Origin of the sequence: Lysinibacillus sp. IITD104, assembly GCF_036698265.2 — a bacterium.
GTDB lineage: Bacteria > Bacillota > Bacilli > Bacillales_A > Planococcaceae > Lysinibacillus > Lysinibacillus boronitolerans.
In genome coordinates, this window is sequence record NZ_JBAHYH020000001.1 from 1,851,917 (window position 1) to 1,909,587 (window position 57,671).

The 57,671-nt window shown below is 38.7% G+C and carries 53 protein-coding genes; 37 read left to right on the forward strand and 16 right to left on the reverse strand.

Features of this window, described 5'->3' with window-relative positions; translation table 11 throughout:
* Nucleotides 1-50: 50 nt before the first annotated feature.
* From V1L66_RS09325 to V1L66_RS09335, 3 genes are read right to left on the reverse strand one after another with little or no spacing between them, the layout of a single operon-like run.
* Complete coding sequence (locus tag V1L66_RS09325) at nt 51-548, reverse strand: hypothetical protein (RefSeq protein ID WP_312127151.1); 498 nt, start codon at nt 546-548, stop codon at nt 51-53.
* Between the two features lie 42 nt (nt 549-590).
* Entirely contained in the window at nt 591-785 is a 195-nt protein-coding gene (locus V1L66_RS09330; protein WP_312127153.1) for a hypothetical protein, read from the reverse strand.
* Nucleotides 786-787: 2 nt separating this feature from the next.
* Nucleotides 788-1,318, reverse strand: a complete 531-nt coding sequence (locus tag V1L66_RS09335; protein WP_312127155.1) for a hypothetical protein — start codon at nt 1,316-1,318, stop codon at nt 788-790.
* 657 nt (nt 1,319-1,975) lie between these two features.
* Here V1L66_RS09335 and V1L66_RS09340 point away from each other — a divergent pair.
* The 13 genes from V1L66_RS09340 to V1L66_RS09400 all read left to right on the forward strand — a co-directional run bounded on the left by V1L66_RS09340 (nt 1,976) and on the right by V1L66_RS09400 (nt 13,806).
* Entirely contained in the window at nt 1,976-2,785 is an 810-nt protein-coding gene (locus V1L66_RS09340) for a type II CAAX endopeptidase family protein (RefSeq protein WP_312127156.1), read from the forward strand.
* 283 nt (nt 2,786-3,068) lie between these two features.
* Nucleotides 3,069-4,262: an argininosuccinate synthase gene (locus tag V1L66_RS09345; protein ID WP_312127158.1), complete on the forward strand. Its 1,194-nt coding sequence runs from the start codon at nt 3,069-3,071 to the stop codon at nt 4,260-4,262.
* Nucleotides 4,263-4,343: 81 nt separating this feature from the next.
* Nucleotides 4,344-5,723 carry an argininosuccinate lyase gene (argH, locus tag V1L66_RS09350; RefSeq protein WP_016992885.1) on the forward strand — a complete coding sequence of 460 codons (1,380 nt, stop codon included), beginning with the start codon at nt 4,344-4,346 and terminating at the stop codon, nt 5,721-5,723.
* Nucleotides 5,724-5,926: 203 nt separating this feature from the next.
* Nucleotides 5,927-6,304, forward strand: a complete 378-nt coding sequence (locus V1L66_RS09355; protein ID WP_036077386.1) for a carboxymuconolactone decarboxylase family protein — start codon at nt 5,927-5,929, stop codon at nt 6,302-6,304.
* 533 nt (nt 6,305-6,837) lie between these two features.
* A complete protein-coding gene (locus V1L66_RS09360; protein WP_333006853.1) occupies nt 6,838-7,215 on the forward strand; it encodes a GntR family transcriptional regulator in 378 nt (125 codons plus the stop codon).
* 7 nt (nt 7,216-7,222) lie between these two features.
* A complete protein-coding gene (locus V1L66_RS09365; RefSeq protein WP_333006852.1) occupies nt 7,223-8,302 on the forward strand; it encodes a DUF5808 domain-containing protein in 1,080 nt (359 codons plus the stop codon).
* Nucleotides 8,303-8,315: 13 nt separating this feature from the next.
* Nucleotides 8,316-9,599 carry an alpha/beta hydrolase gene (locus V1L66_RS09370; RefSeq protein ID WP_016992881.1) on the forward strand — a complete coding sequence of 428 codons (1,284 nt, stop codon included), beginning with the start codon at nt 8,316-8,318 and terminating at the stop codon, nt 9,597-9,599.
* A gap of 11 nt (nt 9,600-9,610) precedes the next feature.
* A complete protein-coding gene (locus V1L66_RS09375) occupies nt 9,611-9,925 on the forward strand; it encodes a DUF3784 domain-containing protein (RefSeq protein ID WP_036077384.1) in 315 nt (104 codons plus the stop codon).
* Between the two features lie 226 nt (nt 9,926-10,151).
* The gene (locus tag V1L66_RS09380) at nt 10,152-11,339 is read left to right on the forward strand and encodes a hypothetical protein (protein WP_333006850.1); all 1,188 of its coding nucleotides are present in this window, start codon (nt 10,152-10,154) and stop codon (nt 11,337-11,339) included.
* Nucleotides 11,340-11,356: 17 nt separating this feature from the next.
* The gene (locus V1L66_RS09385; RefSeq protein WP_333006849.1) at nt 11,357-12,532 is read left to right on the forward strand and encodes an amidohydrolase; all 1,176 of its coding nucleotides are present in this window, start codon (nt 11,357-11,359) and stop codon (nt 12,530-12,532) included.
* A 105-nt stretch (nt 12,533-12,637) separates the two neighbouring features.
* A complete protein-coding gene (locus V1L66_RS09390) occupies nt 12,638-12,790 on the forward strand; it encodes a YpzG family protein (RefSeq protein WP_004231380.1) in 153 nt (50 codons plus the stop codon).
* A gap of 117 nt (nt 12,791-12,907) precedes the next feature.
* Nucleotides 12,908-13,447 carry a hypothetical protein gene (locus tag V1L66_RS09395; RefSeq protein ID WP_333006847.1) on the forward strand — a complete coding sequence of 180 codons (540 nt, stop codon included), beginning with the start codon at nt 12,908-12,910 and terminating at the stop codon, nt 13,445-13,447.
* Between the two features lie 20 nt (nt 13,448-13,467).
* Complete coding sequence (locus V1L66_RS09400) at nt 13,468-13,806, forward strand: cupin domain-containing protein (RefSeq protein ID WP_333006845.1); 339 nt, start codon at nt 13,468-13,470, stop codon at nt 13,804-13,806.
* Between the two features lie 30 nt (nt 13,807-13,836).
* Here the strand turns inward: V1L66_RS09400 and V1L66_RS09405 are convergent, their stop codons facing one another.
* Nucleotides 13,837-14,328: a GNAT family N-acetyltransferase gene (locus tag V1L66_RS09405; protein WP_333006844.1), complete on the reverse strand. Its 492-nt coding sequence runs from the start codon at nt 14,326-14,328 to the stop codon at nt 13,837-13,839.
* A gap of 69 nt (nt 14,329-14,397) precedes the next feature.
* On the opposite strand from V1L66_RS09405, the gene V1L66_RS09410 reads away from it, so the two are divergent.
* Nucleotides 14,398-14,826, forward strand: coding sequence for an NUDIX domain-containing protein (locus tag V1L66_RS09410; protein ID WP_333006843.1), 429 nt, complete (start codon nt 14,398-14,400; stop codon nt 14,824-14,826).
* A gap of 52 nt (nt 14,827-14,878) precedes the next feature.
* Here the strand turns inward: V1L66_RS09410 and V1L66_RS09415 are convergent, their stop codons facing one another.
* From V1L66_RS09415 to mscL, 3 genes are all read right to left on the reverse strand, one after another.
* Nucleotides 14,879-16,039, reverse strand: coding sequence for an aminotransferase class I/II-fold pyridoxal phosphate-dependent enzyme (locus V1L66_RS09415; RefSeq protein ID WP_333006842.1), 1,161 nt, complete (start codon nt 16,037-16,039; stop codon nt 14,879-14,881).
* Nucleotides 16,040-16,042: 3 nt separating this feature from the next.
* Nucleotides 16,043-17,158, reverse strand: coding sequence for a methionine biosynthesis PLP-dependent protein (locus V1L66_RS09420; RefSeq protein ID WP_026023403.1), 1,116 nt, complete (start codon nt 17,156-17,158; stop codon nt 16,043-16,045).
* Between the two features lie 1,323 nt (nt 17,159-18,481).
* A complete protein-coding gene (mscL, locus tag V1L66_RS09425; protein WP_036077369.1) occupies nt 18,482-18,871 on the reverse strand; it encodes a large conductance mechanosensitive channel protein MscL in 390 nt (129 codons plus the stop codon).
* Between the two features lie 205 nt (nt 18,872-19,076).
* On the opposite strand from mscL, the gene V1L66_RS09430 reads away from it, so the two are divergent.
* On the forward strand, nt 19,077-19,775 hold the full coding sequence (locus V1L66_RS09430) for a lytic transglycosylase domain-containing protein (RefSeq protein ID WP_333003990.1): 699 nt from the start codon (nt 19,077-19,079) through the stop codon (nt 19,773-19,775).
* Between the two features lie 35 nt (nt 19,776-19,810).
* Here the strand turns inward: V1L66_RS09430 and V1L66_RS09435 are convergent, their stop codons facing one another.
* Nucleotides 19,811-20,068, reverse strand: coding sequence for a GlsB/YeaQ/YmgE family stress response membrane protein (locus V1L66_RS09435; protein WP_004231402.1), 258 nt, complete (start codon nt 20,066-20,068; stop codon nt 19,811-19,813).
* 801 nt (nt 20,069-20,869) lie between these two features.
* Here V1L66_RS09435 and V1L66_RS09440 point away from each other — a divergent pair.
* The 17 genes from V1L66_RS09440 to V1L66_RS09520 all read left to right on the forward strand — a co-directional run bounded on the left by V1L66_RS09440 (nt 20,870) and on the right by V1L66_RS09520 (nt 43,501).
* Nucleotides 20,870-22,045 (forward strand): amino acid deaminase/aldolase, encoded by a 1,176-nt coding sequence (locus V1L66_RS09440; RefSeq protein WP_333003984.1) that lies wholly within the window; start codon nt 20,870-20,872, stop codon nt 22,043-22,045.
* A complete protein-coding gene (locus V1L66_RS09445; RefSeq protein ID WP_333003983.1) occupies nt 22,033-23,355 on the forward strand; it encodes a D-arabinono-1,4-lactone oxidase in 1,323 nt (440 codons plus the stop codon). Before V1L66_RS09440 ends, V1L66_RS09445 begins: the two co-directional genes overlap by 13 nt.
* Nucleotides 23,356-23,725: 370 nt before the next feature.
* Nucleotides 23,726-25,396: a dihydroxy-acid dehydratase gene (gene ilvD / locus V1L66_RS09450; RefSeq protein ID WP_036077358.1), complete on the forward strand. Its 1,671-nt coding sequence runs from the start codon at nt 23,726-23,728 to the stop codon at nt 25,394-25,396.
* A gap of 485 nt (nt 25,397-25,881) precedes the next feature.
* The gene (ilvB, locus tag V1L66_RS09455) at nt 25,882-27,648 is read left to right on the forward strand and encodes a biosynthetic-type acetolactate synthase large subunit (RefSeq protein WP_333003981.1); all 1,767 of its coding nucleotides are present in this window, start codon (nt 25,882-25,884) and stop codon (nt 27,646-27,648) included.
* On the forward strand, nt 27,645-28,160 hold the full coding sequence (gene ilvN, locus V1L66_RS09460; protein ID WP_016991907.1) for an acetolactate synthase small subunit: 516 nt from the start codon (nt 27,645-27,647) through the stop codon (nt 28,158-28,160). Before ilvB ends, ilvN begins: the two co-directional genes overlap by 4 nt.
* A gap of 85 nt (nt 28,161-28,245) precedes the next feature.
* Nucleotides 28,246-29,280 (forward strand): ketol-acid reductoisomerase, encoded by a 1,035-nt coding sequence (gene ilvC, locus V1L66_RS09465; RefSeq protein ID WP_016991908.1) that lies wholly within the window; start codon nt 28,246-28,248, stop codon nt 29,278-29,280.
* Entirely contained in the window at nt 29,267-30,802 is a 1,536-nt protein-coding gene (locus tag V1L66_RS09470; RefSeq protein WP_333003978.1) for a 2-isopropylmalate synthase, read from the forward strand. The genes ilvC and V1L66_RS09470 overlap by 14 nt, the downstream gene beginning before the upstream one ends.
* Before the next feature lie 184 nt (nt 30,803-30,986).
* Nucleotides 30,987-32,087 (forward strand): 3-isopropylmalate dehydrogenase, encoded by a 1,101-nt coding sequence (gene leuB, locus V1L66_RS09475; protein WP_004231422.1) that lies wholly within the window; start codon nt 30,987-30,989, stop codon nt 32,085-32,087.
* Between the two features lie 17 nt (nt 32,088-32,104).
* Nucleotides 32,105-33,514 (forward strand): 3-isopropylmalate dehydratase large subunit, encoded by a 1,410-nt coding sequence (leuC, locus tag V1L66_RS09480; protein ID WP_333003975.1) that lies wholly within the window; start codon nt 32,105-32,107, stop codon nt 33,512-33,514.
* Nucleotides 33,515-33,546: 32 nt separating this feature from the next.
* Nucleotides 33,547-34,137, forward strand: a complete 591-nt coding sequence (gene leuD, locus V1L66_RS09485; protein WP_016994681.1) for a 3-isopropylmalate dehydratase small subunit — start codon at nt 33,547-33,549, stop codon at nt 34,135-34,137.
* A 388-nt stretch (nt 34,138-34,525) separates the two neighbouring features.
* The gene (gene rbsK, locus V1L66_RS09490) at nt 34,526-35,410 is read left to right on the forward strand and encodes a ribokinase (RefSeq protein WP_333003973.1); all 885 of its coding nucleotides are present in this window, start codon (nt 34,526-34,528) and stop codon (nt 35,408-35,410) included.
* A 256-nt stretch (nt 35,411-35,666) separates the two neighbouring features.
* Nucleotides 35,667-37,517 carry a dynamin family protein gene (locus tag V1L66_RS09495; RefSeq protein WP_333003970.1) on the forward strand — a complete coding sequence of 617 codons (1,851 nt, stop codon included), beginning with the start codon at nt 35,667-35,669 and terminating at the stop codon, nt 37,515-37,517.
* 104 nt (nt 37,518-37,621) lie between these two features.
* Nucleotides 37,622-38,842: an RtcB family protein gene (locus V1L66_RS09500; RefSeq protein WP_259419647.1), complete on the forward strand. Its 1,221-nt coding sequence runs from the start codon at nt 37,622-37,624 to the stop codon at nt 38,840-38,842.
* A 72-nt stretch (nt 38,843-38,914) separates the two neighbouring features.
* On the forward strand, nt 38,915-39,916 hold the full coding sequence (locus V1L66_RS09505) for a LacI family DNA-binding transcriptional regulator (protein WP_231595618.1): 1,002 nt from the start codon (nt 38,915-38,917) through the stop codon (nt 39,914-39,916).
* A gap of 100 nt (nt 39,917-40,016) precedes the next feature.
* Complete coding sequence (locus tag V1L66_RS09510) at nt 40,017-41,438, forward strand: aldehyde dehydrogenase family protein (RefSeq protein WP_315062142.1); 1,422 nt, start codon at nt 40,017-40,019, stop codon at nt 41,436-41,438.
* A 27-nt stretch (nt 41,439-41,465) separates the two neighbouring features.
* Nucleotides 41,466-42,311, forward strand: a complete 846-nt coding sequence (locus tag V1L66_RS09515) for an N-acyl homoserine lactonase family protein (protein WP_333003962.1) — start codon at nt 41,466-41,468, stop codon at nt 42,309-42,311.
* A 17-nt stretch (nt 42,312-42,328) separates the two neighbouring features.
* Nucleotides 42,329-43,501: an iron-containing alcohol dehydrogenase gene (locus V1L66_RS09520; protein ID WP_048392395.1), complete on the forward strand. Its 1,173-nt coding sequence runs from the start codon at nt 42,329-42,331 to the stop codon at nt 43,499-43,501.
* 120 nt (nt 43,502-43,621) lie between these two features.
* Here V1L66_RS09520 and V1L66_RS09525 read toward each other — a convergent pair whose 3' ends face one another.
* Both V1L66_RS09525 and V1L66_RS09530 read right to left on the reverse strand, forming a co-directional pair.
* Nucleotides 43,622-44,131, reverse strand: coding sequence for a ferritin (locus V1L66_RS09525; RefSeq protein ID WP_009370301.1), 510 nt, complete (start codon nt 44,129-44,131; stop codon nt 43,622-43,624).
* 203 nt (nt 44,132-44,334) lie between these two features.
* Nucleotides 44,335-45,096 (reverse strand): TerC family protein, encoded by a 762-nt coding sequence (locus V1L66_RS09530; protein WP_333003959.1) that lies wholly within the window; start codon nt 45,094-45,096, stop codon nt 44,335-44,337.
* A 416-nt stretch (nt 45,097-45,512) separates the two neighbouring features.
* Between V1L66_RS09530 and V1L66_RS09535 the strand changes: the two genes are divergently transcribed.
* Nucleotides 45,513-47,273: an ABC transporter ATP-binding protein gene (locus V1L66_RS09535; protein WP_258860803.1), complete on the forward strand. Its 1,761-nt coding sequence runs from the start codon at nt 45,513-45,515 to the stop codon at nt 47,271-47,273.
* 297 nt (nt 47,274-47,570) lie between these two features.
* Nucleotides 47,571-47,990: an SRPBCC domain-containing protein gene (locus V1L66_RS09540; RefSeq protein WP_081977490.1), complete on the forward strand. Its 420-nt coding sequence runs from the start codon at nt 47,571-47,573 to the stop codon at nt 47,988-47,990.
* Between the two features lie 39 nt (nt 47,991-48,029).
* On the opposite strand, the gene V1L66_RS09545 is transcribed toward V1L66_RS09540, so the two are convergent.
* The 5 genes from V1L66_RS09545 to V1L66_RS09565 form a co-directional block, all read right to left on the reverse strand.
* Nucleotides 48,030-49,505 (reverse strand): spore germination protein, encoded by a 1,476-nt coding sequence (locus tag V1L66_RS09545; protein ID WP_333003951.1) that lies wholly within the window; start codon nt 49,503-49,505, stop codon nt 48,030-48,032.
* Nucleotides 49,505-50,629, reverse strand: a complete 1,125-nt coding sequence (locus V1L66_RS09550; protein WP_258860805.1) for a spore germination protein — start codon at nt 50,627-50,629, stop codon at nt 49,505-49,507. The genes V1L66_RS09545 and V1L66_RS09550 overlap by 1 nt, the downstream gene beginning before the upstream one ends.
* A 148-nt stretch (nt 50,630-50,777) precedes the next feature.
* Nucleotides 50,778-51,668 (reverse strand): RsiV family protein, encoded by an 891-nt coding sequence (locus V1L66_RS09555; protein ID WP_036077330.1) that lies wholly within the window; start codon nt 51,666-51,668, stop codon nt 50,778-50,780.
* The gene (locus V1L66_RS09560) at nt 51,661-52,179 is read right to left on the reverse strand and encodes a sigma-70 family RNA polymerase sigma factor (RefSeq protein ID WP_004230723.1); all 519 of its coding nucleotides are present in this window, start codon (nt 52,177-52,179) and stop codon (nt 51,661-51,663) included. The genes V1L66_RS09555 and V1L66_RS09560 overlap by 8 nt, the downstream gene beginning before the upstream one ends.
* 154 nt (nt 52,180-52,333) lie before the next feature.
* A complete protein-coding gene (locus tag V1L66_RS09565; protein ID WP_016994669.1) occupies nt 52,334-53,101 on the reverse strand; it encodes a TSUP family transporter in 768 nt (255 codons plus the stop codon).
* A 215-nt stretch (nt 53,102-53,316) separates the two neighbouring features.
* Between V1L66_RS09565 and V1L66_RS09570 the strand changes: the two genes are divergently transcribed.
* The gene (locus V1L66_RS09570) at nt 53,317-53,742 is read left to right on the forward strand and encodes a hypothetical protein (RefSeq protein ID WP_036077327.1); all 426 of its coding nucleotides are present in this window, start codon (nt 53,317-53,319) and stop codon (nt 53,740-53,742) included.
* A 74-nt stretch (nt 53,743-53,816) separates the two neighbouring features.
* The gene (locus tag V1L66_RS09575) at nt 53,817-54,812 is read left to right on the forward strand and encodes an LLM class flavin-dependent oxidoreductase (protein WP_036077325.1); all 996 of its coding nucleotides are present in this window, start codon (nt 53,817-53,819) and stop codon (nt 54,810-54,812) included.
* Between the two features lie 582 nt (nt 54,813-55,394).
* On the opposite strand, the gene yfkAB is transcribed toward V1L66_RS09575, so the two are convergent.
* On the reverse strand, nt 55,395-56,507 hold the full coding sequence (gene yfkAB / locus V1L66_RS09580; RefSeq protein WP_333003945.1) for a radical SAM/CxCxxxxC motif protein YfkAB: 1,113 nt from the start codon (nt 56,505-56,507) through the stop codon (nt 55,395-55,397).
* Nucleotides 56,508-56,779: 272 nt separating this feature from the next.
* On the opposite strand from yfkAB, the gene V1L66_RS09585 reads away from it, so the two are divergent.
* Nucleotides 56,780-57,478, forward strand: a complete 699-nt coding sequence (locus tag V1L66_RS09585; protein ID WP_016994664.1) for a YjjG family noncanonical pyrimidine nucleotidase — start codon at nt 56,780-56,782, stop codon at nt 57,476-57,478.
* The last annotated feature ends 193 nt before the right edge of the window (nt 57,479-57,671 follow it).

The following is a 57,671-nucleotide window of genomic DNA, read 5'->3' on the forward strand; positions in this document are numbered from 1 at the left end:
CAAGGTCATCATTATACTGATGACCTTGTTTTTAAATTTTAAAGAAGAAATTAATTAATTAATTTTGTATTACTAATTGATAAATTAAGTCCATCGATATCTATATAATATAAGTTACTCTTTTCATCAAAATAATAATTTATAGGTATGTCGATATAATTATTTGTCAATTTATTTACCTTTGGTATTGCCTGGATTTTAGCTTCTGGAATATCAAATTTAACTTCAGTTTTTTCTGTTATTTCAAAACCTTCAATTGTTAGAATGCTTTTAACAGCAACATCAAGGAATTCATTTTCGGAAAAATTATCTAAATTTATCTTTCCGTTATTTCTACTAATTATACTTAATTCATTTAAGCCATTATTTTTTGATAAATATACGATATATTTTTCTCCTTTTTGTAAAGCAGTATATTCCTCTACATGAAGATATTCATTTTGTGCAGTAATAGCTGCTGACTCATTAAATTTAATATTTGAACCTAAATCTAAATCATTTTTATAGTACTCAAGTACTTCAACTTCTCTTGTTGCATAATGATACATAATTGAAGGAGAGTTTTCTTCATAAACTACTGTACTATTACTCTAAGATAATTCATCTTTCACTTGAACTAATGCAATTACATCAGCAACATCAACTATTTCATCGTATTCAAAAACCTCATGGCTACCTTGTAATGGAATATCTATTGGTTTATTACTGGAATTTATATAATTAAATCCCACTATAAAGAACACAGAAAAGAATAAAATTATACTTAGAGTTTTTAATTTTTTCATTCTTATTTACCCCATTTCTGCTGTAAACTAAGTCTATCATATAGTTGTATAGAATAATCCGTTTTAACACCTTGTACCATAATAGAAAGTGTTGATTCTCCCGGCGGGTGAGCCATACTCAAAGCATGTCCCATTTCATGTGTAGCTGTAGCAGTTCGCTTAGTATCTGTATCTAAAAGAGTAGTTTTATATTGATAAACCATCGCTTTTACCCAAGTATCAGATAAAGTTGCAGAAGTTGCAGATGTACCAGTCCATGTCTTGTAGGGATACATAACCCCTAAATCCCCAGATAACGGTGCGTTAATAGAATTAAAATGTGTTACTACTTGTGCAGTAGAGCCATATTGATTTGACCCGCTAGAATATGTATAAGAAGCTTTCGAGGAAGCTCCGTTCCACTGGCTAGCTGCAGTAGTTGCTATTGAAGATGAGCCAGAGCCAACACCCCAAGTTAAGTGCCCCGATACAAATCCTCCACTCCATTCCGCTGCTTGCGTGTGGCTTGATAGATTTAATACACTAAAAGCCACTAAAGAAAAAATAAAATACTAATATTTTTTGATTTTAACATAAAATACCTCCCATTCCTTTTATGGCAACCATATATAAGTTATCTTTAATTTACTCACTACTTCGATTATTGTGTTTCTAGCGTACTGAAAGTATTGCATTGAAAATATTTCCTGTTTTATGAAAACTACTTTCGTGTTCTGATATTGTATTGATTTTTATCTATCCCAAGATTTATTTATGTAAGTATTAAATAAAGCCTACCGATAGATGGGCTTTATCGATCGGGGTTTATAAAAAACTCCCTAAATTTAGAATAGTTAAATCAGGAAGTTCATTTGCTTGTTTAAGAACTTTTTTAACAAGTCTATGTGAATCTGTTGACACCACATGTAATTCTTCTTTTTTTAGACATATTTAACCCCTTTAGAACTGGTCCACTATCATCAGTGGCTTAATCGTAACCACCTTATCACATTGTCCAATGGCTATCTATGCTTGAGTAAAATTGTGAGGCTTCACAAATATTATGTTAACTTATTGACTACGTATGAAGAAGGGCTTGAACGTATTTTTTTAGAAATGTATGTACCGATAAAATAATGGCAAAATGGGTTTGACCTGTGAGCAACCCCTAGGTTTATGCTGAAGATATTCAGATGGAATGGGGGATCTACTTGCCTAGAAAAAAGAAATTAAAAAAACCCGTAGCAAGCTTTATTGTTTTAACCAACATCATTTTTTGGCCACTTTTCTGTGTTGTAGGAGCCGTCAAGCTATTAGGCTATCCGACTTGGCTATTTGATATCGTACGCTGTCTATCAGCTTGGTCATCCACCTTTGCCTTTGCGCTACTTTTTCCAAGAATCTATCCTGAGCAACGTTTTATACACTTTGTCAAACAAAAATTCAAAAACAAACTGTCATTTTCAGTAATTGTTTTAATCGTGATGATACAAACAGCTATCTTTATCGTGATTTTGTTTCATATCAAGAATAATTATGAAGAAACCTCCATTTTTACGCTGTCCTCATGGGGCATGCTGAGCTTTTATTTTATTAAAACGCTTTTGTCAGGACCACTAGGTGAGGAGTTAGGATGGAGGGGCTTTGCACTGCTGGAGCTTCAAAAGAAGTACTCTCCATTAATAGCTTCTATTATCATAGGCTTTTGGTGGGGAATGTGGCATTTACCGATATGGTTTACAACAGGGTTTATAGGAATGGATTTGATCAAATACAGCTTCTTCTTTATGCTATCGATTATAGCTACGACCATCATCATGACAGTATTTTATACGATCAATCAAAATTTAATGATTCCTATTATTATTCATCAGCTCTTTAATTTTTTTATCGGCTCCATCAATGGAAACCTAATTGATTTAATCATGTATAATGCCATTTTATATTCGGCGGTGGCCGTACTACTTATTTTGATTAATCCTAAAAAAGTATTGTATAGGATACATCAGCCAAATAGCTAGAAAGAATCCATTTTGTATAATGGATTCTTTTTTTCTTCCGTTGCTAAATTTATATTGTATACATTTATATAGATAGTAAAAAAACGTTTTTTCGCGTGAATTGCCATGGATTTCTTGTCAACCTTATGCAAGGAGCGACTTACTTTTGACAATAAAAATAAAAGTCTATGAATTTATAAAAATACACTTGTATTTATTTTTATAACATGATACTATTCGTGTATAAACTTTTAAATGAATGTATAAACATACATATCGATAGAGCAATGGAGGCGCATTTTTAATGGCAAATAAAAAAGTGGTATTAGCTTATTCAGGTGGACTTGATACTTCGGTAGCAATTCCTTGGTTAAAAGAGCAAGGTTGGGACGTAATTGCAGTATGTCTTGACGTTGGCGAAGGAAAAGATCTTGAATTCGTAAAAAATAAAGCTCTTCAAGTAGGAGCGATTGAATCATATATGGTGGATGCGAAAGACGAATTTGCTGAAGGGTATGCATTAATTTCTTTACAGGCACATACTTGGTACGAGCAAAAGTATCCATTAGTATCAGCACTTTCCCGTCCGCTTATCTCGAAAAAATTAGTAGAGATTGCTAATCAAGTAGGCGCAGATGCTGTTGCGCATGGTTGCACAGGTAAAGGGAATGACCAAGTTCGTTTTGAAGTATCAATTAAAGCATTAAATCCAGATTTAGAGGTATTAGCACCAGTACGTGAGTGGGGCTGGAGCCGTGATGAGGAAATCGAATATGCAATGAAGCATAATGTACCGATTCCTGCAACATTGGATTCACCATTCTCAATCGACCAAAACCTATGGGGTCGTGCGAATGAGGCTGGCATTATGGAAGATCCATGGGTGTCGCCACCAGAAGAAGCTTATGGCTTAACTGTTTCAGTTGAAAATGCACCGAATGAAGCCGAATATGTGGAAATCGAGTTTGTAGCTGGTAAACCAGTATCATTAAACGGAAAAGAAATGAAGCTTGCTGATTTAATTCAAGAATTAAATGCAGTAGCAGGTGCTCATGGTGTAGGACGTATCGATCACGTTGAAAATCGTTTAGTTGGTATTAAATCTCGTGAGGTTTATGAAATTCCAGGGGCAAAAGTGCTGTTAACAGCGCATAAAGAGCTTGAGGACTTAACGCTTGTAAAAGAATTAGCACACTTCAAGCCAGTAATTGAGAAAAAACTATCTGAATTAATTTACGACGGTCTATGGTTCTCACCATTACGTGATGCTCTTGAAGCATTCCTTGCGCAAACACAACAATATGTGAATGGTACAGTACGTGTGAAACTATTTAAAGGACATGCGATTGTAGAAGGACGTAAATCACCAAATTCATTATACAGTGAAAAGCTAGCAACATACTCGAAGGAAGATCAATTCAATCACGCTTCCGCTGTAGGCTTTATCGAGTTATGGGGTCTACCAACTGTAGTGAACTCATCTGTAAATAAAAAGTAATGTTGAACAAGCAAGGTGTGGTGAGGCATTTGTGCTTATACTACACCTTTTAATAAGTAATCGAGGAAAAGGTGAGCTGACATGACAAAACTTTGGGGTGGACGTTTCCAAAAATCAGCAGAAGCATGGGTAGACGAGTTTGGCGCATCCATTGGCTTTGACCAGCAACTTGTGCTAGAGGACCTTGAAGGTAGTGTTGCACATGTCACAATGCTTGGTGCAACAGGAATTTTACCAGCAGCTGACGTAGAGGCCATTCTAGGTGGTCTTGCCCAATTAAAAGATAAGGCAATCGCAGGTGAGCTTGAATTTAGCGTTGCCAATGAAGATATACACTTAAATTTAGAAAAGATGTTAATTGATTTAATAGGTCCTGTCGGTGGCAAACTCCATACAGGACGTAGCCGAAATGACCAGGTAGCAACGGATATGCATCTCTTCTTGAAAAAGCGGGTGCAGGAAGCAATTGATTTAATTGTGACGTTCCAGCAAACGCTATTAGACAAAGCACAAGAGCATATTGAAACGATTGCACCAGGTTATACGCATCTACAACGTGCACAGCCAATATCCTTCGCACACCATCTAATGGCTTATTTTTGGATGCTAGAGCGTGATAAACAACGCTTTACAGAATCCATAAAACGTATTGATATTTTACCTTTAGGTGCTGGGGCAATGGCAGGGACAACTTTCCCGATTGATCGTTTAAAATCAGCAGAGTTATTAGGGTTTAGCGAGGTTTATGCAAACTCCATGGATGCTGTAAGTGATCGTGATTTCATCGTGGAATTTTTAAGTCATTCCTCCTTACTTATGGCACATTTATCACGCTTTGCTGAGGAAATTATTATCTGGTCTACAGATGAATTTAAATTTATCGAATTGGATGATGCCTTTTCTACAGGTTCGTCGATAATGCCACAAAAGAAAAACCCGGATATGGCAGAGCTTATTCGTGGTAAAACAGGGCGTGTATATGGGAATCTAATGGGCTTATTAACGGTATTAAAGGGTACACCATTAACGTATAACAAAGATATGCAAGAGGACAAAGAGGGCATGTTCGACACTGTTCATACGATTCTTGGTTCACTTAAAATCTTTGAAGGTATGGTTCGTACAATGACTGTCAACACGGAACGTTTACATCAGGCTGTTCACGCTGATTTTTCAAATGCAACGGAGCTAGCAGATTACCTTGCTACAAAGGGGATGCCATTCCGTGAGGCACATGAGGTGACTGGTAAGCTTGTCTTTACATGTATTCAAAAGGGCATATATTTATTAGACTTACCATTGGAAGAAATGCAGCAAGAAAGTGCGTTAATTGAAGCGGATATTTATGATGTACTGGCGCCAGAAGCGGCTGTTCGCCGCCGCCACTCCTTAGGTGGTACTGGCTTTGAACAAGTAAAAATCCAAATTGAGAAAGCGAAAGCCTGTCTTGTAGCCATTTAATTATTGCGTGCATGTCCTTGTGACTTTTTGCATAGATATTCATTAAAGCTGTCCTGTGAGGCACTATGAAAACCTTTATCCTTTTTCAACTGAGCCAGAGGGTGACGTGAAGAAGAGAACCTTACATATGTGAAGGACAATCCCCAATTCTGGAGACGCGGAATTGGGGTTTTTGTATAAGTAAATGTAGGAGGGATGAAGAAATGAATGAACGTTTTACAAAGGGGCTCGAAGCAATTAAACAATATGTGACAGAGGAAGAAGCAGCAAGGATGATTGAATCCGATGCATTAGCCGATATAGCACCCGATTTACGCAAAATGATTATTGAATTTGCTTACGGTGATGTCTATTCACGACCTGGGCTGGATGCAAAGAGTCGAGCACTCGTCGTGATCACAGCAGTTGTTACACAAGGTGCTGCACCACAAACCAAAACGCATATTCAGCGTGGATTACATGCAGGCTTGACACAGACAGAAGTGGTCGAGGCACTTTTACAATTAGTACCCTACATCGGTTTTCCAAGAGTGCAAAATGCTTTAACGATAGCCCAACAAGTCTTTACAGAAAAAAGCTGAAGCATGTATAAAAAAATAGGGAATGGCTCATAATAAGAGAGGAACCACTTATTAATCTAATCTGATGGGGAGGATGCAGAATGAGTAGTAATAGTCAAACACCCAAAGACCAAGAATCTCAGGAAAGTCCGCCACAACTGTTGAAGGTTGAAGCTTTTTAAATCTTAAGCCTAAAGGTGAAACAGAACATTCTGTTTTGCTATAGATTAAGAAGAAGCGTAAACCATACCAGTTAAAATCAAATAGAAGCAATAAGTGTCCATGGATCCAGAATTATTCTGGGTCCTTTTTGTTTCTTATTCTATAGTTCACAAGATCCGCTCTAAATGAAGTTCAAAGCGCTCCTAAGGAAGGAGAACCCGCTCTAAATGAAGTTCAAAGCACTACTAAGGGAAGGCTCCCGCTCTTATTGTGAAAAAACCTCTACTCAACACCATGAAAAATTCCTTCATTTGACATTAAAGAAAATCTGTATTACTCTATACATAACAGATTTCTGTTTGGTTACAAGCAATACAGATTGGAGGGTTATTATGCAAATACAATTAGATCCAAACAGTGAATTGCAGCTATATAAACAATTGGCCAATCAAATAATAGAATGCATTGCGCAAGGCGAGCTGAAAAATGGTGATACTTTACCGTCTGTGCGTGCGATGGCTACGGATTTAGGTATTAATGTTAGCACGGTCAGTAAGAGTTATCATGAACTTGAAGAGAAGGGCTTAATTGAATTAAAGCCGAAAGCAAAAGCGGTCATTATTGGTGGTCAAAAGAGAGAGCTGGAAGAAACGGAGGTTGAAAAAGTCGAAAATGCCTTGAAGCCTATTATGGCGGAGGCTTTTGCGCGAGGGCTCGAAAAAGAGCAAATGACAAGTTTGTTCCAGCGAATTTTAAAACAATGGAAGTAGGGGTAGTATGCTTATAATCTTAGGCATCTTTATAATCGTCGGGATTTTGGAAACGATGACACCGCATTTAACAAGAAAAACGATTGTCTTTGGTGTTTCCATCCCAGAACCTTATGTCAAACATCCACAATTAAAGCTGTGGAAGAAGCATTATAGCCAAGTCATCGCAGGGATTGCAGGCTTATTTTTAGTAGGTCAAATAACTCTCTATCTTTCACCTATACAAGAGGAGAAGGCGTCTTTAATATCCTTTATCCTATTGTATGTCATGCTTCTTTTATCATCAGGACTTTACATGAGTTATCATGTCAAAACTAAAAAATTAAAGGTGCAGGAGCAGTGGGAGGCACAAATTAAAGCAGTATATGTGACAGATTTATCGATCCGCCAAAATGAAGAAACATTGTCACCTATATTTTTTAGCGTACCCATCATCATCACACTTGCATTAATCGCTTTTACGTACATGAACTATGAGTCAATCCCAGAGGTTTTTGCGACACATTGGAATGGAGCTGGAGAGGTCGATGGTTGGACTCAAAAATCACGGCTCTCAGTCATCAGTATGCCGCTTATATTATTGGCAATTCAAATTAGTTTTTTCATGATGAATCAAGGCATGAAAAGTGCCAAAATCCAATTAAGTGCACAGGCCAAAGAAGCATCCATCCATCGGGAGTTAACTCAGCGTAAATACGGAAGCTGGTATCTGGCTGCCATTAATTTTAGTATGACAATTCTATTTGTTGTTTTACACTATACAACCGTTATTTTACAAGAACAAACGGCTCCCTACTTTTTCCCACTTTTTCTTGTCTTTAACGTCGTTACGTTAGGTGGTTTACTAGTGTTCATTTGGAAGCTCAGTAAAAGTAATGAACGTTTTGATGAGGTACATACAAATGAAACAGCTGTGACAGATGATCAATACTGGAAATGGGGTGTTTTTTATTGCAATAAAAATGATCCATCCTTATTAGTGCCTAAAAAGTTCGGGATCGGTTGGACTGTTAATTTTGCGAACAAATGGTGCTATATCTTAATTGCTATTACTTTACTGCCAATTTTATTGGTGATTTTCATATAGAAAGGAAGATTGGATGAAAAAATGGTTATTGATTTGCTGTACAATTTTACTTTTAGCTGCCTGTGGGCAAAAAGAGGTCACTGCTCAACATCAAGGAACAAAGGGGACAAATGCAATGAATGAACAGTTTATTGGAAAATGGGAAGGAACTATTGAAACGCCAAATGGACCATTACCGATTATAATCGATTTAAAGAAGGAAAGTGGTACATTATCCGTGCCAGCACAGGGCTTATCTAATTTTCCATTCCAAAGTGTGACGTATACAGGTGATAAAGTAAAAGTGGCCATTAATTTAAACGGCTCTGCTATTGCCATTAATGGCACAATCAAAAATGAACAAATAGAGGCTACATTTCAACAAAATGGTGGAAAATATCCTTTAACACTAAAGGCTTATAAAGAGCAACCTGTTACCTATGACACATTAAAAATTCCCGTTCAAAACGGTAACTTAACAGTAGCTGTACAAAAGGCTTCTCCATCTCCATCCCCAGTGGCACTGATAATAGCAGGATCGGGGCCAACGGATAAAGACGGTAATTCCGCTTTAGCTGGAAAAAATAATAGCTTGAAAATGTTAGCGGAAGGTTTAGCACAACAGGGCATTGCGACGGTGCGTTATGATAAGCGAGGACTTGGAGATAATCAAGCGCTCTTAACAAAGGAAGAGGATGGAACGTTTGACCAATATGTTGATGATGCTGTGCAAATTATCCAAACATTGATGGCTGATAAAACCTACACAAGTGTCCATGTGATTGGACATAGTGAAGGCTCACTCATTGGTTTGCTCGCGGCTCAAAAGACAGGCGTAGCATCCTTTGTCTCCATTGCCGGTGCAGGTAGACCATTGGATGAAGTGCTTTTAGAGCAATTAAAGGGTCAATTAGCACCAAAGCTTTTCAACGAATCCACGAATATTTTGACAGCTTTAAAGCAAGGGAAACAAGTGAAAAATATTTCGCCAGAGCTACAAGCCCTTTTCCGTCCATCTGTACAGCCTTTCCTGATTTCCTTGCTAAAGTATCAACCTGCTGATGAGCTAGCCAAAGTAAAAGGACGTGTATTACTGTTACAAGGAACTACAGATTTACAAGTGAAGGAAGCCGATGCCGAGGCATTGAAGAAAGGTAAAAAAGAGGCAAAATTACTTTATCTAGCGGGTATGAATCACGTATTGAAAAAGGCACCAGCAGATCGTGCAGAAAACTTAGCAACCTATGCAGACCCTTCGCTGCCACTGCATGAAGAATTATTACCAGCAATTGAGCAATTTATTAAAAATGAAAAGTAGGATGATTAACCTTGGGAGTTATTGTCTATTTAATTATCATGCTGCCGTTTCTCATCTTCGCCATTGTTCTATCGCAAGGTAAAGGAGCTTTTCTACTTGCAGGTTTTAATACAATGGCACAGGAAGATAAAGAACAATATGATGAAAAGGCATTGGCAAGATTTATGGGAAAAATGATGTATGGCTACTGTTTTTGTGTCCTTTTATGGATTCTAGACGAATTATTCCATACACAATGGTTATTTCACGTTGGTCTTGTGCTTTTTGTCGCACTCACGCTTTTTTTATTGATCTATGCGAATACAGGTAATCGTTTCAAAAAATAGCATGTAAGACAAAGTAGAACCATTTTATAATGGTTCTATTTTTTTTTGAAAGCGCTTTATGAAAATTATTTAAAATCTAAATATTTGGAAAACCGTAATTTTAGTGTCGCGAATATGCTCGTTCTTACATTGTTTTTCTTCTTTTCTGTAAAAATAGAATTTTAAGAATAATTAGTATTATTATAGATGACATTAAAAAATTACTAAGTTAGGAGAATTCTTTGATATGTCGCAAATGTTAGCACTGACGATAGTACTTGCTATTCTTTACATCGGAGATATTGTAGCAACAAGAACGAAGGCGTGGATTCCATCTGTGTTCGTCTGTGCGGTATTATTTTTAATCGGCTATTGGACATTCTTCCCGAAAGATATTGTGAGTATTGCCGGGATTGGTCCAGTCGTTGCCACGATGTTAATGTATTTACTAATTACGAACATGGGTACACTTCTGTCCCTTAAGGAATTGAAAAACCAGTGGAAAGCCATTGTTATTTCTTTAGCTGGTATTGTAGGCATCATCGCCATATTATTTACAATTGGTGCCTTGCTATTTGATTTAAAAACGATGATTGTGGCAGTTCCACCATTAGTCGGTGGTGTTGTGGCAGCGCTAGTGATGTCAGAAGGCGCTTCTGCGGCTGGCTTAGAGGATTTAGCCGTCTTTGCCATTGTGATTTACGTCATTCAAGGTTTTGCAGGATACCCCATCACGTCCATTGTATTGAAGCGTGAAGCAAAACGTTTATTAAAGGAACACCATCAGGGGAATTTACAATCGGTTACAGAGGTAGAGGAAGATGCTGAACAGTTATCTGAGCAACCGAAATTATTTAGGAAAATTCCTGCTAAGTACAATACAGAATACTTTAAATTTTTCCGTTTAGCGCTTGTTGGATTATTAGCGTATGGTACATCTACAGCATTAGCACCTGTAGTGACAGTCAATGCATTAGTGCTATGCCTAGTGTTTGGTGTGCTTGCATCGACATTTGGTTTTTTAGAAAGACAACCATTGCAAAAAGCAAATGGCTTCGGCTTTGCCATTATGGGCTTAATGCTCTTTATATTCGATGGCTTAAAACAGGCATCCCCTGAAATGCTGATGCGTATTATCGTGCCATTAGTTGTGTCAATTGTCTTAGCGGTCATTGGTATGTATATTTTCTCTTTCATCGCAGGGAAAGTTTTAAAGGTCAGCCCAAATTTAGCATTTGCTGTATCCTTAACAGCGCTCTATGGGTTCCCGGCAGATTATATATTAACGAATGAAGTAGTAAAATCGTCCACAATCGATCAAAAAGAAAGAGATATGCTGTTAAGTCATATGTTGCCACCGATGCTTGTGGGAGGTTTCATTAGTGTAACGATAACATCTGTTATACTAGCAGGTATTTTTGTCAATTGGCTATAAAGAAGGAGAGAGTCAGCATGAATAAAATGAAAGAAATTATTGCAGAATTAAATAGTGAGCTTGTGACGATTCGTCAAAAATTGCACAGCGAGCCAGAGCTTTCTTGGGAAGAGTATGAAACAACGAATTATGTAGCAGCGTATTTAGAGAACCTTGGTATTCCGTATAGACGAACAGAGCCAACAGGCATTATTGCGGAGTTAAAAGGGGGCAAGGAAGGAAAAACCGTTGCCTTACGTGCGGATATGGATGCATTGTCAGTTTATGAAATACGAGAAGATATTCCGTATCGCTCTAAAACTGATGGTAAGATGCATGCCTGTGGTCATGATGCACATACAGCCATGTTGCTAATTGCAGCTAAGACATTACATACGGTACAAGAAGAAATTGAGGGAACAGTTCGTTTTATTTTCCAGCCAGCTGAAGAAGTAGCTACAGGCGCAAAAGCGATGGTAGAGCAAGGAGCAATGAAAGGTGTAGATAACGTCTTTGGTATTCATATTTGGTCACAAATTGACACAGGAAAAATTCAGTGCAATAAAGGTCCTGCCTTTGCCTCTGCTGATATTTTCAAAGTACGCTTTAAAGGGCAGGGCGGGCATGCCGCAGTACCACATGATGCCATTGATGCCGTGATGATTGCTTCAACGTTTGCTTTGAATGTTCAAACAGTTGTGGCACGTACAGTCAATCCACTTCGACCCGCCGTTCTTACAATTGGAAAAATGGAGGTTGGTACACGCTTTAATGTAATTGCGGAAGATGCCATTTTAGAAGGGACAGTGCGTTGCTTCGATAAAGAGGTTCGTTCACATATCGAAGCGCAAATTCGTCATTATGCTGAGCAGATTGCGTCACTTTATGGTGGCACAGCAGAGGTTGTTTATGAATATGGTACACAAGCAGTCAACAATGATGTGGCGAGTGCCAGCTTAGTCGAGCGCCTTGCAGCTGAACATTTTGGCGCAGAAGCTTATCATATTGATGATCCGACAATGGGTGGAGAAGACTTTAGCTTTTACTTAGATGAAGTCCCTGGCTGCTTTGCCCTAGTAGGCTCAGGCAATACAGAAAAGGATACACGCTGGGCACATCATAACGGCCATTTTAATATCGATGAAGATGGTTTGCGCGTTGGAGCCGAATTATATGTACAATATGCGTTAACTTGGTTAAGCGAAAACAAATAAAGAGAAGTGGACAAGCTTCTTAGGAAATTAGTATAAATTCACCTTAGCTGGTCATAATAAAGAAGATTTCACTTATGAAATCTATAATGATGAGGAGGATGAAAAATGAGTAGGTTCGAACAACTAGACCCCAAATCTCAAAAAATCCACCGCAACTGGTCAAGGATTAAGCGATCAAAATCGCAAGTAAATGGTGAAACGGAGATTACTCTCCATAACCGTCTCTTGCGAAGTGAAGCAAAGGCCCGTCAGTTTTAATCATGCTAGAAAAGTAAGTGTCATCAAGCCCAGAAAAAATTCTGGGTTTTTCTTTATGAGTAAAATGAGAACGATGTATAATATAAGTAATTTCTAACAGAAAAGGAGAGGAATGCCATGATTACGCCTATTCCAATTTATCTACAGCCATTTGCAGAAAACGTGCAATTTATAGATGGCGTTGAATCACAGTTTCAGCTCCAATCTAGCGCAGGCAATGAACAATTTGAAATTTGGTATCACGGTGATTTGCTAATGATTGAAGGAGAGGAAATGATGCCTTTTATTACAGGCTCAACCGCTAAAATCGTTGCCAAAGATCCTTTAACAGCGGAGGAAATTTTGCTCTTTGATGCCACGCTACATGGTTATAATGCGCTATTTTGTGAGGCGTATACCGAGGCACATCATGACAACCGTCCACTGGAGAAATATATTCTGCCTGTAACAGAAGTGGTATTATCATTTTTCTATAATATCGACTATGACGAAGAAATAGACGACTATGAGGTAGATGAACAAGAAAATGTACGGCTCATAAATGGAGAAACCGCTAACTGGGAAACGATTAAAAGAAATGGCTATGATGCATTTGCTTTTTATTTCAAAAAAGAAGATGGAACACTTTTAGCATTTGTTGAAGAAGAGCTAGCCTAATAGGAAAGGATTTTCGCGAAATGCAAATCATACAATTTACACAAGATTTAGCAAATCCAATACATCAATACAAATCCGTCGATACATTTTATAGAAAAATCACGAAAACGGAAATGCCTACGACGATCGGTTTCATCTATATTGAGCCAGGTGGAGTGGTTGGTATGCATGAAGCACCCGTTCCACAGCTCTTTATCGTTATTAATGGCGAAGGATGGATTAGTGGTGTAGATGATGAAAAAATCACGCTAAAAACAGGGCAAGGCGTGCTATGGCAACAAGGACAGGCACATGAATCTGGTAGTATAACTGGCTTAACAGCACTTGTTATCCAAGCGGAGCAGATAAATCTTACATAAATAAAAGTGTAACGGTAGTTGCAAGAACCGTTACACTTTTTCGTATTGCTTCACCAATTTAACTGTCTTAAGTAGATGACCATCAAATTGTTCATCAAATTCTTCTATCGATACAAATCCCTTTGCTTGATAAAAATGCATACCAAGTTTATTTTCTTTCTCTACACAAACAAATAAAGACGATAGATTTGGGAGCATACGTAAGCCTTCCTGTAAGAGTGCAGTACCAATGCCCTTACCATGCATATCAGGATGTAAATAAATCGCATATAGCTCCGCCTCACCTTGTGTTACATTTGAAAAATTAGCAAAGCCTACTAGCTTTTCATCAAAAATTGCAACAAGAAACGGACTATTGATAAGACGTTCGATTAAACGTTCTCGACTATAGGCTTGTTGTATAAAACGATCTTGAATGTCATGAGGAATGATTCCCTCATATGTATAGTGCCAGCTTATTCTAGCAATTTCTTGTACAAAAGTAATGTCATTTTCTTGCATCTGTCGTATAATAAGTGTCAACACTTTTCACCTGCTATTCCAATTTTTTTCTTTATTGTAACATTTAATCATTCAAAGGGGGTCACTTTCATGCAAGTAGTTGAAAAAGCATTTGGCTATATCACGAGAACGCATGAGGATCAATTACAGGTACTCGTATTTGAACAGAATTTAGTTGGGGCAGGTATCCAGGTGCCCAAAGGTACGGTAGAGGAAGGGGAAACACCTTTAGACGCTGTGAAACGTGAAATGCTAGAAGAAACAGGTCTAACCACACTTGTCGTTCAAGCGTTAATAGCACAGGACTATTTTAATCATCCATCAGGTGTTTTACAGAAACGGTATTTTTATCATTTAACATCCGATGAAACACGAAATACATGGCAGCATCATCCAACTGGCTTAAACGAACGGGATTTACTCTTTTCGTTCTATTGGATTTCAGCTGAGCAAGATGCCTTGCTAGCAAAGGGGCATGGGGATTATTTATACCGATTGTTAGCAAAGGTGAAAAATTGAACCTATCATAATTAAACCGCGTCTAGTTGACGCGGTTTTTATGTTGATTCAACTAAGCCTTGGCAGCAATCTCTAGGGCTTGTGCAAAATCAGCAATTAAATCATCCACATGTTCAAGTCCTACAGAAAAACGTAGAAGGCCATCAGTGATGCCACGTTTAGCACGCTCCTCAGGCTCCATAGCAGCGTGACTCATTTTTGCAGGGTAAGACAGAATAGATTCTACTCCTCCAAGAGAGACCGCAAATACTGGAATTGTCATCGCCTCAACCAATGCTTTTGCAGCAGCATAGCTTGGTAGTCGGAAGGATAAAACAGCCCCAGGACTCGTGCTTTGACGCTGATGAATAGCGTAGCCAGGGTGTGAAGCAAGTCCTGGATAGTAGACCTGCTCAACTAGTGGATTACTAGCCAAATAGGCAGCAATTTTTTGTGCAGATTCAGCAGAACGACTAAAACGTACATCTGTTGTTTTAATGTTTTGTAGAAGTGTAAATGAATCCTGCACACCTAAAATATTACCGAATGAATTTTGGATAAAGTAGAGATCCTGTCCAAGCTTCTCATCTGCAGTAATCGTTAAGCCAGCAATAATATCAGAATGTCCAGATAAAAATTTCGTTGCACTATGAATAACGACATCCACACCAAGTTCTAGTGGGCGTTGATGTAACGGTGTCATAAAGGTATTATCCAAGAATGTAAGGCAGTGGTATTGCTTGGCAAGCGCCACTACACCACGAATATCTGTAATACCTAACGTTGGATTTGATGGTGTTTCCATATAAAGTAGTTTTGTAGCAGGCGTAATTGCCGCTTCTACAGCTTGTAGATCCGTAAAATCTACAAATGTATGGGAAATCCCAAAGCGAGGCAACACCTTTGTGACAAAACGATAGGTTCCACCATAAACATCCTCAGTCATGACGATATGATCTCCCTGCGATAACAGCATTAACGCTGCTGACACGGCAGCGATACCAGATGAAAATGCATGGGCACGAACGCCACCCTCAAGCTCTGCTACAGCTTTTTCTAACGCATCTCTTGTAGGGTTGCCTGAACGAGCATAATCATATTCTCCAAATTCATCTATACTTTCTTGGTGGAAGGTAGAGGACAGATACATTGGGACGTTAACAGCCCCTTTTTTATTACCATAGCCATCACGAACACCTGCGTGAATGAGGCTTGTTTCAATACGTTGCTTCATCAATTACGCCTCTTTTCTTAGGATATCAAACACTTGTCGTAAGTCTGCAATTAAATCTTCAGCTTCCTCAATGCCAACAGAGAAGCGTAATAAACGATCACAAACGCCACGCTCCACACGCTCTTCATACGGCATATCTGCATGTGTTTGTGTAGCAGGATACGTAATAAAGCTTTCGACACCGCCAAGACTTTCTGCAAAAGTAATTAACTTTAAGTTACGAAGGAATGGGTCAATCCACTCAGGCTTTTGCAAGCGGAATGACAGCATGCCACCTTTTCCAGTATAAAGGACATCTGTCACTAACTCTTCTTCCTCTAAGTAAGCAGCAATCGCCTTCGCATTAGCATCATGTTGTTTTAGACGAAGATGCATTGTTTTTAAACCGCGAATAAGTAACCATGAATCCATAGCTCCTAGCACCATACCACTGCCATTATGAATAAAGCCAATGCGTTCGGCTAATTCTGTGCCTTTAGCAACCACTAGCCCAGCTAATACATCATTATGACCACCAATATACTTCGTTGCAGAATGAAGCACAATATCTGCGCCTAATTCAATAGGGCGTTGGAAGTATGGCGTATAAAATGTATTATCCACAATTAGCCATGCCCCATGCTTATGTGCTAACTCCGCATACACTTGTAAATCAAATTCCTGCATAAGTGGATTTGTTGGTGTTTCAATAAATATTGCACGTGTATTTTCATTCATTAATGCCTCTACCTGTTCAACCGATTCAAATTTAGAATAAACAGGTTTGATATTATAAGTATCTTGGAAGAAATTAAATAGTCTATATGTACCGCCGTATAAATCATCTGGCACAACTAATTCATCGCCTGGTTTAAATAGGGATAACACCAATTGAATGGCAGCCATCCCGGAACTACAGGCAAAGCCCATATCGCCACCCTCTAAATCAGCAATTCCTGCTTCTAAAAGAGCACGTGTTGGATTTTTTGTACGTGTATAGTCAAAACCAGTAGACTCACCAATCCCAGTATGTTTATAAGCAGTCGATAAATGAATGGGCGGACTCACAGCTCCTGTTGCTGGGTCACTTAAATTACCAAGTTGTACAAGCTTTGTTTCAATACTTCTGTTTAATGTCATGACGTCACTCTTTTCTTCAATATTATTAAAAGCAACTAATTTTGCTTTCAATTTAATAGTATTCTCAATAATTGTTACCAATTTAACATGGATACTAAAGAAGAACAAGTTGATTTCTGAAAATTAGCTAGATTATTTAAAGTTAATCACCTAGGAATAGTAGGAGATTAATTTACTTCCTGTTATTTTCTAATGGAGTGATCTTTAGTAAGAACGAGCAGTTTCAAATAGAGCTAAAAGAAGTGGAGGATAGTTTCTAGTTAGCGGATACAAGATAGAAAGTAGCGGTTATAACGTGAAAAGTAGCGGATAGAACGTGAAAAGTGATGGATAGAGCAGGCATATTGAGGGATAGGTTCTAAAGTAGCGGATAAAACATGAAAAGCAGCGGATACAACATGAAAACTGATGGATAGAGCAGCCAAAGTGAGGGATAGGCTCTGAAGTAGCGGTTAAAACGTAAAAAGTAGCGGATACAACGTGAAAAGTGATGGATAGAGCAGCCAAAGTGAGGGATAGATTCTGAAGTAGCGGTTACAACGTAAAAAGTAGCGGATACAACATGAAAACTGATGGATAGAGCAGACAAAGTGAGGGATAGGCTCTGAAGTAGCGGTTAAAACGTAAAAAGTAGCGGATACAACGTGAAAAGTGATGGATAGAGCAGGCAAAGTGAGGGATAGGCTCTGAAGTAGCGGTTAAAACGTAAAAAGTAGCGGATACAACGTGAAAAGTGATGGATAGAGCAGCCAAAGTGAGGGATAGATTCTGAAGTAGCGGTTACAACGTAAAAAGTAGCGGATACAACATGAAAACTGATGGATAGAGCAGCCAAAGTGAGGGATAGGCTCTGAAGTAGCGGTTAAAACGTAAAAAGTAGCGGATACAACGTGAAAAGTGATGGATAGAGCAGCCAAAGTGAGGGATAGGTTCTAAAGTAGCGGTTAAAACGTAAAAAGTAGCGGATAGAGCAGGCAAAGTGAGGGATAGGCTCTGAAGTAGCGGATACAACGTGAAAAGTAGCGGATAGAACGTGAAAAGTGATGGATAGAGCAGGCGAAGTGAGGGATAGATTCTGAAGTAGCGGTTAAAACGTGAAAAGCAGCGGATACAACGTGAAGAGTGATGGATAGAGCAGGCGAAGTGAGGGATAGATTCTGAAGTAGCGGTTAAAACGTGAAAAGCAGCGGATACAACGTGAAGAGTGATGGATAGAGCAGGCGAAGTGAGGGATAGATTCTGAAGCAGCGCATAGAACGAAAAAGTAAAGGATACAAAATAAAAACATCTGCCTTCTTCAAATGAGAGACAGATGCTAATAGGTTAGGCTTGTTCTTTTTTAAGCAAGTCGCGAATTTCTTTGAGAAGCTCTTCTTTGGCATCGAGTTCAGGTGTTGGTTCTTCCACGACTGCCTCTTCTTTTTTACGTGTGAGCTTCGTCATAATTCGTAAGGCCATAAAAATGGCAAATGCTATAATTAAAAAATCAATGATGGATTGTAGAAATACACCAAAATTGATTTGGGCTTCACCTGAGCCAAAAACAAAACTCTTTGTTAAATCAATACCACCCGTTAAAACACCGACCAATGGCATGATGATATTTTCAACTAAGGAGGTAACAATTTTACCGAAAGCACCACCAATAACTACTGCTACTGCTAGATCGACAATATTGCCTTTCATCGCAAATTCTTTAAAGTCTTTCCACAAAATAAATTCCTCCCTATTATTATCCAAATAAATGAATCAATCTGTATTTTACTATATTTTTACCAAACCTTTCAACTGCTTTCATGGTGGAAATGATGTGTTTCTTCTAAGAGGATGACTTCAATCTTTCAAAATTGAAAAGATCTACTGCATATTACGGAAAATTTGGTAATATAGAAAAAGAATACTAGATTAGGTGTGACGTATGGCTAAGAAAAAGAATAAGAAACCCATGTTATCACCCGCGACAAAATTGGGTATGATAGCATTATTGATTCCCATTGCAATTACCGTGTATGTTCTCACATTTTTTGCGTGGAAGGAGCTTCAAACATTACCGATTTTTGAAAAGCTTGTACAGCAAAAGGCAATCGAGGAGATTCAACAGCACTTCGATATGAATATTCCTGAGCAATACATTCCCGTATATGTAGCTGCAGAAGAAAAATATGGTGTACCATGGACATTACTTGCTGCGCATCATCGTATTGAAACGCGGTTTTCTACGGTAGAATCAATGGTATCATCTGCGGGGGCAGAGGGGCATATGCAATTCATGCCCTGTACATTCGTTGGCTGGCAGCATCCCACATGCTCAGGTTTAGGAAAAGGAAGCATAACGAAAACTGAATTGATGAGTCCTGAGACAATTGCTAAATACGGAGGATATGGCGTTGACGCAAATGGCGATGGAATAGCCGACCCCTATGATATTGAGGATGCAGTATTTAGTGCTGCGAATTACTTATCTAAATACGGTGCTGCGACAGGGGATATTAAGAAAGCTGTTTATCAATACAACCATAGCAAGAAATATGTAGATGATGTGTTATATTACTACCAATTGTATAATGATTTTCACGATGAACTCCAAGCAGCAGTTCTTTTAAATGAAAAAAAATAAAGAGCCATCACAATGGATGGCTCTTCATTACATATTTAAGTTGCTTTACGCATACCTTTTAAAATAAGGCTGACGATAAAGATCAACACGATGGCACCGATTAGTGCTGGGAACACATAGAAATCACTTACTCTCCAGCCCCAGTTCCCTAAAACCATACTACCAATCCAAGAACCGACAATCCCTGCAATAATATTCCCGATGATGCCACCAGGTACATCTTTACCTAAAATGACGCCAGCTAACCATCCAAGAATTCCTCCGATAATTAAATACCAAATGAAACTAATCATTACTTTCATCTCCTTAAATTTAAGATATAATGGCGATTACTTAGTTATACCCTGAATGGAGTAGATTAAACACTGTGATGTTGTTTAGTAATTATTACATGTTGTAAATGAGACTGTAGACAAGTGAATGCAGGCTCTTTTGCTGTCCTCACTTTATAGCTAATCCAACTGCATAAATTACTGTGAAAATGTCCACATTAACTACAATTACTTCTATTTTGTACATAGACCAATTATCGCTTACTTCTATAGTATGTTCATGCATTTAATTCGTACCAGAAATGCTTGCAATGCCCAATCTCCATCAGCAATAAAATAATTAGCCATTTAACTAAATTATTTACTACAATCATCTTTTCATTCATAAAAAAGTCCACTATTTGTTGAAGCAGAATTTCAATCCCCCGTGCAGTCACATATTTCAGAGGGTGAAATTTTTTTGCGAAAAAGAAAAATGGGTAAATTTCCACTTTTTAATAGTTTGAAAATTCTGTATAAAGGGTTTATAATGTAGAAAAGGAGCGTGGTCATATGAATATGGCTGTTATGAAACGTTTAAATCGTCAAGGCTTTTTAATTGCGGGTTTGCATTTACTAGTGATGCTAAATCTTGCAGCTGATTTTTTATACGCATCGTAACCAATTAAATAGAAAGGTGAATGAAATGTTTATCCCATATTAAAACAACCGTGTAGTCTTATTGAATAACAGGCTCACGGTTGTTTTATTTTGCTCAAGTGATTAAAAAAGGAATTATTCTGTTAAATGTCAAATACATAGTACAGACAAGGGAGTGATTAAATGACGACAAGATTGGATCAAGCATTTTGTGATTTGGAAAGGCCATTTGCATGGTTGGACCTAGATGCACTAGATAAAAATATACAAAAGGTTCAAGAGGCTTGTGGTGGAAAACAAATTCGTATTGCAACAAAATCGATTCGTTCTATTGAAGTCCTTCGTTATATCCAGAAAAAGCTTGAGAATGTTGTTGGGTTTATGACATTCACTGCAGCAGAAACCCTTTTTTTATTAGAGCAGCAGTTTGATGATTTATTGCTCGGCTATCCAGTAATGGAAGAAGCACCGATTCGTCGATTGTTGCATTTTGTGAAAGAAGGAAAAATCGTCACCTTTATGGTAGATCGGCCAGAGCATATCGAACTATTGGCAAAATTAGGACAAGAAATTGGCGTACGTGTACAGGTTTGTATTGATATTAATGTTTCGAATGATTTTAAAGTATTGTATTTTGGAACAAAACGTTCTTCATTGTCTTCTCTTGAAACATTGACACCTTTTTTACAAGCCATTCAAAACACTCCTGCGATTGAAGTGGTAGGAGCCATGGGCTATGAGGCTCAAATAGCAGGTGTTGGCAATCGTCCAGCGAATGCTTTAAAAGGTAGAGTCATAGAAGCCATGCAGGTACAAGCCAAAAAGCAAGTAACACAATTTCGTCGATTAGCAATCGCCCATATCAAGGCTTATTTTCCAAATCTGCGCTTTGTTAATGGCGGTGGGTCAGGAAGTATGACATACACTAATCAACAAAAGGAAGTAACGGAAATGACAGTTGGCTCGGCTTTTTATGCGCCAGCATTGTTCGATCAATTTACACATTTACAGCTAGAAAAGGCTGCTGGATTTGCCTTACGTGTAACAAGAAGGCCTGAAAAAAATATCATTGTTTGTCATGGTGGAGGTTATACGGCTTCTGGAGCAATAGGGATGGATCGCTTGCCTGTATTCTATGACCCTACTACTTTTGCATATCTTAGTCTAGAAGGCGCAGGGGAGGTGCAAACACCAATTAAGGTCAAAGGGAAAAGTATCAATATTGGCGATACCATTTATTTTCGACATGCAAAGGCTGGAGAGCTTTGTGAGCGTTTTCAGGTCCTGCATGCTATTCGTGGGGACAAGTATGCAGGACCTTACACAACATATAGGGGGGATGGACAATGTTTTCTATAGAAAATTGGCGAAATGGGGAAAAGTGGACAAATTGGGCTGGTAATGTCATTTCCTATCCTAGTGAAATGTATTTACCACACTCTATTGATGAAGTTTCAGCAATTGTGAAGCATGCATGCCAATCAGGAAAGACAATCCGTGTCACAGGTGCTGCACATTCTTTTAGCGCTGTAGCTATGCCTGAGCATATAGCTATTTCCTTACATAATCTGCGTGGATTAATCGCTGTGAATGAGGAAAGACAGGAGGCAACATTATGGGCGGGGACCTATCTATATGAAATTGGACCAATGCTAGCGAAACACGGCTTTGCGTTAATCAATATGGGCGATATTCAGGAACAAACCATTGCAGGTGCAGTGTCAACTGGCACACATGGCACAGGGGTTACACTTGGTTCTCTTTCGTCAGCTGTCGAGGCATGGGGGTTTGTAGACGGCACTGGGACTTATCAGGAACATAGGAGAGGGATGGATGATTTATCTGAAGCGCTGCATGTATCTCTCGGAATGCTTGGTGTTCTTGTCAAAGTAACGATTAAGGTCATGCCACTATATGGTTTGCATTATATTGGGGCAAGAGAAACATTGACAAATGGTCTCTCGCTATTTGCCGAGGATATTCGTCAGCATCGTCATGTAGAGTGGTTTTATTTCCCTGGTAGTGAAACAATACAAGTAAAACGGATGAATGCAGTCGCGCCTGTCTTTCAAAGTGAATGGAATAAAAGAATAGAAACGTTAAAGCTACAAATAGTAGAAAATGGGGCCTTCTTTGCGATGTCAGAGCTTTGTAAATGGAAACCACGTTTAAGTGGTGCTATGAGCAAGATAGCGGCTGCCAATGTGGTAGAAAGTGAAAAAGTAGGGATAAGCTATGAAATTTATCCTTCACCTCGAAGCGTGAAGTTCCAAGAGAGTGAATATGCCATCCCTTTATCCCAATTTGAAGCTTGTTTAGAGGAAATCCATGCAACCTTTAAAAAAGGCACTTTTAATGTTCATTTTCCTTTAGAGTGTCGAACAACTGCAGGTGAAGCAGGTTTTTTAAGTCCAACACAAGGGCGTGAGTCGGCTTTTATCGCCTTTCATATGTATAAGGGAATGGCAGAAGAGCCTTACTTTAAATGGGTGCATACATTGATGCAAAAATATGAAGGTCGTCCTCACTGGGGGAAACAACATCATTTAACAGCGCAAATGGTTCATGCGTTGTATCCAGAGGTTGAGAAGTTTTTAAGCATTCGACACCAATATGATCCTGAACAAGTATTTTTTACAGGATACTTAAAAAAATTGTTTCTATTGTAAGCGTTATCTCTCTGATTCTGTGATTTAGCTTATTCAAATATATGGGAGATATTTATTTACTCATTTTTGTTTATTATTAAAAAATTAAAATTTGAACGAAATGTCAAAATTTTTATCAAAGCGAGATAAAACTGATGCTTAATCAGCATGTAAACGATTTCAATTTTGACAGATTTTTTGAATTGTTTAAACAATTCAAAAAATACTGTTGACGAGACCTTTTTTTCGTACTATGATAACAACAATTTAACACGTTCGTTACAGCAGTTATCATCTAAGAGACTGTTACTCTATAAACAAAAATTAAAAAGACAGAACATTTTGTCTATAGCGACGAACATAGTATGGATAGCAATGAGGGGCGTTTAAAATGAGAAGTGACATGATTAAAGTAGGCGTAGATCGAGCGCCACATCGAAGTCTTTTATATGCAACAGGCAAAGTAAAAGCAAAAGATCTAGGCAAACCATTTATTGGGGTTTGTAACTCTTATATCGACATAATACCAGGTCACGTTCATTTACGTACGTTCGCTGATGTAGTGAAAGAAGCTATTATTGAAGCGGGTGGTATTCCATTCGAATTTAATACAATTGGCGTCGATGATGGTATTGCAATGGGGCATATAGGTATGCGTTATTCCTTACCAAGTCGTGAAATTATAGCAGACTCAGCTGAGACAGTTATTAATGCACATTGGTTTGATGGCGTATTTTATATTCCAAACTGTGACAAAATTACACCCGGAATGCTTATGGCAGCAGTTCGTACGAATGTACCATCTATCTTTGTTTCAGGTGGTCCAATGGAGGCGGGAACTTCTGCAGCAGGGAAACAGCTTTCCTTAACATCTGTGTTTGAAGGTGTAGGAGCACACAAATCAGGAAAAATGTCTGCAGAAGAGCTGCTGGATATTGAGAATAATGCTTGTCCAACATGTGGCTCATGTTCAGGGATGTTTACAGCAAACTCAATGAACTGCTTAATGGAAATGCTCGGTGTTGCTTTACCAGGAAATGGTACGATCGTTGCCACTTCTGAAGAGCGTCACAAGCTGATTAAAGAAGCAGCTAAACAATTAATCCGCATGGTCAAGGAAGATATTAAACCTCGCGATATTATTACAAAAGAGGCAATTGATGATGCTTTTGCTCTTGATATGGCAATGGGGGGCTCCACAAATACAGTTCTCCATACATTAGCAATTGCCAATGAAGCCGAGATAGATTACAACATTGAAGATATTAATAAAGTAGCAGAAAGAGTGCCTTATTTAGCAAAAATCATGCCTGCTTCAGATATTTCAATGGATGATATTAATAAAGCGGGTGGAGTTAGTGCCATTATCAATGAATTAACATCTATTCCAGGTGCTATTCATCCAGACCGTCCAACCGTAGCAGGCGTTACAATGGGTGAGCTTGTCAAAGATTATCACATCACGAATGATCAAGTCATTCGAACAAAAGACAATCCATATAGTGCTGTAGGTGGATTATCGGTTTTATTCGGTAACATCGCACCAGATGGCTCTGTTATTAAAGTAGGGGCAGTTGATCCTTCTATTAAAGTATTCAAGGGCGAGGCAATCGTCTTTGATTCACAAGAAGCAGCGCAGGAAAACATTGATAATGGAACGGTGAAAGAGGGCCATGTAGTCGTCATTCGCTATGAAGGACCTAAGGGTGGCCCAGGGATGCCAGAAATGCTTGCACCAACATCTGCCATTCAAGGTCGAGGCCTTGGTACAAAGGTTGCATTAATTACAGATGGTCGTTTCTCAGGGGCATCTCGTGGTATTTCAATTGGCCATATTTCACCAGAAGCTGCTGAAGGCGGTCCAATCGCTTTAGTAGAAAACGGAGATATTATCGAAATTGATCTACCAAATCGTACGATTAATTTACAAGTTTCAGATGAAGTTTTAGCTGAACGTCGTGCAAAATTACCAGTCTTTGAGCCAAAAATCAAACGTGGTTGGTTAGCAAGATATTCAAAATTAGTGACGAGCGCTTCCACTGGCGGCGTAATGAAAATTTAACAACTAGATAAATAAAAACGTTGATGAGGTTAAAGGTTCTAGAGCCTTGTATCTACCAGAGAGCCGGTCGTGCTGGAAGCCGGCGATACAACTAGATCCGACATCCCCTCGGAGTGGGCTATTAAACGTGTTTACACCATTAGATAGCTCCGGGCATAATCGAAAGTGCTCGTTATTAATGAATAAATGTTTTATGACACTATATTGGATGCGATGTCTTTCGCATTGGTGCATAAATGCAGTCATTTATTCGCGAGGTAGCAATTATTTGCTATAAAAAAGGGTGGTACCATGGAAAGTCTTTTTCATCCCTACGTAAGGTAGTTCTTTGCGTGTGGAGAAAAAGGCTTTTTATTATTTTCACAATGCAATTGAACAGCCTCTCAACGAAAAGGATGAGAGGAATAGTCAATCCAGCTATTGACACTTCACTAATCTACAACACTGATGTGTGAGTTTGAAAGAAATGAAGGAGGCAAAATTTGATGAGTGCGAATGTTTCAATCAATGAACAAGAACAATTAGCTCCAACAGCAACAGCTGACCAAACCTATCAAGCGAAGGACGGTGCAGATGTATTAGTGCAGGCATTGCACGATCAAGGTGTTGAAATCGTCTTTGGCTATCCAGGAGGAGCCGTATTACAAATTTACGATGCGATGTATAAAAACCCAATTCGTCATATTTTAACAAGACATGAACAGGGGGCGATTCATGCGGCGGAAGGCTATGCTCGTGTTTCAGGTAAAACAGGCGTTGTTATTGCCACAAGTGGACCTGGTGCAACAAACCTTGTAACAGGTATTGCGGATGCCATGATCGACTCTATTCCATTGGTTGTTTTTACAGGACAGGTTGCGACATCTGTGATCGGAACAGATGCTTTCCAAGAAGCCGATATTATGGGGATTACAACACCGATTACAAAGCATAACTATCAGGTACAGGATGTCAATGATATTCCTCGTATTGTGAAGGAAGCTTTCCATATCGCTAGCACAGGTCGTAAGGGACCAGTTGTCGTGGATTTCCCAAAAAATGTTTCTCAAATGTTGTTTGATGTAGAGAATCCACCGCAAGCACCTGATGAAATTTATTTACCAGGCTATCAGCCAACATATAAACCAAATTATTTACAAGTCCAAAAGGCGATTCAAGCCATTTCATTGGCAAAAAACCCAATCATCTTAGCAGGTGCAGGTGTTCTTTTTGCGGATGCACGTGAGGAATTAACGACTTTCGCAGAAAAATACCGTATTCCAGTAACGAACACATTGCTAGGATTGGGCTCCATCCATGGTGAACATGACTTATTCCTTGGAATGGCTGGGATGCATGGTACAGCTACAGCAAATACAGCGATCACAAAATCGGATTTATTACTCAATATTGGAGCACGATTTGATGATCGTCTAACAGGTAATTTAGCTACATTTGCACCAAATGCAACGATTATCCATATCGATATTGATCCTGCTGAAATTGGCAAAAATGTACCGACAGATATTCCAATTGTTGCTGATGCCAAGGAGGCTTTAAAAGCACTGTTGAAAAAGGATTTCCAAGGTCCTGATACAGCTGATTGGTTAGCTTATTTAAGGAATCATGCGATGGAATATCCATTATGGTATTGCAAGGATACAAATACGCAAGAAATCCTACCACAAGAGGCATTGCAATTAGTGCACAAGATTACTGAAGGGAATGCCATTGTGACGACAGATGTTGGGCAGCATCAAATGTGGGCAGCGCAATATTATCATTTAAATAATGATCATGCATGGGTAACGTCTGGTGGACTTGGTACGATGGGCTTCGGCTTCCCGGCCGCAATTGGCGCCCAATTTGCGAAGCCAGACAAAAAAGTTATTTCGATTGTAGGAGATGCAGGATTCCAAATGACGGCACAGGAGCTATCCATCCTACAGGAATTTAACTTACCAGTAAAAATAGTGATTTTGAATAATAGCTGTCTAGGTATGGTGCGTCAATGGCAACAAACATTCTATGAAGAGCGCTATTCATCATCACTTATGCCGATCCAACCAGATTTTGTTAAGTTAGCTGATGCTTATAACATTAAAGGCTATCGTATTAACACAATCGATGAAGCAGAGGCTATTTTCCGTGAGGCACTGCTGTCTGATGAGCCAGTATTAATTGACTGTCGAGTGAAACAGCTTGAATGTGTTTACCCAATGGTAGCACCTGGCACAGGCTTACATGAAATGATTGGGGTGAAAAAGAATTGAAGCGAGTAATTACCGTAACCGTGATTAACCAAAGTGGTGTATTAAACCGTTTGACAGGTTTATTGATGAAGCGTCAGTTCAATATTGAATCGATTACAGTAGGTCATACGGAGCAACCGAATTTTTCAAAGATGACCTTCGTTGTCAACATAGAGGACGAACGCAAAATTGAGCAGCTAGTGAAACAGTTATCCAAGCAAATTGATGTGTTAAAGGTCAATGACATTACCGATAAATCGATTGTTCTGCGAGAGCTAGCACTAGTAAAGGTGATTTCCCCACCAAATTTACGCTTGGAAATGAATTCAATTGTTGAACCGTTCCGCGCCCAAATTATTGATACAGCTAAAAATGTTGTGACGTATCAAGTAGTAGGACATCCAGAGAAGATTGATGCCTTTATCGAACTCATTCGACCATATGGCATTAAAGAACTTACACGTACAGGAGCAACTGCCTCCGTTCGTGAAACACAAAAAGTCTCAAACCCGCAGCTCTCTATTTTAAAATAGTTTGCATATAAAAATGAATAGCTTTATAGACAGAGCAAGTATCTAAAGCTATAAAAACAAAACATATTCTAGGAGGAAATTAACTATGGCTACAATGTACTATGAGCAAAATATCAACGAGGACGTATTAAAAGGAAAGAAAATCGCAATTATCGGTTACGGTTCACAAGGTCATGCACACGCGTTAAACCTTAAAGAATCAGGTTTTGACGTAGTAGTAGGGGTTCGTCCAGGTGGATCCTTCGATGCGGCAAAAGCAGATGGCATTGACGTAAAAACGGTGGCTGAAGCAGCACAAGAAGCAGATGTTATCCAAATTCTACTACCAGATGAGCGCCAAAAAGCAGTTTATGAAGCGGAAATTGCGCCACATTTACAAGCTGGTAAAGCATTGATGTTTGCGCACGGCTTCAATATCCATTTCGGTCAAATTACACCACCAGCAGATGTTGACGTATTTTTAGTAGCACCAAAAGGACCAGGACATCTAGTTCGTCGTCAATTCCAAGAAGGTGCTGGGGTACCAGGACTATTCGCTATTCACCAAGATGCTACAGGTCAAGCAAAAGATTTAGCGCTTGCGTATGGTAAAGGAATCGGTGCTGCACGTGGTGGACTTCTTGAAACAACATTCAAAGAAGAAACAGAGACAGATTTATTCGGTGAACAAGCGGTACTTTGTGGTGGCGCAACACAGCTAGTAAGAGCAGGATTCGAAACATTAGTAGAAGCTGGTTATCAACCAGAATTAGCCTACTTTGAAACACTACATGAGCTTAAATTAATTGTTGACCTAATGTTTGAGGGCGGTATGGCAACAATGCGCTACTCAGTTTCAGATACAGCAGAGTGGGGAGATTATGTAGCAGGACCACGCATCATCGATGAGTCTGTAAAAGCTCGTATGAAAGATGTATTAACAGATATCCAAGATGGTACATTTGCTCGTCGTTGGATTCAAGAAAATGAAAATGGTCGTCCAGAATATACAAAATTCAAAGAAGCTGGTGCGAACCATCAAATCGAAGAAGTGGGCGCAAAACTACGTGCTATGATGCCATTCATCAACGAAGGTAAAGAAAAAGTTGTGAGAGAAGTGGCGACAAGTGCGAAAAATTGATATTTTCGATACTACGCTTCGCGATGGTGAACAATCTGCTGGGATCAACTTAAACACAGCCGAGAAGATTGAAATTGCCAAACAGTTAGAGCGCCTTGGTGTGACAATTATAGAAGCAGGATTTCCTGCTTCGTCACCCGGTGACTTTGATGCGGTCCATCGCATTGCAGGTACAGTAAAAAATTCCATTGTGACGGGGCTAGCTCGCTGTATCCAAAAGGATATTGATGCTACATGGGAAGCGATAAAAGTAGCACAACAGCCACATATTCATATTTTTCTAGCCACATCACCTATCCACATGGAATACAAATTAAAAAAATCCCCTGAGCAAGTGGTGGAGCAAGCGGTAGAGGCTGTTAAATACGCTAAAAAGTTCTTCCCACTTGTACAATGGTCTGCTGAGGATGCATTCCGCTCTGATCGTGAATTTTTAGTGCGCATTATGAACGAAGTGGTTGCTGCTGGTGCAACAACGATTAATGTTCCAGACACTGTAGGGTATGCATCCCCGCAAGAATATGGTGCATTATTTAAGTTCCTACTGGAAAATGTCAAAGGTGCTGACAACGTAAAATTCTCCGCCCATTGTCATGATGATTTAGGGATGGCAACAGCTAACACGATTGCCGCAATAGAAAATGGTGCTGCACAAGTCGAAGGAACAATCAATGGTATCGGCGAACGCGCAGGTAATGTGGCACTCGAGGAAATTGCTGTAGCACTTCATATTCGCAAGGACATTTATCAGGTGGAAACGGGCATTCAGTTGCAAGAAATTAAACGTACGTCTCAATTAGTCAGTAAATTGACAAATGTTGTGATTCAGCCAAATAAAGCGATTGTAGGAAGAAATGCATTTGCACACGAATCGGGCATCCATCAAGACGGTGTCTTAAAAAATCCAGAAACCTATGAAATTATTTCACCTGCTTTAATCGGTGAAGGTGAAATACCATTAGTTCTTGGGAAACATTCTGGTCGTGCAGCCTTCCGTGATCGTGCGGAAACAATGGGCTTCCATCTTTCTGATGAAAAGTTGAACAAAGCATTTGTGGAATTTAAAAAATTGGCTGATCGTAAAAAAGAAATTACAGAGGAAGATTTACTTACTCTTCTTACTGAGCAACAAATTCAAGTAGAAGATGTACCACTCTTTGATTTGAAAATGGTGCAGGTGCAATATGGAACTGAAAATATTCCTACAGCTACAGCTATTGTGTTTACACCTGAGGGACTAGAGAAAACCGTTGTGGCTACTGGCTCTGGTTCAGTAGAAGCAATTTTTAATACACTGGAGCAACTTGTACCTGGAGCTGTACATGTCATTGATTACCGTGTGACATCGGTTGGCAAAGGACGAGATGCACTAGGTGAAGCAGTGATTAATATTCGCTATGATGAAGTTTCGACTACAGGCCGTAATTCCTCTCAAGATGTTTTAGAAGCATCGGCAAAAGCTTATTTAAATGCTATTAATCGTCATTTAATACAAGCAAGCCTTCGCGCACATCCTGTATAGGTTGCTGAGGTAGTGAATTGTATGAAGTACCATTCACAAGTCGGATGCAATGATGTCATGGCGTATTGTATCAATTAACCCAAAATTACGCTTAGACGTAATGACTACGCTCATCTCGATAAAAGGTAGGTGAGCGTCTTTACTAAATTAGCGAATACGCTATACAAAGAAAGGTGTTTTGACGATGGAGAGAAAAATTACAGTACTTCCCGGTGATGGAATTGGGCCAGAGGTTGTTGCTTCTGCTGTACGTGTATTACAGGTGATTGGTAAACGATTTAATCATACATTTCATTTAGGATATGCAACAATTGGGGGTGCTGCAATCGACCAGCACAACAATCCTTTACCGGATGAAACAATCGAGATGTGTGAAAATAGTGATGCGATTTTATTAGGAGCTGTAGGTGGTCCAAAGTGGGATCAAAACCCTCCTGAATTACGCCCAGAAAAAGGGTTACTGCGAATTCGGAAACACTTCGATTTATTTGCTAATCTACGTCCAGTAAAGGCGTTCCCGAGTTTACTAGATGCTTCACCATTAAAGCGTGAAGTGGCTGAGAACGTTGATTTAATGATTGTACGTGAACTAACAGGCGGCGTATACTTCGGGGAACCACGTATGCGTACTGAAAATGGCGCAATTGATACAACCGTTTACTCTAAAGCTGAGGTGGAGCGTATCGTTGAAAATGCCTTTGAGCTAGCACGTTTACGTGGGGGCAAGTTATGCTCTGTTGACAAGGCGAATGTGCTTGAAACAAGTCGCTTATGGCGTGAAGTTGTAGAAGCAAAGAAAAAAGAGTATCCAGATGTAATTGTAGAACATAACCTAGTAGACTCTGTCGCAATGAAACTTATTACAAATCCCGGACACTATGATGTAGTCGTTACTGAAAATATGTTTGGTGATATTTTAAGTGATGAAGCATCTGTTATTACTGGTTCTCTTGGTGTTTTACCATCCGCATCTATTCGTGGTGATAATTTTGGCTTATATGAACCAGTACATGGCTCAGCACCAGAAATTGCAGGGCAAGGTGTAGCAAATCCTGCTGCAACCATTTTATCCGTAGCGATGATGCTGCAATATTCATTCGGCTTAAAAGAAGAAGCGGCAGAAATAGAACGCGCTGTAAGTGCAGTATTTGATGATGGCTACTTTACAGCCGATCTTGCTCGTGACGGCAGTCGCATTTTATCGACGAATGAATGGACAGATAAGGTAATTAACGAAATTGATACTAGCTTTGTATCACAAAGTATTATGACAACATATATTTAAAGAAACAGGTGAAGACAATGGGTAAAAATATAATTGAAAAGATTTGGGATAAACATGTTGTTTATCAGGAAGAGGGCAAACCGGACCTGTTATATATTGATCTTCATTTAATTCATGAAGTAACATCTCCGCAAGCTTTTGAAGGGTTACGCATGAACGGACGTAAAGTGCGTCGTCCTGATTTAAGCTTTGCGACAATGGATCATAACGTACCGACAAAAAATTTACCAACTATCCATGATCCCATTGCACGCAATCAAATCGAAACATTAGCTAAAAATGCTGAGGAATTTGGCGTTGAGTTAGCAGGCATGGGTCACCCTGACCAAGGGATTGTCCATGTTATTGGACCAGAGCTTGGATTAACACAGCCTGGTAAAACCATTGTTTGTGGTGATTCTCATACATCGACTCACGGTGCCTTTGGTGCCATTGCATTTGGTATTGGTACATCAGAGGTGGAGCATGTATTATCAACGCAAACGTTATGGCAAAATAAGCCAAAAACAATGGAGATTCGTGTTGAAGGGGAGCTACCAGTTGGGGTAGCAGCAAAGGATATTATTTTAGCTATCATTGCCAAGTTCGGTATTGGTGTTGGTACAGGACATATTGTGGAATTTACTGGAGAGGCTATCCACCAACTATCTATGGAAGAACGGATGACGATTTGTAATATGTCCATTGAGGCAGGCGCAAAAGCAGGGCTTATCTCACCTGACCAAACAACAGTCGATTATATTCGTGGGCGCAAATATGCACCGCAGGGAGAAAAATTTGAAGAAGCAGCCGCTTACTGGTTAAGTCTTGCTTCAGACGAGGATGCAACGTACGATACGGTTCGTATTATAAAAGCTGAAGAAATTGAACCAATCATTACGTGGGGAACAAACCCATCGATGGGTACAGGTGTTTCTGGGCATGTTCCAACACAAGCAGATTATGAGGATGAATCTGACAAGGCGGCACTTCAAAAAGCACTTGCCTATATGGGCTTAGAGGAAGGACAGCCATTAACATCCATTGACATCCAGCATGTCTTCATTGGCTCCTGCACAAACTCACGCATTAGTGATTTGCGTGCAGCTGCTGATGTCATCAAAGGGCGTAAGGTGCATGACAAGGTCACAGCCATCGTTGTCCCAGGCTCATATACAACGAAAAAACAAGCAGAGGCAGAAGGTTTAGATAAAATATTTATGGATGCAGGCTTTGAATGGCGAGAGTCTGGTTGCTCGATGTGTCTTGCGATGAATGATGACGTCGTACCAGCTGGAGAACGCTGTGCCTCTACCTCAAACCGCAACTTTGAAGGACGTCAGGGCGCTGGAGCTCGTACACATTTAGTGTCACCACCAATGGCAGCAGCCGCTGCGATTGCAGGTCACTTCGTCGATGTACGTGAATTTGTGAAGGAAACAGTGTAAGTCTTGCTTTACTGGGAAGGGATGATTGAAAAATGGAACCAATTAATATCGTAAAGAGTGTCATCACACCACTTGATCGAAAAAATGTTGATACCGATCAAATTATTTCAAAAGAATTTCTAAAACGTATTGAGCGTACAGGTTTTGGACAGTTTTTATTTTACCATTGGCGTTTCGATGCACAAGGTAACGAAATAGCTGACTTTGTATTAAATAAACCTGAATTTAAAGAATCTAAAATTCTCGTGGCACAAGATAATTTCGGCTGTGGCTCTTCGCGCGAACATGCACCATGGGCTATTTTAGATTACGGCTTTAACGTTGTGATTGCACCTTCTTTTGCAGATATTTTCCATAATAACTGCTATAAAAACGGTATCTTACCGATTAAGCTAACAGAATCGGAATGTGATGAAATTTTAGCAAAAGGCTTAGCACAGCCCTATAAGATGGAAGTAAATCTTGCAGAGCAAACCGTAACAGGGGAAGATGGTACAATCTATCATTTTACAATTGATCCATACTATAAAGAAACGTTACTGAATGGTTGGGATGAAATCGCCTTAACCTTTAAATATGAGGACCATATCGCCGCATATGAGGCGAAGCGAGTAGCCTATTAATTGAAATGACTGAAGACAAACTTGATGTTGTCTTCAGTTTTTTTGTGTTTGTAGTGCATTTCCCATATAAAATTCTTTATAATAAAGGAAACATCAAATCAAAGGTGGCACTATGGGACCATCGTAAAAATTTTTGTATAGTACAGGAGCAAGCCCAGCCAGCTTTTGGTAGCGTCATCTCAAGCATTGCTTCACATGAAGTACAGGAGGATAACCTGAGTGGCTAGATCGTTTTCATTTAACGACTAAAAGAAGCAGTAAGTGAAAGAATTTAGGCATTTAGGGAATTTTTAAGTTTATACGAATTTTTAAATTGTTAAGCTACTGAAATGATGCTGCTCATTTCAGTTGTTTTTTGTTTGATCAAAAGCTGAAAGGTAGGAATTCAATGATTACAGTTATAGGAAGTTTAAATATGGATTTAGTTGTACAAATGAATGCTTTTCCAAAGCAGGGGGAAACCATTCTAGGTAACTCGTTTCAAACAGTTCCAGGAGGAAAAGGGGCTAATCAAGCAGTTGCTGCTGCTCGTCTTGGCAGTGAGGTGGCGATGGTTGGCTGTTTAGGGAATGATCATTTTGGTGAGACATTACATGCTGCTTTACAGCAAGAGCAGATTCAGACAGATGCCCTTGTAAAAAGCACTACTGCTCCTACAGGCATTGCTAATATACTTATTTACAATAACGATAATCGAATTGTTGTCGTACCGGGAGCTAATTATGACTTAAGCATATCACATCTTGAAGCTTCAAAAGACTTGATACAAAAAAGCCATTTGGTAATGATACAGCTTGAAATCCCTAAAGAGACGACTGCCCATGCCATTCAATTATGTAAAGAAGCAGGTGTCCCTGTACTATTAAATCCTGCTCCAGCAGCCAATTTTGATGTGCAGTGGATGGAGGATATTACCTATTTAACACCGAACGAGACAGAATGTGCTGAAATTTTTAACGAGCCAGTGGAACAAGTTTTAGAAAAATATCCTAATAAATTAATCGTGACGCTAGGAAGTGACGGTGCACGTTATTTCGATGGCTCCTACCCAATTCATGTGCCAGGTTATATGACAACAGCCGTGGATACAACGGGGGCAGGTGATACCTTTAATGGGGCTTTAGCCTATGCTTTAGTAGAAGGGCAATCGTTGGATGAGGCTGTATATTTTGCAAATATCGCTGCCTCCTTATCTGTAGAGAAATTAGGTGCTCAAGGTGGAATGCCAACACTTGAAGCTGTTTATGCACGTATGGCTGGTTTGGAGGAATAGGACAAAGGTCGGCTACTAGACAACCTTGAATAGAAATAACCAAACCTAATACTTCTAAATTCATAGCTTGGACCATTCCCTTTAGTCTGTGTAACAATCCTATATCTAGCAGTTAGGAAAAAGGCGTAAGGATGAATTCCTATTTAGTTTATAAACGAATAAGTATATTGTCCTCTTTTCATCAATCCATGTATTAGAAAAGCCATAGTTTCATTTATAATGGTCTTATAGATACATACGAAAAGAGGTTTTGAGGATGACGAACATTGACAATACGCCAATCGAAAATACAACCTCAGCGAATAATATTTTGCCACAATTTGTTGACCAATTACGACACTTGCATGGCATCATTGTCCAAAATACATATGTGAAAGATACAGCAAAACATTTAAATCGAATCATTCAAGATGCCAATAACCAGACGATGATTTTAATCGTTGGAAAAGAGCGGGTGGGCAAAACAACACTTGTGAATGGACTTCTAGGACGCGAAATATTATCGGTAGATGATCAGCATCCAACAAGTGTCAATACGTTTATACGATACGGCGTGCAAGAAGAGATTAAAGCTTATTTTTTAGATGGTGTTGTCGCTGTATTTGATCTCAGTAAATTAGAGCTACTAACAACTGGCGATACGTTTGCTTCCCAGATTTTACGTGAACATTTAGATTATCTAGAAGTCTATTTGAAAAATGATTTATTAAAATCAGTGACTATTATTGATTCTGTGTCATTAGAGGCAGGCGGCGGAGAAATGGCTTATTTTTCAGAGGCACTTATGAATCGTGTTGATGAAATTTTCTGGGTGTTACGCGCTGGTTCGATGGCAATGGATGCTGAACTTCTATTGATCGAGACATTAAAAAATAAAGGGGTAGAACCTTTATGTGTCATCAATGGCATCGATGATGAGGAGCATGCCGCAGTATTTATGGACTCTGAACAACAACGTATTGGTCATTTGATGAGTGATTTTATAGGAATTTCAGCAAGGAGTGCACTAGCAGCCAAACAAACAGACAATCATGAGCTTTGGGAAAAAAGCCAGTATGATCAATTAATTGCTCACATTCATCGTGTAGCTGAAAATAGTGATAAAAAAACATATGCCATCCTAATCCGCTTCTTACAATGGCTTGAACGATTCCGCTTCGAATTAACTGTAATTCCACAACGAGATCCTTTTCAATCTGCTGTCGAGAATATTGAAAAATACGCAGGCGATACCCAATATGAATATTCTCGCTATCAACGTGACTTAGCGATTGTCCAAGAATATGAGCAAGAATATGAACAGGTTGCGAATACGTTTAAACAGGTTCAAACACTCTATCAGTTATTACAAACGATCGCGCAACATGATTATTTACACGATACCAAGGTGGAAAAATTTACTGAAATTGCTGTGCACTATCAACAAATGTTGCGTGAATACCGCAATATGCATAGTGAGTATTTACGCGAATATGAGCGTTTAGATGCACAGCATAAAAAAATTCATGGGAAAGGTCTTATGAAAGCTATTTTTGGCCAACATACGCAAAATGAATTTTTCAAAGAGCGTGTTCAAAAACTAAATGAGCAGCAAGAGGTTTGTATCGCCCAATATGCCATGGTACAACAGGCAGAGGTTTCAATGCTACAGGCAATTCGAGACACACAGCCTTTTTTGATTGACTTAGTGAAAGAACGCATGAGCCGTATTGAACAAAAGGTACAGAAACTAAATCAACAGCGTGCAAAAGATAAGCGTCAGTTAAAGCGCTATGCTGAAAAACTAAATGAATTTTCTTGCTTAATCGAAGCACAGGGCTATATAAAAGAGCATCTTCAACCATTTTTAATGAATGAGCAAATGCCGTTGAAATCGAAGGATATTGCCATGCTTGAGGAAACTGTTCAGGCTATTTTAGCCATTGATTTATCAAACAATGGCTTACTCGCAAGAAGTCAAATGAATAATAAAATGGAAAGTATTGCAATACCTTTTGAGGTGCAAGAAAAATATCCCCTGCAAATGCTTGACTTAAGGGAAGAAGATGTAAAATCAAATGATATACCCGAAATACCTAAAAAATTAGTTGTACAATATGAAGATTAGGTTTTCACCAAACGTTCTAAAAGTAGCATGCTTTTAGAACGTTTTCTTTATGATATGAAACAAATCATTCCAGTTTTACGTATAAGTAGTAAGGAGGGATACACTTGATTGAAATAAATGGACGCTTCACGAATGCAAAAATCTTTGCGCAAACAGCATTACAAACAGCTGTTGATCAGATTCAAGAACTAACAGACCAGGCTTTTATGGCAGGCACTAAAGTACGTATTATGCCAGATTATCATGCGGGTAAAGGATGTGTCATTGGCACGACCATCCAATTGCAAGACCGTGTTGTACCCAATCTTGTCGGCATTGATGTGGGGTGTGGTGTATTTGTAGCACAACTTGACGTAACAACAGTTGATTTTGCTCAACTCGATGCCATCATTCGCACATATGTACCAAGTGGGCAGGATATTCATAAAGAAGTATCGCCAAGCCGACATTTTGTAGAGTTTGAAGGTAAACAATTTCGAGCAAGCGGCTTGAAAGACGACTATACGAACTTGTCATTAGGTACACTCGGGGGAGGCAACCATTTTATTGAGCTTGCCAAAGATGAAGATGATCAGCACTATTTGCTCATCCATACGGGGTCACGCTATGTAGGGGCAAAGGTTGCTAATTGGCATCAAAAAAGAGCTTATGAAAATTTACGTCGAGAAGATTTGACAGAAAAAATAGAAGCAATGAAACAGCAAGGACGACAACAAGAGATTCAATCCATGATACAAGCCTATAAAGAACAAACACCGTTCGTTCCGAAAGACTTGTCATATTTAGAGGGGGAAGCTTTCCATGATTATATTCATGATATGAAGATTGCACAGCAATTTGCACGGATGAATCGTTGGACCATTGCAGAAACCATTGCTAAACAGATGGATTGGCATTTTACAGATACATTTGATACGATTCATAACTATATCGATACAGAAACAATGACGCTTCGCAAAGGGGCTGTTCGTGCAAATAAAGATGAAAAGCTAGTTATTCCAATGAATATGCGGGATGGATCTCTGATTTGTATAGGGAAAGGCAATGCGGAATGGAATTATTCAGCCCCCCATGGAGCAGGACGCATGTTTTCACGACGCGCAGCGAAAAAAGCTTTGAATATGGCCGATTTTAAAGATACGATGCAGGGGATTTGGACAACATCCGTCAATGAAGAAACATTGGATGAGGCACCAATGGCCTATAAGCCGATGACAGAAATTACTTCTGCGATTGGGGAAACTGTAGATATTGTCAAAGTTATTAAACCTGTTTATAACTTTAAAGCGAGTGAAGCTACAAAGCCATATGAGCGAAAGCGTTAAGGTAGAGAAAGAATCATCACTATAATCATTATTCTATAGATGATATAATATAGCTTCACAATGATGAAATGGGTGGTTTTTTTGGTATCTTCAAAAGATGTGGCGAAGCATGCTGGTGTCTCACAAACAACTGTATCTAGAGTATTGAATACACCAGAGCTTGTAAAGCCAAAAACAATTGAAAAAGTAATGCAGGCGATAGAGGAACTAAACTATGTGCCAAATGATATAGCAAGATCGCTTGTTCAGAAAAAAACAGGCATTATTACATTGATTTCGGGGCCCTTACACAACCCTTTTTTTGTTGATACAACTACAGCCATCGTGAATTATGTTAATGCACGTGGCTATAAAGTTAATGTCTATTTTGGCACAGAGGATAATCTTAATTCAATCTACAATGCCGTTTTAGAAACGAAAGCAGACGCAATTATATTGTCTTCTATGTTGTATCAAGATGATTTATTTTATAAACTAGAAAAACTAGCTATTCCATTTATTATGTTTAACCGTAAGCATAAAGAGAATAGACATTTTGTAGAAATTGATAATGTTCAAGCAGGTTACCTTGCGACCAAGCATGTCCTATCATTAGGGCATGACTCTTTATGTTGGATAGGGGGTCCACATCAAATGAGTACCTTCTATGGACGCTATCTGGGATTTGAACAAGCTTTACAGGATTATGGGCTAGATGCAAAATTAGTGCCTACTTTTTTAACGAACACCAATAAAATGGATATTGAACGTGCGTTTGCAGAGCTTTTACAACTCGAAAAAAGACCAACAGCTATTTGTGCTGCTACGGATGCCATTGCCATTGAAATATTGAATCTTTGTTTAGAGAGAGGTTTTCAGGTTCCGAGAGATTTTAATATCATTGGTATTGATAATGTAGAGCTTAGTAAACATCACTCTATTGCCTTAACAACAGTAGGTTTAACATCAGAAGAGAACTTAGGTTTTATTGCTATCGAAAAATTATTTGAGGTAATGGAGAAAAAAAGTACTTGCATTAGACAAACAGAGTCTGTTAAGATTTTCCCAAGAAATACAACGTGTAAAATAAACTGATAGACCATCAGTTTATTTTTTACACCAAAATGGTTACGTATTCATTTCTTTATTTTCTGAAATGAATACGTAACCATAAAAAGAAAGGAGTGAATTACGATTGAAAAAGGGCTTATGGATTAATGGAGAATGGAAGATGACTACTGAATGGATGGAGATCCATGCTCCCTATTCACAAGAGGTATTGGCACACTTTGCGATGGCCACTGAAAAAGATGTACAGGAGGCCATTGAAAGTGCGCATGCTGCAGCTCCTCAAATGGCTGCATTAACTGCTTTTCAACGAGCAGAGATATTAGAGCAGTTATCCACCCTTTTTGCAGAAAATAGAGATGAAGCAGCAAGTATCATTGCAATGGAATCAGCCAAACCGTTAAAGTATGCTTACGCTGAAATTGATCGCACAGTTGAAACCTATAAATTTGCGGCAGAAGAAGCAAAACGACTTACTGGTGAAATGGTTCCAATGGATGCATCAAAAAATGGAGAGGGGCGCTTTGCTTATACATTAAGAGAGCCAATCGGTGTTGTGGCTGCGATTACACCATTTAACTTTCCGCAAAATCTAGTAGCACACAAAGTTGGGCCAGCATTAGCTGCAGGCAATACGATTGTATTGAAACCTGCCACACAAACAGCATTATCCGCCCATTTTTTGGCAAAATTATTGGCGCAAACAAATTTACCAGCAGGTGCCTTTAATCTTGTAACTGGACAAGGTAAATTAGTAGGCGATGCATTTTTAGCACATCCAAATGTTAAGATGATAACGTTTACAGGAAGTCCAGCGGTAGGGATTTCTCTACGCAATCGTGCAGGCTTGAAGAAAGTAACTTTAGAATTAGGTTCCAATGCAGGCGTAATTATCGATGAAGGGGTACAGCTAGAGCGTATTATGGATCGCATTGTGATGGGGGCCTTTTCCAACCAAGGTCAAGTCTGCATTTCTTTACAACGTATCTATGTCATGGAAAGTATGGTGGAGGAATTTTTAATACAGCTAAAGGAAAAAATAGAGCAGCTTACAATTGGTGATCCAATGGATAATCAAACAGATCTTGCTATGATGATTTCACAAGCTGAACAACAGCGTGCTTATCAATGGATTAAAGAGGCAGTAGCTGAAGGGGCACAAGTAATTACAGGTGGTCACATTGACAATCATATTTTATTGCCCACTGTTTTATATAATGTTCAGCCACAGAGTCGTGTATCCTGTGAAGAAATTTTTGCACCTGTTGTTATCGTTAATACGGTATCCACCATTGATGAAGGGATAGCGGCTATCAATGATTCTCACTATGGCCTACAGGCAGGCATCTTCACTCCTTCTATTCAGACAGCTTTTCAGGCTACAAAAGCATTGCACGTTGGTGGAGTCATCATTAATGATGTACCTACTTATCGAGTAGATCACATGCCATATGGTGGTGTAAAGGAAAGCGGCACAGGCCGTGAAGGCATTAAATATGCGTTAGAAGAAATGACGGAAATGAAGCTAGTAATTTGGAATAACCAATAACTAATAATCACGAATGGAGATGGGAAAATGAAAATGATTAAACAACATCCAAAATTGTATGTGATGGACAATGGTACGATGCGAATGGATAAAAATTATATGATTGCGATGCACAATCCCGCAACCATCGATCATCCAAACCAGCCAAATGAATTTGTTGAATTCCCTGTTTATACAGTATTGATTGATCATCCAGAAGGCAAAATTCTATTTGATACTGCATGCAATCCAAACTCGATGGGTCCAGAAGGGCGATGGGGTGAATTTACGCAAAAAGCATTTCCTATTAATATGCCAGAAGAATGCTATTTACATCATCGTCTAGAAGAATTAAATGTTCGTCCAGAGGATATTAAATATGTTGTTGCTTCCCATTTGCATCTCGACCATGCAGGGTGCTTAGAACTCTTTACAAATGCCACAATTATTGTACAGGAAGATGAGTTTAATGGCACATTACAAACATATGCTAGAAACGTGAAAGACGGTGCCTATGTTTGGGGTGACATTGATATGTGGATAAAAAACAATCTACAATGGCGCTTAATCAAACGTGGCGAGGATCATGTAAAACTAGCTGAAGGGATACAAGTATTAAATTTTGGTAGTGGTCATGCTTGGGGAATGCTAGGTTTGCATATTCAAATGCCTGACACAGGTGGTATTATTTTAGCTTCAGATGCCATTTATACGGCAGAAAGCTTTGGGCCTCCTGTCAAGCCACCAGGCATTATCTACGATTCTGTAGGTTATAATGCGACTGTGGAACGGATTCGAAGACTAGCAAATGAAACAAATTCACAGGTATGGTTTGGCCATGATCCTATTCAATTTAAATCATTTAGGAAATCAACGGAAGGCTATTATGAATAGATAGGAGTAGAGAAGCCATGCATAAATTAACCTTTACGCCTGCTAGCTATACTGGCTGGGGCTGTTTGAGTCAGCTTCTGCTAGAGGTAAAGAAGTTTAACGCTCACAATATTTTGATCGTGACAGATCCATTATTAAAAGAAATAGGTCTAACGGACAATGTTGAAAAGCCTTTGATTGAGAAAGGCTATACAACAACCATTTATACGGATATTGCACCAGAGCCTCCGCTTGCAATTGGCGAAAAACTGGTTGATTTTACGAGAAAGCATCCATTTGATTTGGTGATTGGTGTAGGTGGGGGCAGTGCACTGGATTTAGCAAAGCTTGCCGCCGTATTAGCAAAACATGATGGAAAAGTTGCAGATTATTTAAACCTAACAGGAACGAAAACATTAGATAATAAAGGGTTACCTAAAATCTTAATTCCTACCACTTCTGGGACAGGCTCGGAGGTAACAAATATTTCTGTGCTATCACTGGATACAACCAAGGATGTCGTGACACATGATTATTTATTAGCGGATGTAGCGATTGTAGATCCTGCCTTAACGATTTCCTTACCATCGAAGGTGACAGCGGCGACTGGGGTAGACGCGTTAACTCATGCGATAGAAGCCTACGTATCAGTAAATGCGAATGCAGTAACGGATGCACTTGCACTACAAGCTATCCGATTAATTAGCCAGTCAATCCGAACAGCTGTCCATAATGGACAAGACAAGCAAGCGCGCACAGATATGAGTTATGGCAGCTATTTAGCAGGATTAGCCTTTTTCAATGCCGGTGTAGCAGGCGTCCATGCTTTAGCCTATCCCCTAGGAGGCCAGTTCCATATAGCTCATGGTGATTCCAATGCAGTACTATTACCATATGTCATGGGGTATATTCGTCAAAGCTGTGAAAAACGAATGAAAGATATTTTAGATGCCATGGGAATATCATCATCCTATTTATCGCAAGAAGAGGCTTCCTATAAATGTGTTGATGCCTTACAACAACTCGTTCAAGATGTGAAAATTCCCTCAACATTACAAGGATTCAATATCCCTGCATCAGCACTTGAACAGCTAACAGAGGATGCTACAAAACAAACGCGTATTTTAGCGCGAAGTCCAATGCCATTAGAGCGTGAAGATATCTATCAAATCTATCAAGCTGCCTTTGATGGAGTGGTAAGAGAACCATAAAGAACCTGAGAAACGTTGATTTTTCAACGTTTCTCTTTTATTGCATCTTTTGAAAATCCCACAAGCAAGATAGATACCTAAAAAAACCTGCCTTAATGGCAGATTTTTTTATAAGAACTATTATGCTTCTGCATCTGGTGTAAATGTACGTGTAGCCAATTCTGCATCTAGCATAAAGATAGCGTTTGAGTCCGTTTCGATACGCTCGATTTTACGAATTAATGTATCAAATGTAGACTCTTCTTCTACTTGCTCGTCGATAAACCATTTTAAGAAGGCCATTGTCGCATGCTCACGTTCATCTAAAGCAATGTCCGATAAATTGTAAATACGGCGTGTTACTTCTTTTTCATGTGATAGAGCCGTTTTAAAGGCATCTAAAATAGATTCGAAGTGATTACCTGGGCTTTCAAAACCTTGAATTGTTGCACGGTAGCCCATATCACTTAAGAAATTATAAAATTTCATGGCATGGAAGCGTTCTTCTTCTGCTTGTACTAAAAAGAAGTTAGCGAAGCCATCATAATCTTGATCAGTGCAATAGGCTGCCATTGCCATATAGGCATGCGCAGAGTAGAATTCAAAATTCATTTGTTCATTAAGAGCTGTGTGTAGTTTTTCAGATAACATAAAAGTTTTCCTCCTTTTGCAGTAAATGACTTCGTTATTAGTATACAGTGTAAAGGCAGTATCATACAAAAAAATTATTTTTCAAGGCAATATATGCAAAAGTTAATTGATATTGGTTATCAATTAGAGAATTTCTTCTTTTATATTTTTAAGGAAATAAGAAAAAATCGCCCCGATCGTAATCGAAGCGAAATTTATCATGCTTATTGTTCTTGTTTCTTTTGATTTTTGACACCGATTAGGTAGCCACCTAATGCGATAGCAATTAAGACAATCCAGAAAATAGCTTTCCAAAGAGTGGAGTGGGGGAATTCGTGTGGAATCACACCTAATTTTTCATGTGCTAATGTTAAGACAGCTAATTTTACACCAACCCAGCCGACAATTAGGAAAGCAGCTGTTTCAAGTGATGGGAATTTGTCGAGAACCTTTACAAACCAACGAGCTGCGAAACGCATCATGATGACACCAATAATACCACCTAGGAACATTACTGCGAACTGACCTGCGTTAATACCACCAATATCAAAATCACCGATATGTGGAAGTGTGACAGCAATGGCAACCGCCGCTAGAATAGAATCAACAGCAAATGCGATATCAGCAAGTTCTACTTTTACAACCGTCATCCAGAAGCCAGATTGTTTTTTCGGCTCTTGGATTTCTTCGGAGTTTTGGGATGCTTTCCGCGAATCATAAATATGCTTAATAGACATAAACAAAAGATAAGCTGCACCTATCGCTTGGATCTGCCAGAAATTAACAAGCGTTGTAATAAGGAATAATGCGGCAAAGCGGAAAACAAACGCCCCCACCAATCCATACAATAAAGCCTTTTGTTGTTGTGCCTTTGGTAAATGCTTAACCATAACAGCCATTACGACGGCGTTATCTGCTGCTAACAAACCTTCTAGTACAATTAATACGATAAGTACCCATGCGTATTCTAAAAATATTGCCTCCAAATTTATTGCCTCCTTTAATTGTTGAACAGAAATGAATGGCTTGCTAACTTATTCTTTCCCTAATTTTAAGCAAAAGAAAAAGACCCCTGCCTAAAAAATAGGCAAAGGTCTTGCTAAGCAATTAACTGTTCGTTGCACAGAAAGGTTTCTGTGTGACAAGAAATGCCATCACACCCGATGGTAATATACCATGTAATGACGAATGTGAATCAGATGCTTCGATCGCATCTGCTAGCTACTCCCCTTTGACAATAAAGTCAAAAGCTATTCAATTCTTACTAACATAGTAACATGCAACATTTTAAAAGTAAATAAAAATATACTGCTATGGAGAAAAAATACTTTTCCGTTACGTTTGCACAAATGGTACTATTAAAAGATAGGCGAAATTTTTACAACTTAGAGAGGAGACAAACATGTATAGAAAATTTTTTTCCTACTACAAGCCACATAAACGATTGTTTGTCATCGATTTTTCGAGTGCCATTATTGTAGCAATCTTAGAGCTTGCGTTTCCATTGGCTGTTCAATGGTTTATCGATGAGCTATTGCCAACAGGAGATTGGGGCATGATTGTGAAAATAAGTGTCCTATTACTGCTTGTTTACGCCATTAGTACATTATTGAACTTTATCGTTAACTATTTAGGACATAAATTAGGCATAAATATCGAAACGGATATGCGTCAAGAATTATTTACGCATGTACAAAGGCAATCATTCCGATTCTTTGATAATACGAAAACAGGTCATATTATGAGTCGCATTACCAATGATTTGTTTGATATAGGTGAGTTTGCCCATCATGGACCAGAGGATCTCTTTATTGCGATCATGACCTTTGTTGGGGCCTTTGCCATTATGTTTAATGTCAATCCAACACTCGCCTTGATTGCAGCGATTATGGTGCCATTTTTAACATGGCTTGTGACATTTAGTAATATAAAAATGAACAATGCTTGGAAAACGATGTATGGCAAAATTGCTGATGTCAATGGGCGTGTGGAGGATAGTGTATCTGGTGTACGAGTTGTAAAATCCTTTACTAATGAAGCTTTTGAAATTAGCCGATTTAAAGAACAAAATGGATTTTTCCGTGCGGCAAAATTATATGCCTATAAAATTATGGCAGGGACACACTCCAGTATCTACATGATGACGCGTCTTTTAACACTAGTTGTGCTTGTTGTCGGTGCTTGGTTAAGCTTTAATGGAAAGCTATCTTATGGGGAACTTGTAAGCTTTGTGCTCTATACGAATGTTCTGATTAAACCAATTGATAAAATTAGTGCTTTATTAGAGCTTTATCCGAAAGGAATGGCTGGCTTTAAGCGCTTCCGTGAATTAATTGAACAGGAGCCAGAAATTCAAGATCGTGAGGATGCCAAGGCTATTAAACATTTAGATGGAAATATTGCCTTCAATCATGTTCATTTTAATTATGATGCATCCAAACAGGTTTTACATGATATATCCTTTGATGTAAAAGCTGGCCAAACTATTGCCTTTGTAGGGCCTTCGGGTGCTGGTAAAACTACAATCTGCTCATTGATTCCTCGATTTTATGAGGTGACAAAAGGCGCTATTACGATTGATGGTATCGATATACGGAATATGACACAAGCGTCATTACGTGCTCAAATTGGTATCGTACAGCAGGACGTCTTTTTATTTACAGGTACGATTCGTGAAAACATTGCCTATGGAAAATTAGATGCAAGTGAAGCGGAAATTCGAGAGGCAGCGAAAAAAGCCCATCTAGAGGCATTTATTGCAGAGCTGCCCGAGGGCTATGATACACAAATAGGTGAACGTGGCTTAAAATTATCAGGAGGCCAAAAGCAACGACTAGCGATTGCGCGTATGTTCCTAAAGAACCCGCCGATCTTGATTTTAGACGAGGCAACCTCTGCCTTAGATACAGAAACAGAAATGATTATTCAGCAATCATTAACAGAGCTTGCTGAAAATCGTACAACGCTAGTTATTGCCCATCGCTTGGCAACTATTCGCAATGCTGATCGTGTATTAGTTGTGACACCAAAGGGCATTGAAGAGGATGGTACCTATGATGAGCTAGTGGCTCAAAATGGGATTTTTGCAAAGCTTCATCATATTCAATTTCGCAAGGGACAATCAGAACAAAGCGTTCAGAAAGATTTTGTGGAATTGACGTAAATAAAGAAAAGGGAGATTGTTTTTAAACAATTTCCCTTTTTTTAGTTGTTTCCCTTAGTTACTGTACTCATATTGTAGCCAAAGCACACTAACATACATATTAAAGGTTACGTAGAAAGAGGGGACGATTGAATGCTCATGCCAACGAATATTCAAAGGGTGCCAGATCAAATCATCCATTATGGCATGGATAGGGAAAATTGAACATTCATTTATGAGTACATAGAAGGAATGTTTAGCAAGTTTATCGAATAGAACTACAGTTCACTATAAAGGTCATAATATAGAGGTGAAGCAATGGATAACGAAAAAATCATCGGTCAAACGAAAAGTGTGGGCTTTCAAGTAGGGGTTAGAAGGACGTTACCCATTTCGCAGGAGCAAGCATGGGCATTGATTACGACAACAGAAGGGGTACGTACATGGCTGGGGGAAGGCACTTCAGTTATATTTGAACCTGGGCACAAATACCATTCAAAGACAGGGACAGGCGAAATCAGGATTGTTAAACCGTTAGAGCAGCTTCGATTGACTTGGCAAAAGGAAGAGTGGTCAAAACCATCTACCGTACAAATCCGTATTTTACCAAAAGAACGTAATAAAACGACCATTAGCTTTCATCAAGAACAACTTTCTGATCAGACAGTACGAGAAGAAATGAAAGGTCATTGGGAAAGGGTACTGGATGCTATTAAAGAAAGGGCACAAAATATTTGAACGGACAAAAATAGCACCCCTTTCAGTTTTGAAGGGATGCTATTTATTTTGGGAATCCTTATTTTCATGCCCCTTTGATGTTCGTGTATAATCCTGTGGAGCAAGTGCTTTATTACGTTCTGTATAGCCCTTAGGTGATAATCGAAAGATCGATTTTTTAATGGTTGCCCAATTTAGATCTGTTGCCAGGTTCATGTAAGAGTAGCCATAAATTCGAATATTACTTAAGTAAAGCAGCGTCAAATATAAAGAAACAAAGAAACCGAACAAACCGAAAAAGGCACTAGCAAAGATAAAGGCAACACGTAATATGCTGACGGAAGTAACAAGTGACTGATTTACCAATGTAAAGGAGGCAATCGTAGAAATAGCGATGACAACGATCATTTCAGGGCTCGTTACACCTGCTCGAATGGCTGCATCCCCGATAATTAATCCACCTACAACACTGATGGTCCCACCAATAACGGAGGGTAGACGCAAACCGGCTTCACGAAACAATTCAAACATCAGTAACATGAGCAACATTTCAAGCGAAGAAGGGAGCGGTAAGCCCACCTTCGCTTGCACCACGGTTGCGAGTAGTTGAAGGGGTAATTGATTTTGATGATAGGTTGTTAAGGCAAGCCAGAATGCAGGGAGTAGTAATCCAATTAAAATACCGAATATCCTCAATAAACGTTCGAGTGAACTGAAAATAATAGGATATTCATTATCCTCAGCTGATTTCAGTAAGAGAAACAAATTAACAGGGGTAACGATGGCATAGGCGACGCCATCTACAAAAATAATAAAACGTCCTCTTGCTAAGGCCTGAACCGCATAATCAGGTCGTCCTGTATAATCAAACTTCGGAAAAAGCTTGGAATTTTTATTCACCCGTTCCATCAATAAATCGCCACTAAAAACAATGTCTGTATCAACGGCAGCAAGCTGCTTTTTGATTCCATGTAAAATATCCATATCCACAATATCATCAAAATAAAGAATGGCTACGGTGGTTTTTGATCGTTTCCCAAGCTCTACTTTTTCCACACAAAATGAATTGGTCGGCAAGCGTTTTCTTAATAGTGCGATATTGATGCGAATATCTTCAATGAAATTATCTCTGGGCCCTTTAACAAGAACCTCCATGCGCGTTTCTTCAGGCTTGCGATTCGGCTTTTGGGCAATATTGCTTGCATATAAAAGATTGTCTTCATCAAAATACAACAACAAGAAGCCACTATAGACAAAAGTTATCAGCTGTTCCTTGTCTTGTACTTTTTGCATACTTGGAATATGAAGATGCCTTGCGATATTCTCTTCAAAGGGGACCTCATCCAAATGATCATATAAATACTGAATACGTTGAATAATCACTTCATTAAGCATTTGTTGATCAATCATAGCATCACACGTAATAAAGTGTACTTTCTGCTGATTAAACATATATTCCTGAAATTGAATATCTGCCGATTTTTGAAATAATTTTCTGAGCGTACTAAGATCTAGCGCCTGTTCTTGCTGAGGCATTATGATTCACCACTTTTCCTATCTTGTTTTTCAGTTTTCCCCTTTTTAGAAGATTTATCCGACAAGAAAGCTACGACTACGAAAAATATTGAGAGTAAAAAGAAAAAAATAAAAGTGGCTGCAAGAATATAATGTCCTTTAACTTTTAAAAATAGGCTTTCATTTAGCATGATTAATGGTAAACAAAGAATAAAGAAAGGTGGAGCAAGCATTTGCCATATACGCTTCGGATTTCCTGTCATCTTCAATAAATCGGCCACAATGTACAAAAGGAAACTAACACGAATAAAGGTTCCTGTCAGCCATTGATAAATGGAGAAAAAGTCAAGATGCTCGATATAGCGACCGATTGTCACTAATCCCCATTCTTCGTAGGCAGGATAGCGTTGCTTAGCCGCTTCATTCGGTCCAAATTCTGTAATGGCCCCAATTAATGGGCCTAATGTCAGTCCTATTAAAATGGCCAGCATAATAGCAAAGTGGTACCAGCGAATACGTTCCTTAAATTGATGCTGTAAAAATAGCAACATTAAAAGCTCAATAAAACCGGACGCAGGGAAAATCATGCCTCGCAATATAGGCTGGAATCCGTGTTCAAAAAATGGACGTAATAATTCATAATCTTTCACCTGCATGTTCGTAAAGGCAACGAAAAAGCCAAAGATAACTACTCCGAATAATACAAAAACGTTTAAAATGACGAGCGTCTGTAAGCTAGTCGTCACAAGAAGAATACACAGAATAGTGTAGATAAATAGTAAGATGATCACAGGGGTTTGCGGTAAAAATGTAGTATTAACCCATTGCAATGTTTCAACCATTGTAAAAGCAGCGATAATCATTAAAAAAATAGCAATTGTATAAATAACAATAGTAGAGCCAATTTTCCCGATTTTTGATTCAAGCCAATCTCGGATGGGCTCCTGATTCGATTTTGATTGAATATATACTAATAAAAATAGCCAAAAGAAAACAATTCCTCCAGCAAATAATACCGATAGCCAGCCATCTCTTTTGGCCACATCTAGTAGTGGAGGAATAATGGTTACATGATTTTTCAAGCCAATAACAGTCATTGATAGGAAGATGACATGTAAAATACTGATTGATCCTACACTTTTCATGTTGAAAACCCTCTAACATTGATTGATACATATTAGCTTTGACAAAAAAAGTCGGCTTTATAAGCAGAAAATGGTATGGTTTCATGAAAAAACGAGGTATTAGATGACACCATCATCCAATACCTCATCATAGGAAAAGTAAGCTAAATTAATGAATATATTTTGTGCTAACAAGGTCTTCTTTTAAGACATCTGTTGGGATTTCAAACTCTACAACGCCCATATAGCCAGGTGCTACTTCATATTTATCAAAGGAAATCACAAGCTTGCCTTTATCAGAAATGTAGAATTGCTGATCGGGTTTAATGGCTGTAAATTCCTCCATTAATTCTTCATCGGCAAGGCCAGCACCCTTCACCCAGTAAACCTTATCCTGATTCGATTCAGCTATTTGTGTACGCATTTGTTCTTTAATATTTTCACTAATTGTTTCAACATAGTGCTGATCTTTAAAGAGCATTGGTAAAGTAATTAAAATTTCGTTTTCTTTATCGATCGTATCGTATTCCATCACCGTTGAAGAAGAAGCAACGGTATTCACTACATAACGACCAATCGATAAAATTTGTTCATTATCGGTTTTAATTTCGTAGCCACTATCAATACCTAAATGACCACCGCCATTTAATTTTAAATCGCCCACTTCTGCCATAAATTCATCGTAAAGTGTTTTACCTTCTGCACGATACTTTTCATTTAATGTATTCGCCAAATCTTGATTTTCTAAGTTTTCAATAGAAGGTACTTTAATATTGGCATCATAATTATCTTCTGCCACTTCATATTCTGTCCAAGTCAATACTTTTATCACACTACCAACCACGGGAATTTCTGAAAGTGTGCGTGCCATTGCAGGGCTTACATTTAAACCAGCAGTAAATAGCATGGCTGCAGCGGCAGATCCAAGGACCCATTGAGGTGTCCGATTTTTTTTCTTTTTTCGACCTTGCTTAAGTGCTCTTTCAACCACGAAGTCTAGCTCTTTTGGAATCGGGACTTTCATATATTGTTTTTCTAACTCCTGCAATTTTTTATCCATGTGCAGTTTCTCCCTTCACATCTTCCAATTGTATTTTCAATAGTTTTAATGCTTTATAAAGACGCGATTTGGCTGTACTCAACTTAATGTCGAGGATGTTCGCCACGTCAGCGAGTTTTAAATCCTCGAAATAATGGAGAATGACAACCTCTCGATACATTTGCGGGAGTTCATCCAACGCATGCTCCAAGTCAACGTTCTCATAAACATCCTCTTGAGCAGGCGTCAAATATTGTAATGTATCATCATCTGTCACTTGTAAGCGTTTATGCTTACGTAAAAAATCTATGGCTGTACGGACAACTATTTTATAAAACCAGCTTTTCATATAGGTCACATTTTCAAGTCGATCTAATGAAAGCATGGCTTTTTGGATACTGTCTTGTACAACATCTAGTGCGTCCTGTTCATTTTTTGTATAGCTATACGCGAGCAAATAAAAACGCTCTTTTTGTTCTCGAATGAATTGGACAAACACCTCTTCATGTTGAAATGCATTTCTTGTTCTCATGTCCAAAGAAGCTCCTTTATTAACATTATCAAATTGTATACATTTACTAGACGTTCGAGGAGAGGGAAAAAGTTGATGCCATGAAAAAAACTTACCCCATTTGAGATAAGTTTGATCCTTCTATAGTATTGGCATACGTTAGTATAACGACTGATCATGAAAAATAGTCATATGTATTTTTCAAGAGTAATAGAATGGTCACAACGATAAATAATTTACGTACATAGCCACTGCCGCGTTTAATGGCAAATTTTGAACCAACAATAGCTCCTGCAATTTGCGCAAGACCCATTGGTAGTCCATAGGCATAATTGATTTGTCCTAAGTATATAAACATAAGGAGGGCAGCTACATTACTGCCGAAATTTAAAAATTTGGCGTTTCCTGCTGCTTGTAAAAAATCAAAGCCAACTATGAGAAAAGCAAAGAGTAGAAACGAGCCTGTCCCAGGACCTAAAAAGCCATCATAGAAGCCAATAAGTGTAATCACGAAAACAAAAATAATAGAACGCTTTGGCGTTAATTGTTTATAGGTGGTCATACTGCCCCAGTCTTTTTTGAAGATGGTATAGATGGCAACGGCTGCAAGCATAATCAGCATTAATGGCTTTAGTACACTTGGATCCATTAGGTGTACAATCCAAGCACCCAGCATAGAGCCCAAAAAGACGAAGGGGAAAAGCTTATAGACGGCTTTAATATCTAGTTTACCAGAGCGATAAAAAGTCACTGTGCTAGTAAGGGAACCCATTGTACCTGCCAATTTATTGGTTGCTACTGCAGCAGAGGGTGGAAGACCAACGAACATAAGAGCTGGTAATGAGATAAGCCCGCCTCCTCCAACCACTGAATCAATAAAGGCTGCTAAAAAACCGAAGAGGATTAAAATTAATAAAATATTTATATCTAAATCAAAAGGCACAAAAGGTCATCTCTTTTCTATCATAATAATCTGATAGTAGCGAACTGAGAATAGGCTGTAAATACTCTAGCTGCTATTTTTTAATAGAAATAAATGAAGTGATCCAATGCTAAATGACGATAATTTCTGCATAATTCAAAATAATTCTACTTGGAGTCATTATTTTGATGTATTATGTAGGTGATGATGTTTTTACGTAAAGGGGACGTGATGACATGAGTTTAGGAAATCATATACGTGTATTTCTCTGTGTTGTGTTTATGGGAGTACTTGTAGGGTATGTCTTTAATGCAAAAAAAGATATAACAGATCATGAGTATATTGATACCGTAAAGGAAGGCTATTTGGAGAATTTTTCAGATGTCACAGTTCGAAATGCGTTTAATTACGCTTTTTTTGAACCTTACTGGCGCTATTATGAAGCAAAAACTGGGGAGCAAGTTGTAGAATTATCAGGTGATATTACGTTTCAAGACGAAAAAGGACATGCTATTCTCCAATTTGTCGTGAACGAACAAACGCAGCAATTTTCCCTAGAGGCAATGAAATTTAAAGATGTAGTCTTAAACCAGCAGCAACAACAAAAGCTTGTTGGTATGGTCTATCACACATGGGAAAAGAAACAACTAGCTTATGAGTAAGGTTTTTTATTTTGTAAATCATCCAAACTGTATTACAGTAAAAGGGGGAGCTAGAGACAGAGAGGATGTTTTACATGAGATTAAGTATTTTAGATCAAATGCCGATTCCAAAAGGTCATTCTGCAGAAGAGGCTTTTCAACGTACAGAACAGCTGGCATTGCTAGGTGAAGAGCTTGGCTATCACCGTATGTGGCTTGCTGAACACCATAATAGTCAGTCATTGGCGAGTTCAGCTCCAGAAGTAACTGCTGCTTTTTTAGCTGCTAAAACACAGCGGCTTCGCATTGGTACGGGTGGCGTCATGATGATGCATTATTCACCCTATAAGCTAGCAGAGGTCTTTAAAACATTATCGGGGCTGGCACCCAATCGTATTGATTTTGGTGTGGGGAGAGCTCCTGGTGGTGATCATGCCGCTATCTATGCCTTGGCAGAGGGAAGACGACAACGCTTCACAGAACAGTATGATAAGCTAGAAATCATATTAAAGCTAATGAATAATCAAAAAACAGGTGAACATGTCTATGATCAAGTCGTTGCAGCGCCTGCTCATATTTCATTACCAGAGGCTTGGTTACTAGGTTCTAGTGGTCAGAGTGCAATGCAGGCTGGTCAGCTGGGAGTAGGCTATTCATATGCACAATTTTTCACGGGCAATATGTCAAAGGATATCTTTGATGCCTATAAAGCCTATTTTACGCCTTCTTATTATATGGATAAACCACAGATCATTGTGACCTATGCAGCAACAGTTGCCCCAACCTTAGAAGAAGCGGAATATTTAGCTAAACCGATTGATATTTCTCGTCTTCAATTAATGAAGGGGCAAATCATTCAAACAATGTCACCCGAAGAAGCGAAGGATTATCCATTAACTGAAATGGATAAATTGACGATTGACAATAATCGCAAGGCGAATCTTGTCGGAACACCACAAGACATTGCTTCTTTTTTAAGCGCTGAGCAAGAACGCTATGGCTTTGATGAAGTGATGCTAAATTGCAATCAATATGAATTAGAAAGTCGTTTAAATACCTATAGATTCCTGGCAAAGGAATTAATTCGATAAGAGGAAAAGCCATATTCATCATTTGAATATGGCTTTTGTGTATTTATTCGAATAGTGGCTTTACAATGAGAAAAACCCGGAAATTAATTTCCGGGTCTGATTACCACTTACATTTTTTGCTCCATGACACACTGCCTCGCTTCCGCATAGGATCTTAAGGATATTCCTAAGAAATCTGTACTTTAGCTTATTCAGTTTTGATGGTCCTTCTGAGTTATCGATCAATCGCACTCATCGGGTTAACCCTCCTAGTCATTGGATTTGAAGTGAAATCTTTAATAGTATAGCTCGACTATTATTTTTTATACATCTTGTGAACAAAAAAATTTTTTTTATCATAATGATATGGTGTTTGCGATGGACAGTGGTTGTCTATCGTTGATTTATGTACAGGTGGATTGATTTATGAAGGGAAAATAATTATTTCCGCAGACAAGAAAAATCAAGAGGCGGATTCCTCACTTACGATCGAACAATTATATACGATGCATTAAAGACCAGGTATACGGATAACCTACGATTTATAGCTCCATATGTAAAAAGAAACACCATGTTGTTCAACATGGTGTTTCTCTCATTAACCTATACGCGAGCAGAGCCACTCACAAAAGCGGTGTCTTGATAATACATATTTTTTACAAGGACATTTGGGCCTAAGCATTTGACTGCGGGACAATGGCAGTTAAGCGATTTTGCCAAGTCGGTTGCCATCCATTTATCAAAAATCAATGGTAGTTCGTCATGTACAATATTGCCGAGGGCTGGTGTATCACCAAAGTCGGTAACGATCACATCACCTGTAAAGATATTGATATTCAATCGTGAACGACCGTCTGGGTCATTACGCATTGTGACATTCTTCGCTGTGCGGAGACGTTGTAACAGCTTTTGATCCTCTTCATTCAGGCTACATGGGTAGAATGGGAGTGTACCAAACAACATCCATGTATTGTCATCACGAATATCTAACAGGTGATGAATGGCCTCACGTGTTTCCTCTAGTGATAAAGAAGTGAGTGCACTTGCAAAGTCGGATGGGTACATTGGGTGCACCTCGTGGCGTGCACATTTCATCTCATGGATGATTTGGTTATGGATATGTTCTAAGTATGGTAAAGTTTTTTTGTTTAACATAGTTTCCGCAGATACCATAACGCCGTGTTCAGCTAGCATTTTTGAGTTATCAATCATGCGTTGGAATAAGGCTGCACGCTGTTCATAAGTCGGTTTTCGCTCCATCATAGCAAAGCCTGTTTCAACGAATTCATCGATCGTACCCCAGTTATGTGAGATATGTAGGACATCTAAATACGGTGCAATCAGTAAATAACGTTCAGGCTCTAATGTTAAGTTGGAATTGATTTGTGTACGCACGCCTCGTTCATGTGCATATTTCAATAAAGGCAATACATAGTTTTGAACGGACTTCTTAGACATCATCGGTTCGCCACCAGTAATCGAAATCGTTTTAAGATGTGGAATTTCTTCTAGGCGCTTTAAAATTAATTCGATTGGTAATGACTCTGGGTCTTTATTTTGTAATGTATAGCCTACCGCACAGTGGGCACAGCGCATATTACAAAGTGTTGTTGTTGTAAATTCAATATTTGATAGTGTCATTTGTCCATGCTGTTCCACATCTAAATAAGCTTCCCAAGGATCAAAGACAGGTGTTATTTTTTGTAAGGTCGTCATCTTTCGTACATCTTCCTTTCTAGCAATCTATTGTCTCATATTCACCGATAATTTCAAATATGAAATTACAGAACGGGCTATTTTAGGGCTAGACGAACATTTTTTGCCAATATAGAAAGTTCCCTAGTTTCAATGGACGGATAAGCATCTGTATAAAGCGCCTATATGTTCTAATATTCTGTCATAGGACATTTTACTGTTATTTTTCATAAAAAACGTTATCATGATATAGAGTAAATAGTCACAATGCATCAAAGAAAGTGGGAATGAACATGACGAAATATGAGATCTTATTGTTTGACGTAGATGATACATTACTAGATTTTGATTTAGCTGAAAATGCAGCACTAGACCGCATGTTTAAAGAGGAAAACATAGCAGTTACTCCAGAGATGATTGCGCGATATAAAGAAATTAATGAGTCCATGTGGCGTGCTTTTGAGCGTGGGGAATTAACAAAAAATACATTACATAATACGCGATTTGCTGTTGCCTTTAAGGAATTTGGCATAGAAGTCGATGGAGCTTACTTTGAAGCACTGTTCCAAAAATATTTGTGTGAGGCCCACCATTATGTAGAAGGTGCCTATGAGGTAATTGCACAGCTTGCAAACCATTATCATTTATATGTGGTGTCAAATGGTGTCACGGCTACACAAAATAAACGTCTTGTGGATGCTAAGCTAGCGCCACATTTTAAAGACATTTTTATTTCGGAGCAAACAGGCTATCAAAAGCCTATGCCAGCATTTTTCGATTATGTTTTTGAACGGATCGATGATTTTGATAAAGATAAAACGCTGATTATTGGGGACTCGTTGACATCCGATATTAAAGGCGGTTTACTATCGGGTATCGACACATGCTGGTTTAATATCCGTAATATCGAAAACACAAGTGAAATTAAGCCACATTATGAAATTAACAAATTACACGACTTATTTGAAGTATTGAATAAACAGCTAGTTTAGTACTACCTAAGGTGGAACTATTGGACCAAATCAAAAATCATTGAGCACAGAGAAGATAATTATTTCCATGTACGGAATGAAATAGCTGGGAAGATATGTCCACTTTATATTAATACAAAGATTTAAGTACAAGCATGAAATTGTAAAAAAACAATTTCATGCTTGTACTTTTACCCAAACTTCATAAATTCGA

Bases quoted from the DNA above. Each gene is read 5' to 3' on its own strand.
- V1L66_RS09325 (WP_312127151.1), bottom strand. From the start codon at position 548: ATGTATCATTATGCAACAAGAGAAGTTGAAGTACTTGAGTACTATAAA.
- V1L66_RS09330 (WP_312127153.1), bottom strand. From the start codon at position 785: ATGAAAAAATTAAAAACTCTAAGTATAATTTTATTCTTTTCTGTGTTC.
- V1L66_RS09345 (WP_312127158.1), top strand. From the start codon at position 3,069: ATGGCAAATAAAAAAGTGGTATTAGCTTATTCAGGTGGACTTGATACT.
- argH (WP_016992885.1), top strand. From the start codon at position 4,344: ATGACAAAACTTTGGGGTGGACGTTTCCAAAAATCAGCAGAAGCATGG.
- V1L66_RS09355 (WP_036077386.1), top strand. From the start codon at position 5,927: ATGAATGAACGTTTTACAAAGGGGCTCGAAGCAATTAAACAATATGTG.
- V1L66_RS09360 (WP_333006853.1), top strand. From the start codon at position 6,838: ATGCAAATACAATTAGATCCAAACAGTGAATTGCAGCTATATAAACAA.
- V1L66_RS09365 (WP_333006852.1), top strand. From the start codon at position 7,223: ATGCTTATAATCTTAGGCATCTTTATAATCGTCGGGATTTTGGAAACG.
- V1L66_RS09370 (WP_016992881.1), top strand. From the start codon at position 8,316: ATGAAAAAATGGTTATTGATTTGCTGTACAATTTTACTTTTAGCTGCC.
- V1L66_RS09380 (WP_333006850.1), top strand. From the start codon at position 10,152: ATGTCGCAAATGTTAGCACTGACGATAGTACTTGCTATTCTTTACATC.
- V1L66_RS09385 (WP_333006849.1), top strand. From the start codon at position 11,357: ATGAATAAAATGAAAGAAATTATTGCAGAATTAAATAGTGAGCTTGTG.
- V1L66_RS09390 (WP_004231380.1), top strand. From the start codon at position 12,638: ATGAGTAGGTTCGAACAACTAGACCCCAAATCTCAAAAAATCCACCGC.
- V1L66_RS09395 (WP_333006847.1), top strand. From the start codon at position 12,908: ATGATTACGCCTATTCCAATTTATCTACAGCCATTTGCAGAAAACGTG.
- V1L66_RS09400 (WP_333006845.1), top strand. From the start codon at position 13,468: ATGCAAATCATACAATTTACACAAGATTTAGCAAATCCAATACATCAA.
- V1L66_RS09410 (WP_333006843.1), top strand. From the start codon at position 14,398: ATGCAAGTAGTTGAAAAAGCATTTGGCTATATCACGAGAACGCATGAG.
- V1L66_RS09415 (WP_333006842.1), bottom strand. From the start codon at position 16,039: ATGAAGCAACGTATTGAAACAAGCCTCATTCACGCAGGTGTTCGTGAT.
- V1L66_RS09420 (WP_026023403.1), bottom strand. From the start codon at position 17,158: ATGACATTAAACAGAAGTATTGAAACAAAGCTTGTACAACTTGGTAAT.
- V1L66_RS09430 (WP_333003990.1), top strand. From the start codon at position 19,077: ATGGCTAAGAAAAAGAATAAGAAACCCATGTTATCACCCGCGACAAAA.
- V1L66_RS09435 (WP_004231402.1), bottom strand. From the start codon at position 20,068: ATGATTAGTTTCATTTGGTATTTAATTATCGGAGGAATTCTTGGATGG.
- V1L66_RS09440 (WP_333003984.1), top strand. From the start codon at position 20,870: ATGACGACAAGATTGGATCAAGCATTTTGTGATTTGGAAAGGCCATTT.
- V1L66_RS09445 (WP_333003983.1), top strand. From the start codon at position 22,033: ATGTTTTCTATAGAAAATTGGCGAAATGGGGAAAAGTGGACAAATTGG.
- ilvD (WP_036077358.1), top strand. From the start codon at position 23,726: ATGAGAAGTGACATGATTAAAGTAGGCGTAGATCGAGCGCCACATCGA.
- ilvB (WP_333003981.1), top strand. From the start codon at position 25,882: ATGAGTGCGAATGTTTCAATCAATGAACAAGAACAATTAGCTCCAACA.
- ilvC (WP_016991908.1), top strand. From the start codon at position 28,246: ATGGCTACAATGTACTATGAGCAAAATATCAACGAGGACGTATTAAAA.
- leuB (WP_004231422.1), top strand. From the start codon at position 30,987: ATGGAGAGAAAAATTACAGTACTTCCCGGTGATGGAATTGGGCCAGAG.
- leuC (WP_333003975.1), top strand. From the start codon at position 32,105: ATGGGTAAAAATATAATTGAAAAGATTTGGGATAAACATGTTGTTTAT.
- leuD (WP_016994681.1), top strand. From the start codon at position 33,547: ATGGAACCAATTAATATCGTAAAGAGTGTCATCACACCACTTGATCGA.
- rbsK (WP_333003973.1), top strand. From the start codon at position 34,526: ATGATTACAGTTATAGGAAGTTTAAATATGGATTTAGTTGTACAAATG.
- V1L66_RS09495 (WP_333003970.1), top strand. From the start codon at position 35,667: ATGACGAACATTGACAATACGCCAATCGAAAATACAACCTCAGCGAAT.
- V1L66_RS09515 (WP_333003962.1), top strand. From the start codon at position 41,466: ATGAAAATGATTAAACAACATCCAAAATTGTATGTGATGGACAATGGT.
- V1L66_RS09520 (WP_048392395.1), top strand. From the start codon at position 42,329: ATGCATAAATTAACCTTTACGCCTGCTAGCTATACTGGCTGGGGCTGT.
- V1L66_RS09525 (WP_009370301.1), bottom strand. From the start codon at position 44,131: ATGTTATCTGAAAAACTACACACAGCTCTTAATGAACAAATGAATTTT.
- V1L66_RS09535 (WP_258860803.1), top strand. From the start codon at position 45,513: ATGTATAGAAAATTTTTTTCCTACTACAAGCCACATAAACGATTGTTT.
- V1L66_RS09540 (WP_081977490.1), top strand. From the start codon at position 47,571: ATGGATAACGAAAAAATCATCGGTCAAACGAAAAGTGTGGGCTTTCAA.
- V1L66_RS09545 (WP_333003951.1), bottom strand. From the start codon at position 49,505: ATGCCTCAGCAAGAACAGGCGCTAGATCTTAGTACGCTCAGAAAATTA.
- V1L66_RS09550 (WP_258860805.1), bottom strand. From the start codon at position 50,629: ATGAAAAGTGTAGGATCAATCAGTATTTTACATGTCATCTTCCTATCA.
- V1L66_RS09555 (WP_036077330.1), bottom strand. From the start codon at position 51,668: ATGGATAAAAAATTGCAGGAGTTAGAAAAACAATATATGAAAGTCCCG.
- V1L66_RS09560 (WP_004230723.1), bottom strand. From the start codon at position 52,179: ATGAGAACAAGAAATGCATTTCAACATGAAGAGGTGTTTGTCCAATTC.
- V1L66_RS09570 (WP_036077327.1), top strand. From the start codon at position 53,317: ATGAGTTTAGGAAATCATATACGTGTATTTCTCTGTGTTGTGTTTATG.
- V1L66_RS09575 (WP_036077325.1), top strand. From the start codon at position 53,817: ATGAGATTAAGTATTTTAGATCAAATGCCGATTCCAAAAGGTCATTCT.
- yfkAB (WP_333003945.1), bottom strand. From the start codon at position 56,507: ATGACGACCTTACAAAAAATAACACCTGTCTTTGATCCTTGGGAAGCT.
- V1L66_RS09585 (WP_016994664.1), top strand. From the start codon at position 56,780: ATGACGAAATATGAGATCTTATTGTTTGACGTAGATGATACATTACTA.